Below are 57671 nucleotides of genomic sequence, written 5' to 3' on the forward strand. Positions count from 1 at the left end.
CGCGCGAGGTTGCTGAGCCGCCGTCAGGTAGTAATTAGGAGGTGAGGGTGGCGGCGAGCTCGTGGAAGTCGCGGCTCGGGTTGCCGAAGCGGTGCAGAGTCATCGACACCGCCTGCTCCTGCACGTAATACCGCAGCTCCACCCGCCCCGAGGTGGTCACCGGCTCATCGATGATCGCAACCTCCGGGCGAGGCGCGGCCGCGGCCAGCAGTTCGTCCTCGAACCGACCGAGGACGCGGATGCGGGCACCCACCGTGTCGTCGTAGCGACCCTGTCCGACCATCTCGGCGAACTGATCCGCCGACTCCGTGCGGGCGGGGACACCGGCGTTCGTGACGGCGATCTTCACCTCGGCGGGCACATCCTCGGCGACGGACAGCTGCACCGTCGACCCCACCGTGGTGGCGGCGTGGAGCGAGCGTTCAAGATCGAACAGGCTTGCCTCGGCGGTGACGCGCAAGGTGACCGGCCGAGGACGGTAGCGGAAGATGTTCGCCTCCGCGCGCAGTCCCGTGTGGTCCTTCGCCGCACCGAATTCGGCCTCGAACCAGCGCTTGTCATCGGCCTTGGCCGCCTCGAGGTCCTGGCTGCCGTCATCGGCGAAGTGGCCGAAGAGCATGAGATAGTTCGGACCTCCGGCCTTCGAACCCAGGCCGACCGAGGACTGCTTCCAGCCGCCGAACGACTGCCGACGCACGATCGCACCGGTGATTCCGCGGTTGACGTAGGCATTGCCGACCTCGACGCGGTCGAGCCAGGTGGCGACCTCCTCGGGGTCGAGGGAATGGATGCCGCCGGTGAGGCCGAAGTCCACGGCGTTCTGGAACTCGATGGCCTCATCGAGGTCCTTCGCATGCATGAGACCGAGCACCGGACCGAAGACCTCGGTGAGGTGGAAGAAGGAACCGGGCTTGACCCCGTCCTTGATTCCCGGGCTCCACAGCCGCCCCGAATCGTCGAGCTGCTTGGGCTCGAGCAGCCAGGATTCGCCGGGTTCGAGCGTCGTCAGTGCACGACGCAGCTTGTCCGAGGGATCCTCTGTCAGCGGGCCCATGGTCGATGCGAGATTCGACGGCCAATCGACGACCATCGACGAGGCGGCATCGATGAGCTGGCGACGGTAGCGCTCGGAATCGTAGGTCGAACCGACCATGATGCCCAACGAGGCGGCCGAGCACTTCTGTCCGGCATGTCCGAAGGCCGAGTACACGAGGTCGGCCATGGCAAGGTCTCGGTCCGCCGCAGGGGTGATGACCAAGGCGTTCTTGCCCGAGGTCTCCGCATTGACGTGGAGTTCGGGTCGGAAGGACTTGAACATCGCCGCGGTCTCCGACGCACCGGTGAGAATGACTCGGTCGACATCGGGATGCGAAACGAGGTGCTGGCCGAGTTCCCGCTCGACCGGAGCGCACAGCTGCAGCACGTCCTTGGGTACGCCGGCCTGCCACAGGCAGTCGATGATGAGCGCCGAACAGTGCGGGGTCGGCTTCGAGGGTTTGTGGATGACAGCGGATCCCGCCGCCAGCGCAGCTACGGTGCCGCCGGTGGGAATGGCCACGGGGAAGTTCCACGGGGGAGTGATGACGACCATCTCATCGGGAGTGAAGGTCGCACCGTCGAGGCTCTCGAGCTCGAGCGAGTTCAGCGCGTAGTAGCGGATGAAGTCGATGGCCTCGGACACCTCGGGATCGGACTGCGACGGCATCTTGCCGACCTCGGCGGCCTCGACGGCGATGAACTCGCCGCGACGGGCAGCGAAGATGTCCGCGGCCCGGTGGAGGATCTCGGCGCGACCGGCGGCGCCGAGGGCCCGCCAGCCGGCAGCCGCGGCGCGACCGCGGGCGATCATCTCATCGAGTTCGTCCGCGGATTCGACCTTGGGTGCGTTCGGACGATCGTCGAGGTAGCCGGGGGCGGTCGCCTCGGCGATGATGCCGCGCACCCACTCCTGGTTGGCCGGAAGGGACGGGTCGGTGTCGGGCTCATTGAAGAACTGGGTCGGCACCACGGTCTCGCCGAGTGTTTCGGTCGACCGGTTCTGGTGGCGGTTCGGGGCCGGCGCGGTCTCGCCCTCGGCGTCGAGGATCGATTCGAGCTGGTTGACCGACGCGGTGAACCGGTCGGCTTCGCGCTTGAACACGTCGTTGCCGTTGGCGAGGTCGAAGATGCCTGACATGAAGTTCTCGGACGCAGAGTTCTCTTCAAGCCTGCGCACGAGGTAGGAGATCGCGACGTCGAACTCCTTCGGATGAACGGCCGGAACATAGAGAAGAAGGTCTCCGACGTCCTCGGTCACGGCGGCGGCCTGCTCGCTGGCCATGCCCTGGAGCATCTCGAACTCGACGCGGTCGGTCACGGAGCGTTCGACGGAGAGATGGTGGGCGAAGGCGATGTCGAAGAGGTTGTGCCCGGCCACGCCAATGCGCAGCCCCTTCATCCGCTCCGGGGTGAACAGCCAATGCAGGACCCGCTTGTAGTTCGCATCCGTGGACTGCTTCGAATCGCACGTCGTTGCTGGCCAGCCCGCGATCTCGGCGTGCACGGTCTCCATCGCCAGGTTGGCTCCCTTGACGAGGCGGACCTTGATCCCGACTCCTCCGTTCTCGACACGGCGAGAAGCGAATTCGCTCAGCCGCTGCACCGCACCGAGCGCATCGGGCTGGTAGGCCTGGATGACGATTCCGGCCTCGAGATCCTTGAACTCCGGTTCGGAGAGCAGACGAATGAACACCGCGATCGTCAGCTCGAGGTCCTGGTACTCCTCCATGTCGAGGTTGACGAACTTCGCTCCGGTCGGGGCCTTCGCGGCCTGCTGGTAGAGCGGACGGAGGCGGTCGACGACATAATCGACGGTCTCGTCGAAGGCCCACATCGAGATCTGCGAGGCCACGGAGGAGACCTTCACCGACACGTAGTCGACATCGTCGCGGGCGAGCAGCCGGTGGGTCTGCTCCAGGTGGTTGTCGGCTTCGCCGTCACCGAGCACGGCCTCGCCGAGGAGGTTGATGTTAAGCCGGTGACCATCGGCGGTGAGGGCGGCGACGGTCTTGCCGAACTGCTTGTCCCGGGCGTCGACGACCATGTGGCCGACCATCTGACGCAGGCGAGTGCGGGCGGCGGGCACGACGACCTGCGGGGCGATCTTGGCCAGTGCGGCACCGGCCTTGATCTGCGCACGATCGAGGTACGACATGGTCTCAGGTGCCAGCTTGCCGACCTCGGCCAAGGCGTCGGCGGCGGCGTGGACATCATCGGTGCGCACGACCCGATCGACGAACCCGACGGTGAAGTCGAGGCCGTTGTCGTCGGAGAGGACGGCGGAGAGTCGTTCGGCCGCGGGGTTCTTCGCCGTTGTCATCGACGTCGACACTCGCAGCCACCGGCGGACGGTGTCGATCGACTGGGCAGTGAGCGTGGCGAGGTCGGTTTCGGTGTGCAGCAACTGTGCTCCTTCGGTGCTCGGATTCGGTGCTCTCACGCGTCGGCGCTGACCGTGGAACCTGGGTGTGAGATCAGTATGCGCCGCCGAAATCCGGGGGTGAAGAGGTGGAGCCGACCGCTGGGAACGTTTGAGTCAGAAGTCATAAGATAGAGGGATGTATTCCGCTGAGTTCCGCCGAGACGCCGTGGCGCTCCTGGCGACGTCGACCCTCGCCGAGGCTGCCGCGCGCACGGGAGCATCATCGTCGACCCTGCGTCGTTGGGCGAGCCGATCCGACCTCGCGGATCGTCCCCGCAGCGGCCGCCCGCCGATTCAGGAGACCGCCGATCGGGTCGTCGAAGCCCTCGTCGCGACCGCGGGGGCCAGGATCTCCGGACGGGACTATTCGACCCGTGCCCTGGCCGAGGCGACGGGGTTGAGCCAGAGCATCGTCTCCCGTTCCGTGCGGGCACTGACGATCCCCGTCGCCGAGGTGGCCGGCGGCTCTGAGCTCATCCTCGCTGCCAGTGGGTTTCCCCTCGTCATCGTCGGTATTCGCAGAAATGATGCAGGTGGGGAAGGCCCTCGCGGAGAGTCCGCGACGATTGTGCCGCCTCGGCGGATCCAGCGGCGCATCGCGGGAATCACCGCGGCCCTGCGCACCGCGGGCGTCGGGCGGTGGGCGCAGCGCTTCGACAGCGAGCATCGGCAGGTGCCCACCGCCGAACTGCTCGCCCGGCTCGACGGTGATGGTGACTTCCTCGTCTTCGACCCCCTCGGCGAGGTTCCTGACGATCTCTCCGACGGGGCGGGAACCCGGGTGAGGGCGTGCGCGGATTTCGATGATTTCGTCAGCGCACTCAAGAGCCGCCTCGGCGAGTGTCAGGACATCCCCGGGGCCCTGCTCGATCTGCTCGCCGACCGCGTCCGGAACGGACTCGAAGGTGTGCTGTGGTTGGAATCGGCCCCGTACGAGCCTCAGAGAAGTTCCATTACTTCTGACTCAATGGAGATATCGTCGTGGCTGCCGAAGGAGACCCGATCGATCACCGAGCATCTGGCGATCGCTTTGCGCGAGGAGATCATCGACTCCGGCTACGAACCCGGAGACCGGATCAATCCGCGCCTGCTCTCCCGCCGAATGCAGGTGCCCAGGGCGTCGGTCGATGCGGCGCTGCGAAGGATGGTCGATGACAAACTGCTCGACGGATCCCGTGGCGGCGCGCGGATTCCTTTGATCACGACCGTCGACGTGCTCGACCTCTACGCCGCGCGCATGGCCATCGGGGAGGTGGTGCTCAGGTCCCTGGCCCTGCGTCCTCAGCGCTACCTCGTGCCGGTGCAGCTGGCCCTGCGACAGGTCGAAGCCTCGGCGCCGACGCGCAGCGGAATCGATGTCGAGGACGCCGACCTCCACTTCCAACAGGAGCTGGCCCGTGCTTCGGGCCTGCGGGAATCGGCCCGCGCCTTCGAAGCCCTGACTCTGCGGCTGCGCCTGTTCATCTCCATCTTGCAGCTCGACTATTCTCCGGCCAGCGACCGAATCGTCAGTGACGATCGGGCCATGTTCCGTGCGCTCAGCAGGGCGGATGCGAAGACGGCGATCGAGGTCTGGCGCGGCAAGGTCGACAACGCGGTGAGACATATGGCCGGTCTGCTGGGCAGGCGGCGCTTCGACCAGGAGCTGTGGACCCAACTGACCCGCAGCCTCGGTTGAGTGCGGAAGCCGGGACCCGCCTCGGCGGTGGTCGTGGTCTATATTTGTGCCGTGGAGACTTTGGTTGTGGGCGTGGCCGGCGGAACCGGCAGCGGAAAGACGACGCTGACTCAGGCGCTGTTGGACAAGTGCGAAGGACCGCCGTCCGTGCTCTTCCACGACAACTACTACAAACGGCGCGACGAACTCACCTACGAGGAGCGCGAGAAGGTCAACTACGACGATCTCGACGCCTTCGACAATGACCTCTTCGTCGACCATCTGACCGCGCTGCGGAACTCCGAAGCGGTCGACAGCCCCGTCTACGACTTCTCGATCCACAACCGCAGCGACGAGACGACGCGCGTCGAACCCGCGCCGGTCATCATCGTCGAAGGCATCCTCATCTTCGCCGAACCGCGCATCTGCCGCCTGCTCGACATCAAGCTCTTCGTCGACACCGACGCCGATGTGCGCCTGCTGCGCCGGATCAAACGCGATGTCGTCGACCGCGGGCGGACGCTGCAGTCGGTGGAGGATCAGTACTTGGGCACGGTCAAGCCGATGCACGAACTCTACGTCGAGCCGTCGAAGCGCAATGCCGACCTCATCATCCCCGACGGCGGCCACAACATCGTCGCCATGGACATGATCCTCAACCGCATCCAGCGCGGAGTCGCCTGAGTCGGAAATAGGGTCTGACCTGGCTGTATTGGGTCTTTCGGGGCCGTTCGCGAAGTCGTGTCAGTGCCGGCGGGTACCGTTTTCATATGGACGTCGACTCCGCACGGGAACCAGCGCCGGTTCTTTATCCGCTGACCGAGATCGCTCGGTTCGGTGAGCTCCTGCGCGGTCTCGACCCAGGCGGCACCGAGGCGGAGACTCTCGAGCGGATCACTGCGCTCGAAGAGCTCAAGTCTGCCGTCGTCGCCGCACAGTCGCGGGAGGCAGTGGCGTTCGAAGCGCTGCGCATCGAGCGGGACCGGCTCAACCGGGTGCCCGCGCTCGACTGCGGAAAACGTGCCGGAGACGAGGTCGGGCTGGCGAAAAAGGTCTCGCCCGGATCGGGGCGGAAGTTCCTCAGCACCGCCCGCTCGATCGTCATCGGCATGCCCAATACCTTCAAAGCCCTGTCCAAGGGGGAGATCTCCGAGGACAAGGCGCGCATCATGGTCGATGAGACCGCGGTCCTCGCCGGCGCCGATCGGCGCAAGGTGGACACGCGGATGAAGCGCAGTCTGGGACCGACCGGGCTGCGCAGCCTGCGGGCCGAAGTGCGTGCGCTCAGCGCGGAGATGGACGCCGAGGCGGCCGCGAAGCGGGCAGCGAAAGCTGAGTCCAATCGTCGTGTGAATCTGACCGTGATCGATGACGGAATGGCGAGGATCTCTGCAATCCTGCCGTTGACTCAGGCCGTCGCCGCCTATGAAAGTCTCCGGGCCGGCACCGAGTCGATCACTGCCGCCGGTGACGCAGGCGGGCGGAATCGCCGGCAGGTGCTCGCCGACACCTTCGTCGAACGATTGAGCGGCCAAACGAGTGCGACGGCGGTGCCTGCGGAGATCCATGTGCTCGTCGAGGCCGAATCCCTGCTCTCGGACGGGCTCGTACCAGCCTGGATGCCCGGGTTCGGACCGCTGCCGGCGCAGACGGCACGGAAGTTCATCGCCGCAAACGAAGCAAAGATGTTCATCAGCCGGATCTTCACTCGTCCCGACGACGGGCAGTTGGTGGGGATGGATGCGAAGAGTCGGGAGTTCACCGGCCGACTGCGGCAGATGATCACCTTCCGCGACGATGTGTGCCGGACACCGTGGTGCGACGCCCCGATCCGGCATGCAGATCATGCCCTTCCTGTTGCCGCTGGCGGAGCCACCACCTGGGAGAACGGTTCCGGACTGTGTGCCTCCTGCAATTACGCGAAGGAGCATCCCGGGTGGAAGCATGAGGCCACAGCGGACGGGCTGCGCGTCACCACGCCGAGCGGACGATCCTACGAGGTGACCACGCCCGCGGTGGTCCGCCGCATGCGGTTCCCGCGTCCCGAAGCGGTGTCCGAATCGGGTGGTTCGCCACCGGGGCCGGATTGGCGGCAGACCTTCTCCCGTTTCCTCGAACCGGATAGGGATAAGGCCAGGAGAGTCGGCGAAGAGGCTGGCACAGACGAACCGCAAGAGGCGGCTCAGCCGGACCAGCCGGTCGAATATCAGACGATCGAACCGAAGTGCGTGCTGCCCGAGCAGCTGCCACCGCGCTATTGCACTCGTGCCGAGAAGATCGCCGGTTGGCGCAGCCGCAATGCGCACCGGCGACCGAGTGCACAGGACTGCAAAGGCAGCCCGGTCGAAAGTCACTTGGTTCGGATGGTGTTCGGTCCCGACTGAGCCGCGTGTCGGATCTGGAACATCGCGGGAACACCTGTCACACGGACAGTTCAGAGAATCGTAGTTATGGACACGGCGGGTAAGAGCAGAAGCACACGACTGACGACTGCGCGGGGGCGAAGTCTCAACCTCGTGGCACGTGTGCTCCCATTAGGGGCGGTCGCCTGCTGGGTGATCACGATCTTCGTGCCGGTCCTCGACAGCGGAGGCCCCGTACCGATGCAGATCCGCGTGACGTCTCTCGGTTTCTCGCCGATCGATATGAATGACCTCGACGAGGTCTACCTCGTGCTCTGGATCGTCATCCTCACCGGTGCGTCCACCGCTTGGCTGCTGTCCGCGTCGAAGTGGTGGTCGATCGCGGCCATCGTTCTGGGCACGGCGCTGGGACTGCGACTCCTGCAGATGGTTGCCGATCCGCCGATCATAATGTGGGACGGGCAGACGGCCGACGGTATGCCAACAGGAGGCATGGAAGTCGCCTACACGGCGGCAGGGTTCGGCCTCTGGGTACTCGGCAGCCTGCTGTTCTTCGCCGCCGGCATCTGCGGTCTGGTCGCAGCCTCCCAACAGGACCACCACCGTCGTGAACGGATCAAACGCTGCATGTCGAAGCGCCATGGTCCCGCCACGTGAGGCTCGACTCAGCCGACTGCTTCTGCGATTCGTGCAAGCGCTGTCTCTGTCAGCTCTCTGCCTGTGTATCGTCATGCTGTGGGTTCCGGTGGTTGCCAGACACGTCCGAAGTGCCGCAGCCGCCGCGAATCATCGTCACTGCTCTCGGCGGACCGCCGTTCGACTTCGAGGCGGCTCGGGGCTCGATGGTCTTGGTCGCCGTCGGCGTAGTCGTATGTGCGGCTGTTTCGCTCCTGCTCACCGTCAGGTCTCGGCCTGATTCGCACCCGTGGCCGGACGTCGTCCGGCGCATTTGGTCGGTGGGAACTCTCTTTCTGAGCGTCTGCGTCTTCCTCGTATTGGCCGACTTGTCGGCGAATCTGCCGACGATCACGTGGGACGCCGTCGATGATCGCGGACGCCCGGTCTTCGGGATGGTCGTCGCCGAACCGGCGCTGGGTGCAGGGCTTTGGACCATCTGCGGCCTCCTCGGCGACGTCAGGCGGAGGAGGGCAACACCCGCTCACTACGAGAACGCCTGAAACACACCGTGGCCCCGAGGGAACCGAACACATCGCTGGGCGCAGCGGCTGCCGTGGGTCGCGCTCGCCTGCTGGGTGCTGATGATCGACTGACGGTGACGTCGCTCGGACGGGTACCCTTCGATCTCGCCGACCTCACCCCGGGAGTCATCCTGCCCTGAGTGGTCGTTCTCGCCTGTGCAGCGACCGTGGAACGGTTCGACACCTTTGCCCACTGGCCTCTTCTGCTGGTGGCAGTCGGAGCCGGCCTCTTCATCCTCGTCTCCACCCTCCTCAATCCACCGGCGCTGATGTGGGACGGACAGCTGCCTGACGGAACACCGACCGGAGGAATGGAAGTCGGTCGCCCGTCAATCGGCTTCGGGCTGTGGCTCATCGGCGCCGCAGCCCTCGTCGGAGCTGGGATCTGCGGACTCCTCACGCAGACCCAAAGCGACCGGCCAGCAGTCCAGGGACCACCGGCCGGAGGCGTTTGAGAACAGAATCGTTCCGAAATCACTTTACGGGTTCGAAGACTCCCGCGAAATAGTCGCCGATCTCGGCATGTGCGTCCAAGGGGAAGATGCCGGAGACGTACTGGTCGGGACGGACCACGACGACGGCACCATCGCGACTGATCTCGCGGGCCTCGAAGATGTCCTCGTCGGGCAGGGTCGCGTAGATCTTCTCCACGTATTCGAGGTCAAAGGCACCGATATTCGGACGGAACACCTTCGGCACATCGGGGAACGCGAACTCCTTGTGCTCCTGCTGGTAGATGACGCTGAACTCGACGAGCGCATCGAGGTCCTCGCCCTCCCTGCGGTAAGCGACCAGGGGAGAGGCCGGATCCGATTCGAGCCACGCAGCCAGAGCCGCTACCTTCGACTCGCCGCTCGAGTTGCCAGCAGAACCGTCGACGACCGGAGCAACCCGATCAGCGAAGACATAGACCCTCCAGCGACCGTCGGCGCGGGCCTCGTGTCCGAGATGGATGAAGTTCGCATCGCAGCTGCGCTTGACCCGAGCCGACTTGAACCGCTTGCCGATTGGGAATCCGGCCGCGAGATCCTGATGAGTCGTCGGCGTCGTGATCATCGACTCCGTGTACTCGGTCATGAACCCTGCAGGGAACTCCGCGGTCTTGACGTAGAAGTCCTCGAGATAGGTCTTGTCCGGCAGCTCCTCCTGCGGAGTCGCCATGAGCGTCGACCATTCCTTGTCGAACTCGATGAGGTTCTTCGCCGCCACCTGACGTTCGGCCGAGTAGGTGCGCAGCAGTTCTGTCGACGACCTTCCGGAGATGACCTGGCCGAGCTTCCACGCGATGTTGAAGCCGTCCTGCATTGACACGTTCATTCCCTGACCGGCTTTCGCCGAGTGAGTGTGGCAGGCATCGCCGGTGATGAACACGCGCGGACACTGAGAATCGGGCGCGGTCTCGTCGGTGTCGTCGAAGGCATCAGTGAGCCGGTGCCCGACCTCGTAGACCGAATGCCAGGCCACGTTCTTCACATCGATGCTGTAGGGCGAGACGATCGCATTCGCCCGCCGGATGATCTCGTCGATGCTCGTCGACCGCACCTTGCGCGCATCATCCTCGGGCACTTCGCCGAGATCGACGTACATCCGGAACAGATGCCCGCCTTCGCGGGGGATGTGGAGGATGTTTCCGTGCTTCGACGAGATCGCGCACTTGGTGCGGATATCGGGGAAATCGGAATTCGCGAGCACATCCATCACGCCCCAGGCGTGATTGGCCTGGTCACCGGACATCGTCCGTCCGATCGACGATCGGACTTTCGACCGGGCACCGTCGCAGCCGACGACGTAGCCGGCGCGGATGGTGCGTTCCTCCCCGGCGCGCTCGCCGGCCGTGTAACGGACGGTGACCGATACCGGACGGTCCTTCGCCGAGGAGGTCGCGGCGCTCTGGTCGACCGTGAGGTCGACGAATTCGATTCCATAGTCGGGCGTGATCTTGCCGGGGGACTGGGCGGCGAACTGGGCGAAGTAGTCGAGCACGCGTGCCTGGTTGACGATGAGGTGCGGGAATTCGCTGATGCCGTGTTCGTCATCCTTGGGCCGACCGGTGCGGATGATGTTCTCGGGGTTCTCCGGATCCGGATTCCAGAACGCCATCTCGGTGATGTGATAGCCCTCGCGCATGATCTCCTCCGCGAACCCGAACGCCTGGAAGGTCTCGACAGAACGGGCCTGGATGCCGTCGGCCTGACCGATGACCAGCCGCGAATCGCGCTTCTCGATCATCCGAGTGTTCACGTGCGGGTACTGCGACAGCTGTGCCGCCGCGATCATCCCCGCAGGGCCGCTGCCGACGATGAGGACATCGACCTCATCGGGCAGATCCTCTGCGCGCTCGATCCCGTAGCCAGCGGCTTCCTCGATCCGCGGGTCCGCGGACACATAGCCGTTCTGATGGAAATGCATGTCAACCTCCGGTTCGTGACACGTCGTCGTGATGTTTGAATGCTATCAGTTCATATACGATCTGGTGTCAGCGGGGTGGTGCCGATCACCGTCATCGCTGGTCAGCTGCGGCGACCCGATTCCGACGATCGGGCTCACTGACTGCTCGTCCTCGTGGTCTGGACCGAGCGGAATGCCGGTGCGATCACGCAGCAGCAGAGTCGCGGCGAGGGCGAGCACGGCGACGACGCCCAGGTACACCGCCACCGAGGCGGTCGTTCCCGTCCATGACACGAGCCCCTTCGCGATCGTCGGAGCAAAGGCGCCGCCGAGGATCGACCCGATCGCATAGGACACCGAGACCCCGGAGAAGCGGACGCTGGAGGGGAACAGCTCGGCGTACATCGCCGGCTGCTGACCGTAGGTGAAGCCAAGGCCGACCGTGAGGACGACGAGACCGAGCAGGAGCATGCCCACCGAACCGGTGTTGACCAGCGGGAACAGGGAGAAGATGCCCGCGATCAGGAGGATCCAGCCGAGGATGTAGGTGTTCCGGCGTCCGATCCTGTCCGAAACGGCTCCCGCGATGATCGTGAAGACCAGCCAGGACACCGCCGATGCGGCGACGGCCCAGAGCACGGGACCGCGTTCGAGGCCGATGGGTCCGGTCGGATCCGTGGCGTAGTTCTGGATGTATCCGCCGGTGGTCATGTATCCGGCGGCGTTGTTGCCCATGAACACGAGTGAGGCGAGGATGACAAGCAGCCAATGGCTCTTGATGAGCTTGCCCAGCGGGTTCGTGACCTGTTCCCTGCGCTCGGCGATCTCGTGGAAGACGGGGGATTCCTCGACTCCGCGGCGGATCCAGTAGCCGACGAAGACGAGCACGATGGAGAGGAAGAACGGCACCCGCCAGCCCCATTCGAGGAAGGCATCTCCCGGGGCGATCGAGGTCATCAGGGCGAGCACGCCCGAGGACAGCAGAAGGCCGATGGATACCCCGATCTGAGGGAACGAACCGCGCAGTCCGCGGGTCTTCTCATCAGCGTGTTCGACGGCGAGCAGAACGGCTCCGCCCCATTCTCCGCCGGCCGAGATTCCCTGGACGATGCGCAGCGCGATGAGCAGGATCGGAGCCAGGACGCCCGCGGTTTCGAAGGTCGGCAGGAAGCCGATGAGCGCGGTCGCGGCACCCATGGCGATGAGGGTGATGATGAGGACCACCCGGCGGCCGAGCTTGTCACCGAAATGTCCGGCGAGGAATGCGCCCAAAGGGCGGAAGAGGAAGCTGATCCCGACCGTCGCGAAGGCGACCATGGTCGAGAGCGTCGATCCGAGCGGGCCGAAGAAGAGCTCGTTGAAGATCAGCCCCGAGGCCGCCGCGTAGAGGAAATAGTCGTACCACTCGATGCTCGTGCCGACGATCGTCGCGAACGCCACCCGGGTCTGAGTGTGCTTCAGTGCTGCCATGACTCCTGTGTCCTGTCGTGCGTCCCGACCACATTCTCTGTGGTCTGGATTACTTGTTCTCGGGAACCGTATCATATACGATCTGTGGTGAAGCCAATCGAAATGAGGTGTGAGATCGATGTCGACTCCAGCAGGTGTTCCGACCCGTCCGGGCAAGATCATTGCCGTTCATGTGGCCTACGAGTCCCGTGCGGCACAACGAGGAAAGCGCCCCGCCCAGCCGTCGTACTTCCTCAAAGCGGCCAGCTCCGTCGCCGCCACCGGCCAGACCATCGAACGCCCAGCAGGCACCTCGCTGCTCGCCTTCGAAGGTGAGGTCGCCATCGTCATCGGCGCCCCCGCCCGCAACGTCACCGAGGCCGATGCCTGGTCGTATGTGTCAGGCGTGACCGCGTCGAACGACTTCGGCCTCTACGACCTGAAGAGCCCGGACAAGGGATCGAACGTGCGCTCGAAGAGCCGTGACGGATACACCCCGCTGGGCCCCGAACTCATCCCCGCCGCCGAGGCGGCCCCCGACTCCCTGCGCCTGCGCACCTGGGTCAACGGCGAGGTCGTCCAGGACGACGGCACGCGCGCCGATCAGCTTATCTTCACCCTCCCGCGCATCGTCGCGGACCTCAGCCGGCACCTCACCCTCGAGCCCGGCGACGTCATCCTCACCGGCACCCCTGCCGGATCCTCCGTTGTCGCCCCCGGCGACACGGTCGAGGTCGAGGTCACGGCTGCCTCGGCGAACGGCGAAGAACTGAGCTCAGGACGACTGACCACCACCGTCGTCGAAGGATCCGGAGATTTCGACGAGAACCTCGGCAGCCTGCCCGCAGTGAACGAAGCACTCGCCGTCGACGCCTGGGGCTCACGCGAAGCCGCCGGACTCGCCCCGGAGGGCGATGCTGATGGCACTGCCGCGACGACACTCGGCGATGACCTCATCGCCAAACTCACCGAGGCCCCGACGGCGGGCCTGTCGGCTCAGCTGCGGTCGCGCGGACTCAACAATGTCGTCATCGAAGGCGTAGCCCCGCTGAAGCCGGGCGCGAAGATCGTCGGCACCGCGAAGACGCTGCGCTTCGTGCCCAACCGCGAAGATCTGTTCAAATCCCACGGCGGCGGATTCAACGCTCAGAAGCAGGCCTTCGACTCGATCCGCCCCGGCGAGGTCGTCGTCATCGAGGCCCGCGGCGAATCCGGCTCGGGCACCCTCGGAGACATCCTCGCCCTGCGCGCGAAGTCGCTCGGCGCTGCCGGCGTCGTCACCGACGGGGGAGTCCGCGACTCCGCCGAGGTGGCCGAGATCCTGCCCGTGTTCTCCACCGCGAAGCACCCCGCCGTGCTCGGCCGCAAGCACGTGCCGTGGGAAGCGGATGTGGCCGTGGCCTGCGGAAACGCCACCGTCCTGCCCGGCGATGTCATCGTCGCCGATGACGACGGAGCCATCGTCATCCCGCGTGCCCTCGTCGAAGAAGTCGTCGACGCGGCCCTGGCGAAGGAGATCGAGGACGGCTGGGTGGCCGAACAGGTCGCCGCCGGCAATCCGATCGAAGAGCTCTTCCCGCCCAAGGGCGAATGGAAGGCGAAGTTCGACGAGTGGAAGGCCTCACGGTGAAGACCGAACAGGCAGCGACCGCGGTACCATCCCTGAGCAAGGCCGAGACCGCCTACCGGTGGATCCGCGAACGCGTCGCCGACCAGACCTATCAGCCCGGGCACAAACTCGTGCTCGCGCAGATCGCACTCGAACTCGATACCTCGGTGGTGCCGGTGCGCGAGGCCATCCGCCGGCTGGAAGCCGACGGGCTCGTGACCTTCGAGCGCAATGTCGGGGCCCGCGTGGCCATGGTCGACCAAGGGTCCTACACCCAGTCGATGGAAACGGTCGCGATCCTCGAGGCCGCAGCCGTCGCCCAAGCACAGGGCTACCTCGGCGCCGATGATCTGGATGCCGCGGAGCAGATCAACGATCGGATGCGGGCTCTGCTCGATGACTTCGAGCCGGCCGAATTCACCCGGCTCAACCACGAGTTCCACGAAATGCTCTACCGGCGCTGCCCGAATGAGCGGCTGTGCACCCTCGTCGAACTCGAGTGGGACCGGCTCAACCACCTGCGGGATTCGACGTTCTCCTTCGTCCCCGAACGGGCGCTCGAGTCGGTGGAGGAACACTCTCGAATCGTCGCTCTCATCCGGGCTCGCGCCTCGGCGCAGGAGGTCGAATGGGCCGTGCGCGAGCACCGCTCGGCCACTCTGCACAGCTTCCAGAACTCCCAGGCGACCACAGCCCCAACCACGGATTTGCAGACATATACACGAAAGGACAAGTCATGACACAGTCCACCACCTCGCCGGCCGATTTGCCGGAGAAGATCCGCCACTACATCGGCGGAGAATTCGTCGACTCCATCGACGGAGGCGAATTCGACGTTCTCAACCCTGTGACGAACGAGCCCTACATCAAGGCTGCCTCGGGCAAGAAGGCCGATATCGAAGCCGCCGTCGCAGCGGCGAAGTCGGCCTTTGACGAGGGCCCGTGGCCGCGGATGCTCCCGCGTGAGCGCGCCCGCATCCTCAACAAGATCGCCGATATCGTCGAATCCCGCAAGGACGAACTCGCCGCCATGGAGTCCTTTGACTCCGGACTGCCGATCACCCAGGCCAAGGGCCAGGCGGCGCGCGCGGCGGAGAACTTCCGCTTCTTCGCCGACCTCATCGTCGCCCAGGTCGACGACGCCTTCAAGGTCCCCGGCCGCCAGGCGAACTACGTCAACCGCAAGCCCATCGGCGTGGCCGGACTCATCACCCCGTGGAACACCCCGTTCATGCTCGAGTCCTGGAAGCTGGGGCCGGCGATCGCGACCGGCAACACCGTCGTGCTCAAGCCCGCAGAGTTCACCCCGCTCTCGGCCTCCCTCTGGCCGGGCATCTTCGAAGAGGCCGGACTGCCCACCGGTGTGTTCAACATGGTCAACGGCTTCGGTGAGGAGGGCTTCGCCGGCGATTCGCTCGTCAAGCACCCCGACGTGCCGCTCATCTCCTTCACCGGTGAGTCGAAGACCGGCCAGACGATCTTCGCCAATGCCGCCCCCTGGCTCAAGGGTCTGTCGATGGAGCTCGGCGGAAAGTCCCCGGCCGTAGTCTTCGCCGATGCGGACATCGAGGCAGCAGTCAATGCCACGATCTTCGGTGTCTTCTCCCTCAACGGGGAGCGCTGCACCGCCGGCTCGCGCATCCTCGTCGAGCAGTCGATCTACGACGAATTCGTCGAGCGCTACGCCGCCCAGGCCAAGCGCGTGAAGGTCGGTCTGCCGTCGGATCCCGCCACCGAGGTGGCTGCGCTCGTCCACCCCGAGCACTATGAGAAGGTCATGTCCTACGTCGAGATCGGCAAGTCCGAGGCCCGCCTGGTCGCCGGCGGCAGACGCCCCGAGGGCTTCGAGACCGGAAACTTCGTCCAGCCGACCGTGTTCGCCGATGTGAAGCCCGATGCCCGGATCTTCCAGGAGGAGATCTTCGGACCCGTCGTCGCGATCACCCCGTTCTCCTCCGATGAGGAGGCCCTGGAGCTGGCGAACAATACGAAGTACGGTCTGGCCGCCTATATCTGGACCTCGGATCTCAAGCGCGCCCACAATTTCTCCCAGGCCGTCGAGTCGGGAATGGTGTGGCTGAACTCGAACAACGTCCGCGACCTGCGCACCCCCTTCGGCGGAGTCAAGGCCTCGGGACTCGGCCACGAGGGCGGCTACCGGTCGATCGACTTCTACACGGAACAGCAGTCCGTGCACATCAACCTCGGCGAGGTCCACAACCCCGTCTTCGGAAAGCAGTGAGGCAGCCATGACCAAACGCACTGATATGACCCGGACCTCGGCCGGCTATTTCGTCAGCCAGGAGACGGGCATCGCCACCGACAACCCCATCGCCACTCCGCAGTCGAGCCCACCCGATATCCTCCGCTGCGCCTATATGGAACTCGTCGTCACCGACCTCGCCGCGTCCCGGGAGTTCTACGTCGACGTCCTCGGACTCTATGTCACCGAAGAGGACGAGAACACGCTCTACCTGCGCTCGACGGAGGAGTTCATCCACCACAATCTCGTCCTGCGCAAGGGTGAGGTCGCTGCCGTGGCGGCGTTCTCCTACCGGGTGCGCAGCCCGGAAGAGCTCGACAAGGCAGTGGCCTTCTACACGGAACTCGGCTGCGATGTCCGTCGCAACCCCGACGGGTTCGTCAAGGGCGTGGGCGACTCCGTGCGCGTGGTCGATCCTCTCGGCTTCCCGTACGAGTTCTTCTACCAGTCCGATCACGTCGAACGCATGTCGTGGCGCTACGACCTGCACATCCCCGGCGAACTCGTCCGCCTCGACCACTTCAATCAGGTCACTCCGGATGTGCCGCGCGCGGTGAAGTACATGCAGGACCTCGGCTTCCGCGTCACGGAGGACATCCAGGACGAGGAGGGCACGGTCTACGCCGCATGGATGCGCCGCAAGTCCACCGTCCACGACACGGCGATGACCGGCGGCGACGGACCGCGCATGCACCATGTCTGCTTTGCCACGCATGAGAAGCACAACATCCTCTCCATCTGCGACAAGCTCGGGGCCCTGCGCCGGTCCGACTCGATCGAGCGGGGACCCGGCCGCCATGGTGTCTCGAACGCGTTCTACCTCTACCTGCGTGACCCCGATGGTCACCGCGTCGAGGTGTACACGCAGGACTACTACACCGGCGACCCCGACAACCCGGTCATCACGTGGGACGTCCACGACAATCAGCGCCGCGACTGGTGGGGCAACCCCGTCGTGCCGTCCTGGTACACCGACGCCTCCCTCGTCCTCGATCTCGACGGCAGCCCGCAGCCCGTGCATGCCCGCACGGACGATTCGGAGATGGCCGTGACGATCGGCGCCGACGGGTTCTCCTACACCCGCGCAGATGAGAATGAGGGCAAGCTGGGCAACCAGCTCTGAAAGGAATCCACATGCTCGATGAGGCAACGATCGCGGCCATCGCCGACGATCTCGCTCAGGCGGAGCGGACGCGATCGAAGATCGGTCTGCTCACCGCGAAGTATCCAGACATGACGGTCGAGGACTCCTATGCGGTGCAGAACGAATGGCGCCGTCGCGGTGAAGCCGCCGGCCGTCGGCTCTATGGTCACAAGATCGGGCTGACCTCGAAGCCGATGCAGCAGGCCACCGGCATCACTGAACCCGACTACGGAGCGATCTTCGCTGACCAGGTCTATGACACCGGGTCGGTGATCGACCATTCGCAGTATTCGGGCGTACGCATCGAGGTCGAGCTCGCCTTCGTTCTGCGCGACGAACTGCGCGGACCCGACGTCAGTCTCTTCGACGTCCTCCGGGCCACCGAATACGTCGTCCCCGCACTCGAGGTCCTGTCCTCGCGCATCGAGATGGAGGGCCGCACGATCGTCGATACCATCTCGGACAATGCGGCGCTGGGAGCGATGGTCCTCGGCGGTCGTCCCGTCGCCGTCGACGCCGTCGACCTGCGTCGAGTGAATGCACTACTCTACCGCAATGAGACGATCGAGGACTCCGGAGTCGCCGCCGCCGTCCTCGACCATCCGGCCCGCGGAATCGTATGGTTGGCGAACAAACTCGCAGAACACGGAGATGTGCTGCAGGCCGGAGAGACCGTGCTCGCCGGGTCGTTCACCCGCCCCATGTGGGTGCATCCCGGCGACACCGTCCACGCAGACTACGGAGAGCTGGGAGTCATCACATGCCGTTTCGAATAGAACTACCGCAGACCTTCGCCGACCGTGTGGCCGGCCTCCGCGACGGCGAGTACCTGGCCGGGATGTGGGTGTGCTCGGGTTCGCCCGTGGCCGCCGAGATCGCCGCCGCCTCTGGAATGCAGTGGGTGCTCATCGACGCCGAGCATTCCCCGATCGGACTCGAGACGACGACGAGTCTGCTGCGCGCAATGAACGGCTATCCGGCGATCCCTGTCGTGCGGGTGCCGGTCAATGACACGGTGCTCATCAAGCAGTACCTCGACCTCGGCGCGCAGAATCTGCTCGTGCCGATGGTCGATACGAAATCCGACGCCGAGGCGGCTGTGGCGGCCGTCCATTATCCGCCGAAGGGTGTGCGCGGGGTCGGTTCGGCCCTGGCCAGGGCCTCCCGGTGGAATGCCGTGGACGGGTACCTGGGTCGTGCCGAGGAATTCGTGTCCCTGACCGTGCAGATCGAATCGGCGACTGCGGTGGACAACGCCGCCGAGATCGCCGCGGTCGACGGAATCGACCAGATCTTCGTCGGGCCCTCCGACTTGGCTGCGTCGATGGGGCTGCTCGGACAGCAGACCCATCCGGAGGTCACCGATGCGGTGGCACGGACCTTCGAGGCGGTGAAGGCTGCAGGCAAACCCGTCGGTGTCAACGCGTTCGACCCTGAGCAGGCACGGAAGTACCTGGAAGCCGGAGCGTCCTTCGTCCTCGTCGGAGCCGATGTCGGCCTGATGATGAACGGCGCCCGCGCCTGGGCCGACACCTGGGTTCAGGACTGAGGAGCCCGCCGAGGCGGTCCTACCCTTTCCGGTGAGCTCGCTCCCAGCGGTGCCGGGCATCGTCGTGGGCGGCGATGAGGAGTTCGTCGACCTGCTTCTCTGTGCGTGAGCCCGGACTCACGACCGCTACCCACCCCTGCCTGCGATACAGCGGGCGGGGGTGGACTGCGTCTGTGACGGACTGCTGACCCGGGGTGTCCGCGTTCGCGTCGACGTCGGTGCCGGGCTCGCCGAAGAGTGCGGAGAACCGGGTACGCCCGATGTGGAGATTGAGCCTCCAGCGATCGGGAGCCGAGAGCTCGGAGGCCGTGTCGTCGGGGTAGTCCTTGGTGATGATGGTGGCGAACGGCTGAGTTTTCGCAGGCACTTCTCCGTCAGGAGCGAAATAGAAGAAGTGGTCTCCCCAGGTCAGCTCGGGGTACGGGCCGCCGGCCTCGGGAGCGATGTGGAGCAGTCCGTCGAGAGTGTGGAATCGGTCGATGATCTCGTGCATATTCATGGTTCAAGTGTGCACTTGAAGTGCTTATGTCGGGTTTTTGTCGGGAGGTGATCACTCTGCGCACTGCGGACGTGGCTACCCTCAGCGGGTATTCGGCGCAGCAGATCCGTCAGCTCGAATCCCGCGGTGTCATTCCCGCAGCCGCACGGGAGGACAATGGCTACCGGCGGTATTCAGACGTGCATGTCAGTGCGTTGTCCGTATACCGTGATCTTGCTTTCGCCTTCGGCCCTGTTGCGGCCCGATCGGTGATGACCGAACTTCCGCGGCTCGATCAACGTGAGGCGATCGCCCTTCTCACCGGCAAAGTGACTGAAGTGGACGAGCATCGACGTCAGGTCATTGCAGCACGCTCGATGCTGCTCTCGATCCGGTCAGAAGCTGAAACTGCCGGCGAGCATGCGGGCGAAACGACCGACGAATCGATGACGATCACCGAACTTGCTGAGTCGGTGGGCGTGCGTGCATCCACCTTGCGATACTGGGAATCAGAGGGACTGACTACCCCGCACCGGGTGGGCTCCGGAGCTCGAACCGCGCGTCTCTATCGGTTCGGAGCGATCAGAGATGCAAGGATCACTGCCGCGCTGCGGTCCGGAGGGTACGGCATTCACGAGATCCGCGAAGCTTTGGCAATGATGCGAGGGCTCGGTGATACGAGTTCGATGCTCGCCGCACTCGACGACAGACTGGACGATCTGGCACTGCGTGGGGCGGCGGTCTTGCGAGCCGGGGGTGTTCTCGCCGGGACGATCGGCGGAGAACACCCCTGAGCTCACTTCTCAGTCCTTCTCGCGGCGGCTGCCGGAGATCAGCAGGATCGTTGAGCCGAGTCCGACTAGGACGATGCCCAGGCCGATGAGCATGCCGTTGCCTGTCGTGCCGGTGCGGGGCAGCTCACCGGATGGTGCCGGGGCCGCCGGAGTCTCGGGCGCCGCGGGAGTTTCCGCGACCGGTGCGGCCGGTGGGGTGTCCGGCTTCTCCGGGGCTTCGGGAGCCTCGGGCCGTTCCGGCTGTTCCGGGGGAGCCGGAGGCGTGCTTGGCTCCTCGGGCGGACGGTGGACGGTCTCGGCAGGAACGCCCCAGTCGCTCGTCCACGCCTTGTTGACGTCGCTGCCCTCGATCGTCGTCACATAGGTGACCCAGCCGACAGGCATATCGATCGGCTCCGTGTCGATTTCGACGCGGCCGTTCTCGTCGGCGTTGACGGTGAAGTCCTGTACGGACAGCTCGGTGCCGTCGGACTCCTTCGACTGCTCTGGTTTGGTCTCCATATGGTAAGCGGTGATGGTGAGAACGGCTTCGGAACCCGGCCGCAGACCGGTCACCGCCACCTCGTCGTGGGTCGATGTCCCCTCGAGCACCGCCTCGGTGTCGGCGGTCGGAGTCCACGGGACGAATCCGGTCTCGCGGGGTTGGCCGTGGATTCCCCTCCATTCCTTCGTTGCCTTGTCTCCGGCGATCGTCTCGGTGAAGTACAGCCAACCGCGGAAGTCCTCAGGCACGGTGACCTCGTCGGACGTGTGGGTGCCGTTGCCGACGTTCTTCGAGGTCACGGATCCGATTTCGCGGGCGTCATCGTTCTTGATGCCCTGCCTCGGTGCCGTCGCGGTGTGCCACAGGGTGTGTTCGACGGTGACGGCGTGGTCGCCGATGAGGCCGGAGACGGTGAATTCGTCGGTGACTGTTTCACCCGGTGTCGGTGTCTGGTCGGAGATCTCGGTGGTCACCTTCGGCTGGGAACTCAGCTCCAGTGACGCCTTGTCCGTGACGGAATCGGGGGTGTCCGGGGTGATGACTCGCTGTACCCGCGTGCCGGACGTCGGTTCGAAGACGCGCACGGTCTGCGGGGCGACCTTCGCCGAGGCGGTCACGGACAGAGTGCCGGGGGCGCTCGCCTGCAGTGTCGTGGCCACGGGTTCCTTCCCCGAGGTCACGGTCGTCGGGGCTTTGGTCGTGCCGGTGGTCTTGAGCGTGACGGGAACGTCGGGGATCTGTGCACCAGAGGCGCTGAGCAGGGAGACCGTCAGCGTCGCCTCATCGGTGGGAGTGCCGAGGACCTTGCCTTTGCCGGGGCCATCCTTGCCGGCGCTGTCCTTGCTGCCGGCAGGCGAGTCGGAGGCCCGGGAGTCAGGAGAAGAGGCGGACTCCGGGGCGTCATACGGTTCGAGCACGGGCATGCGCATGACCGGCTCGAGGCTGATGTCGAGGGTGTAGGGGCCCGCCAGTTTCTTCGCCTCGGCGAGGATCGTCGAGTGCTTCTTCGCGGCCGCCGCGAACTTCTTACCGAGTTCGGCCGGCTTCTGTGGCGGCACCGTGTGATCGTGGGGGAGTGCCTTGTCGAGGCGGGCCATCGCGCTCAACGCGGCCTGCACATCCTTCGACGCGGATCCGGCATATTCGTGCAGTGCCCACGCTGTGCGAGCTGAGGTGACCGTGTCGGCCTTCGCGTCCTTGAAGTACTTCGGCAGCGGAGACTTCTTGCCCGCATCGATGCAGTAAGCGGAGGTGTCGGGGAAGGTCCGGTAGGAGCCGTACCAGGTCTTGCCCTGTTTCGCATGGTGCCAGATGCCCGGTCCGTATGCGCTGGGTGCGGAGTGCACCGGAACTTCGCCGAGGCCGACCGGCGGTCCCGCGGCCATGGCCGGTCCCAGCCCGATGAGCGAAGCGATTGTGAGGACGGTGAGGAGCAGCGCGGTGCGCAGCGATGCGAATCTGAGAGTAATCATGGACCGATTCGACACGGGGAGCCTCTTGTCGCACTAGGGGAGGTTCGAGGGGCTGTGGATACTGCTTTGAGCATCCACAGGATGTGACGTGCGAGTGGGCGAGGTGCTGGTCGGTGGAGGGAGGGGAGTGGCCCCGGGAAAGAACGACAGCATCGGGCGCGTGTGGCGGGTGATGCCGACCGTCGGACGACGATCGTGGGTGCAGGGGCGGTCTGACGGTCGTCTGGTTCCTCCGCCGACATCGAGTCGACGAAACTGCGCCCGTCCACAGTCGAAAATGGTTGAGTGGGGCGTGGGAGGTCGTTCGAAGAACGTGACAGTCGGCTGAAGTGTTGCTGGACGGATACACGACGAGGCCGTCGACGGTGGGCTTCGACTCTAGACTGAGGTGAGCGGATTTTCCCCCATTGCAGAAGGACAGACTATGTCGGCACAGAACGGTCCCGGTTCCCAGAGACCGCAGCCGCCCCAAGTGCAGGGCCCACCGAACCCGAACCTTCCCCCTGCGCAGGGACAGATGCCGCAGCAACCGGGCCAGGCCGCTCCGCAGCAGCCGCGTAGTCCGCAGCAGGGTCAGCCGCAGAGTCATGATCGGTTCCGGCCGCGACCACAGGGGTCGCAGCAGGCACAAGTCCCACAGCAGGCGCCCGGTCGATCCATGCCGCCGCAGAACCAGCCGCCTATGCAGGGACAGCCGATGCCGCATCAGGGACAGCCGATGCCGGGTCCAGGACGACCCATGCAGCCTCAGATGCAGCCGGTTCCCGGGCAACCGGTGATGTATGCGTCCCCGCCTGCGCATGCTCGCGTCTATGCTCAGCCGCGGTTTGCCCCGACGGTGACGCAGGAGATGCGGATCCGCGCAGGAATGCAGGCGCCCCAACAGGTCGTCACCGACACTCCCTGGACCGGTGCCGTGCGGAAGGCACAACCGGAGGCCGCACCTGATTCGACGGGTAACATCGTTCGCCTGGTCGCCGCGATCCTCGTACTCGTCGGGCTTGTCATCGGACTGGCACTACTTGCCCTGCTCGGCGGACTGAGCTTCGGCGTCCGCCTCTTCGGTCTCATCGGACTCGCGGCGATTCCTCTTCTCGGCATCATCGCCTATGTACTGTGGCTCGATCGATGGAGGCCCCAGCCGAAGCTGCTCTTGGGCATCTGCCTGCTCTGGGGTGCCGTCGCCTCGGTCATCCTCACCCTCGGCTTCTCACTCGTCGGCGAGGTCGCGCTCTATATGATCGGCATCAATGGTGTGCCCGACGTCATCGGTGCGGTGGTTCAAGCTCCGATCCTCGAGGAATCGACGAAGACCGTCCTCCTTCTCGTCATCGTCCTCGCCGCCCGGCGCCACTTCGAAGGGCCCCTCGACGGACTCGTCTACGGTTCACTCATCGGTGCGGGCTTCGCCTTCACAGAGAACATCCTCTACCTCGGCCAGTCGTGGAACGACGGTGAACTTCCGGGACTGGCAGTGACATTCGCCATGCGCTGCCTCGGATCGCCGCTGCTACACACGGCGTTCTCAACCTGCGCTGGCGTGTCGATCGGCCTTGCCGCCCGCAAATGGCCGTGGTGGTCACTCATCCTCATGTGGCTGCCCGGACTTGCACTCGGCATGGTCCTGCACGGCTTCTGGAACGCCTCGATGACGTTCCTCGGTGTTCTCGGCCAAGCAACCCGCGACGTGATGGGCGGAATGCTTCCGCAGATCATCGGCCTCATCGTCCTCAGCGCCATCCTCTCCGCGGCCTGGGTCACTCTCGGGATCATCCTGCGCCGCAGCGAACGCATGCACACTCAGAACATGCTCGGCGACTATGCGAACTCCGGTTGGCTCACTCATGCCGAGGTCGACATGCTCGGAACCTGGAAGGGCCGGAAGAACGGACGCGACTGGGCGAAGTCGTTCCCGGGCGGCAAGGAGGAGATGAAGACCATGATCCGCACCTCCGGCAAGCTGTCGACGACGCGGATGCGCGTACTCGCAGGAATCGGCGGCGAACAGGAACGCAAGATCGAACGGGCCGAACTCCAACAGTTCGCCGACGCTCGTGAACGTCTGCTCGCGGCCTCCAAACAGGCCGCCTCCCAACAGACAGTGCGGTAAGTTCCAGCGGTGACGATCTTCGACATTCTCCTCATCGTCCTCGGCATCGGGGCGCTCTTCGCCGGGTTCCGCCAGGGCATCATCACCGCCCTCGGAACCGCGGCGGGCTTCATCGTCGGCTGGATCCTCGGCCGATTGCTCTCCCCGCTCGTCGAATCGCTGAGCGCCGGCACCGACGTCATGGACAACCCGGGCGTGCTCATGCTGCTGGCCTCGATGCCGTTGGTCCTCGGCGTCCTCTTCGCCTTCGCCGGCAGCGGGATCGGGGCGTGGATCAAGAACACGATGGACTCCGACCTCGGCCAGGGCATCGACGCCGTCGGCGGCACCGTCACCGCCGGAATCGTCTATGTCCTCGTCATCTGGCTCGCCGCAGGATTCATCCGCACCACCCCGCTCGTCGAACCCAACCGCTGGGTCGCCGACTCCTCCGTCATCGCCGCGATCGACCGAACCATTCCCTACTCCTCCCAGAATGCGGCGGGCGGACTGGCGAAGGGACTGAGCGCCTCCGGGTTCCCTCAGGTGTTCTCCGGGCAGCCCGAACAGATCAGCGGGGTCGGAGAACCCGACGAAGGCATGGTCGATGTCGGACGCAGCGTCGAGGACTCGGTCGTCAAGATCACGACGACGGCCACCAGCTGCGCCACCGGTTCGGAAGGCTCCGGCTTCGTCTACGAGGACGGACTCGTCGCCACCAACGCCCACGTCGTGGCCGGCTCCACGGAACTGGCCGTACAGGTCGGGGGCAAGGGCAGGCCCTACCGCGCCGAAGTGGTCGAATTCGACGCCGAAGCCGATGTGGCCGTGCTCCGGGTCCAGGGTCTCGAGGCTCCCGCCCTCGACTTCGGCAACGGACTCGGACCGGGCGATGACTCCGTTGTCGTCGGATTCCCCGCGAACGGGCCCTATACGATCTCACCGACTCGAGTGCGGGAGAAGATCAACGCCCGCGGACTCGACATCTACGATTCGCAGTCGGTCGTCCGCGAAGTCTATGCACTGCGCGGAATCGTGAGGGAAGGCAATTCTGGCGGTCCGCTCATCGACGCCGACGGAAACGTCGTCGGCATGGTCTTCGCCCGCTCCGCCACCGATGACGAAACCGGCTACGCCCTCACCCGAGCCGAGATCGCCGACGAACTCGACGCCGGTGCCGCCGAGCGCACACCGCAGCCGACAGGCCAGTGCACGAACTGAGTCCGACTACTTGAGGTCGAGTCCGGCGAGGACGGCGCGGTGGTCGCTCGATCCGCGTTCGAGAACCTCGTCGGAGGTTGCGTCGAAACCGCGGTAGAGGACATGGTCGAGCCGGGTGACGGGGAACTGGGAGGGCCAGGTGAAGCCGAAGCCGCCTCGGGCCTCTTCCCGGGTATCCTGCAGCGGCGGCACCAAGGTCTCCATATTGTTGTCCGTCGTCGCCGTGTTGAAGTCGCCGGCGACGACGACATGTTCGGCACCATCGGTCTCCACCGTCGTGGCAAGGCGGCGCAGAGCGGCATTGCGCATAGATTCGTGGCCCGGTCGCACCGAAGGCATATGCACGGCATAGAAGCGGATGTCACCGTGATCGGTCGAGATCGTGGTCGCGAACGCGCGCGGCCACTGCAGGCCGAGGTCGACCTCCTCGGGCTCCGACATCGGCCACTTCGACCATACGCCGATGGTGTCGACGACCTGCGAATGCTCGAACGAGGAGTCGAGCTCCTTGTGGATGATCTTGCCGGACAGGGATTCGAGTTCCTGGATCGTGACGATGTCCGGATCACGGTCGACGATGTTCTGCGCGGCAGCCGTGGGCTGCGGCATCCTCGCCCCCACATTGTGGGTGGCCACAGTCAGGTCCGGATCACCGGAATCCTCATTCGGCAGCAGTGCGGGGCCGAACATCCCCGTCCACACCAGAGCGGGCACGAGGAATCCGATGGCCGAGAGCCACGAGAAGCGGATGAGGAATATGAGCAGCACGAGCGCGAGGAAGATTCCCGTCCACGGCAGCACCGATTCGAGGATGAGCGCGATGCCCATCCGCGTCGGCAGCAGATCGTGGAGAAGCAGGAATGCCGCATAGAGGATCCCGAAGATCAATGCGGTGATGCCCTTCGCGGGGCTGTGCCTTCTGCGCGGTGAGGAATATGCCTGGTTCATCGATCAACGATCTTAACCGGGAAGTCTGGCCCCACGCTGGAAGCGACTTGCGACGCGGCTCACAGCCGCACGACGTCAGCGACGCGCAGTCGCGCTCCACACCGTCACATCGGGGTGGGTGTCGTAGCGATACCCCGAACCCCTCATCGTGCGCACCACGGAGGCATATTCGCCGAGGCGGCGCCGCAGTCGGCGGATGTGGACGTCCACGGTGCGTTCGTCGGGTACCTCACTGCCGGACCATACCGCGGTGATGAGGTCCTCACGGGGCAGGGTCTCATCGGCATGGGAGACGAGGGTGGCGAGCAGGTCGAATTCCTTCGTGGTGACATCGACGAGGTCGCCGTCTATGCGGACCTCGCGGCGGGGGATGTCGATGCGCAGACGTTCGCCGGTGGCCTGGGTGTAGGCGTCGCCGGCCCGTCCGCCGAAACCGCGGGGCGCGGGAGCCGCCGGAGCGGCCTCCTCGCGCAGGGCCGGCGGGTGGATGCGGTTGGGAATGCGCGAACGCACGGGGCCGTGCGTCGCCGCCGGTGCACCGGTCGCGGCGGGGGAGCCGTTGGCCACGGCTCGCACGGCGTCGATATCGCTGCCGCGGCCCTCCGGTGCCAAGGCGATGACGGCCTGGGTCTCGGCCTGGCTGGCGAGTTCCTTGGCGTAGGCCTGCAGCTCAGCGGCGATCGCGGAGAGGTTCGTGCCGTCGGCGGCGGCCTTGGTCTCATCGAGTCCGATGTAGACGATGATTCCGCGGGCGGCCTTCGGCGAGGGGACGACTCCGGCGGGCCCGTAGGTGTGCGGTGGGTTCTGCGGGTCGACTGCGCTCAACCTGGCTCCTGCACGTCGAGTGGCCACTGCACTGCGGGGGTGGACGTAGGCGGGTTCTGGATTCGGCATAGCTGTCCTTTGCTCCGACCATGAGGTCGATATGACTGGAAGAGTCCGCTGCTTGAGTGAACTCGTTCGAGGCCGGACAGCGGGAGTGCGATCACCGACCACGAACGCAGGGCATACACTTATGTGCGCCCGGCATTCGCATCTGATGGATCGTCGAAGTCATGACTTCATTATTTGTCACATAACTTCGGCCGCGCAAAGGAAAACCCGAAAATGAGACGACTGTGACGAAATATGACGTTACAGTCGCCGAGGTCGACGACCGAAATCGTCATCCGCTGGGCCGTCAGTCGACGATTCCGTACATCCGGTCCCCGGCATCGCCGAGTCCGGGCACGATGTAGCCCTTCTCGTTGAGCTTCTCATCGAGTGCCGCCGTGTACACCTTCACCTCGGCGGAATCGCTGTAGTCGCGCTCGATGCGCTGGACGCCCTCGGGGGCGGAGACGAGGCACACGGCGGTGACGTCGCGAGCTCCGCGAGCGAGCAGGAAGTCGATGGCCATGGCCAGGGTGCCGCCGGTGGCGAGCATCGGATCGACGATGAAGATCTGCCTGCCGGTGAGGTCATCGGGCAGGCGATCGGCATAGGCACTGGGCTCGAAGGTCGTCTCGTCGCGGACCATTCCGAGGAAGCCCACCTCGGCGGTGGGCAGGATGCGCAGCATTCCGTCGAGCATGCCGAGTCCGGCACGCAGGATCGGGACCACGACGGGGCGGGGTTCGGCGATGCGGGTGCCGATGGTCGTCATCACCGGAGTCGAGATCTCCTTGTCCTCGACGGCCACCGACCGGGTCGCCTCATAGGCCAGCAGCATGACGAGCTCTTCGGTGAGCTGTCGGAAACGAGCGGAATCCGTATTCACATCGCGCAGAGCGGTGAGTTTGTGGGCGATGAGCGGGTGGTCGGCTACGTGAAGATGCATAACCCAAATGGTACGGGAGAACTTCGGGCTTAAGGCAGTGGTCAACGCGGGGCGAAGCGTTCACAATGGAGGCATGTCGTACTTCACTGAGATCCTGGCCGATTCCGGCGATGGCTTCCGCGCCCTCGATGTCGACGTCCGTGACGCGAACGACCTCGATGACCTCATCGATACGATGCGTTCGGCAGCCGGCGATGACGGAGAGGCCGTGGCCGTCATCGAACACGAAGACGAATGGTTCGGGCTCGTGCGCCTGTGCCGGAACAATGAGATCAAGGTCTTCCTGTCCGACCTCGCCGCGGTCGAAGCGAGCCCGTTCGCGGAGATCTTCGCCGACTTCCTCGACTCCCGTCCCGACGCCTATGACGCCGAGCCCGAAGAGGACTTCGGTGCCGAGGATGACGAAGCCGCCGTCGACGAGGAGGACGACGAAGACGAGGTCGAAATGCTCGAGTTCGACGCCGATGCCGAATGGGGCGGTGACGCCGATATCTACTCCGACCGCGGAGTCCCCGCCGCCACCCTGATCGACCAGGTGGAAAGCTATCGGTCCGACCCGGCCCGCGTCGTCGCCCATGTCGGTGAGACCGTCGGCTTCGCTGATCAGCTCGAGGCCGCACGCTGACCGCTGCGTCCGTGACCCGGCTCGATGAATGGATGGGTCATGCGCTCGCCGAGGCGGCCCTGGCGCCCGCTCATGACGACGTTCCCGTCGGGGCCGTGGTCATCGACGGTGCCGGTGGGATCCTCGGGCGCGGTCACAATCGACGCGAGATCGATGCCGACCCGCTCGGCCACGCCGAACTCATGGCGATCTCAGCCGCCGCCTCGGCGAGGGGCGAATGGCGCTTGGACGGCTGCACCCTCGTCGTCACGCTGGAACCGTGCGTGATGTGCGCCGGAGCCCTCGTCGGCGCCCGCATCGACAGGGTCGTCTTCGGGGCCTATGACGACAAGGCCGGGGCGGTCGGCTCGGTGTGGGATCTGCTGCGCGACCGCGCCGCACTCCACCATCCGGAGGTCACCTCGGGCGTCCGGGCGGAGGAGAGTCGGGCCTTGCTGAGGGAGTTCTTCGCGGCCAAACGCTGACGTGTCCCAGCTCACGGCGAACCGATTTGGACGCAGAAAGTCCACCGCTGTACAGTTGTCGGCGGTGGCGTGTCCGAGCGGCCGAAGGTGCAACACTCGAAATGTTGTGTAGGGCAACCCCCTACCGTGGGTTCAAATCCCACCGCCACCGCCAAGGGAAACCCCTGATCAGACGTTTCTGGTCAGGGGTTTCGTCTGCCCTGTCGAAGGATGGCATCGGCGCGGGCAGAGGTGTGATGATTGACACACCAGGGGCTAGCGGCGAGACTTGCTCGGTGAAACAGAAAGAGTTTTCCAGGATATGGAATTACTTTTCGGTATCCCGGTCCGGTATCCGGGCCTGAATACTCGACTGTTTCATTGCGCATGTTCAAGGCGCAGGGCCGACGACGATGATGTCGCCGGCTGACCAAATCGAACAACCTGAGGTGGTCCATGAAAATGGCTGACAACGACCAAGCGGTGCAGACCGCATCTTCGAGACCGGGGCTTCTCGACAAATTCTTCGAAATCACCGATCGAGGCTCGACGATCAGACAGGAGATCCGCGGAGGCATCGTCGCCTTCGTCGCGATGGCCTATATCGTCGTCCTCAATCCGCTCATCCTCGGCGGTTCCCAGGACATCGCCGGTGACAGCCTCGACTTCGCCCAGCTGACCGCGGTCACCGGGCTCGTCGCCGGCGTCATCACGATTCTCTTCGGCGTCGTCGCCCGACTGCCCTTCGGTCTGGCCGCAGGCCTGGGGATGAACAGCTTCCTCGCCGTTTCCGTCGTCCAGGAGGTCACCTGGGCCGATGCGATGGGGCTGGTGGTCATCAACGGCGTCATCATCGTTGTTCTCGGTGCCACGGGCATCCGCACCGCGATCTTCAACGCCGTCCCACATGCGCTGAAGATCGCGATCACTGTGGGCATCGGACTCTTCATCGCCTTCATCGGCTTCGTCAACGCCGGGTTCGTCACCCGCACCCCGGCCGGCCCACCCGTCCAGTTGGGGCAGGACGGATCGATCGGCTCCCTGCCGACGCTGGTCTTCGTCTTCGCGCTCGTCCTCATCGGCATCCTCGTGGCGCGGAGGATTCCCGGCGGCATCCTCATCGGCATCATCGTGGCCACGATCGCCGCGATCGTCATCCAGGCGTTCGCGAAGCTCGGCACCGTCGGCGACCCGGTCAATCCGGACCCGCTGGGCTGGAACCTCTCAGCTCCGGAATTCCCGAAACAGGTCATCGCCCTTCCCGACTTCGGTCTCATCGGCGCCTTCGACCTCGTCGGCGGCTTCCAGCACATCGGAGTCCTCGCAGCCACGATGCTCGTGTTCACCCTCGTGTTCACGAACTTCTTCGACGCCATGGGGTCGATGACCGGACTGGCCCGCAGCGCCGGGCTGCAGACCGAGGACGGAATGTTCCCGCGCATCCGCGGAGCCTTCATCGTCGAAGGTCTCGGCGCGGTCTTCGGCGGCGGTGCCTCCGCATCGTCGAACACGGTCTTCGTCGACTCCGCAGCCGGAATCGCCGAAGGCGCACGCACGGGTCTGGCCGCCTGCATCACCGGTGTGCTGTTCCTGCTGTCGATGTTCTTCTCACCGCTCATCGCCGTCATCCCGATGGAAGCCGGAGCCGCTGCGCTCGTCGTCGTCGGCGCCATGATGGTCACGCAGATCCGTGAGATCGACATGACCGACTTCCGCACCTCGCTGCCGGTCTTCCTCACCATGGTGACGATGCCGCTGACCTATTCGATCGCCAACGGAATCGGCGTCGGATTCATCTCCTGGGCACTCATCCACGCCATGAGCAACCGTGCCCGCCAGGTCCACTGGCTGCTGTGGGTCGTCTCGGCCGGATTCGTCCTGTACTTCGTTCGCGGCCCGATTTCGGCTATCTTGGGGGCATGAGAACAATGGTTGGACACTCAGCTTGGGGAAAGGGTCAGATCGCCCACGGGGCTTGACCTGCGGGGACGTCCAGTCCCCTCTTCCGCGTTCTTCTGCGCTGTTCGCATGGATAACCAGAGGCTCGAAGAACGAAGCAAATTGTTCCAACCATGCACTGTGCGCCTCAGTGGAGAGGCGCGGGAGGTGTGAAGTGCGATGTCCGCAGCGACAACGGACCAGTCAACTGCCGAAGTGACAATCAACGGGACCGTCCGCAAGTTCGACGGCCCACCCCATACGAATGCGCTGGACTTCCTGCGCGGTCAGGGTCTGACCGGAGCGAAGGAAGGCTGCGCCGAAGGCGAATGCGGGGCCTGCGCGATCATGGTCGCCCGCCCCGATGAATCCGGCGGAACCCGCTGGACCTCAGTGAACTCCTGCCTGCTGCCGGCAGCAGCCCTCGACGGGGGAGAGGTCGTGACCTCCGAAGGTCTGGCCGATGGAGACTCCGTCCACCCCGTCCAGGAAGAGATGGCCGTGCGCGGCGGATCCCAGTGCGGATACTGCACCCCCGGCTTCATCTCCTCGATGGCCGCCGAATACTACCGGCCCGACCGCTGCGAGGACGGCTTCGACCTCCACTCCCTGTCGGGCAACCTGTGCCGCTGCACCGGCTACCGCCCCATCCGCGATGCCGCGAATGCGCTGGGACAGCCCGCCGCCGACGATGCGCTGGCCGCTCGCCGTGATCGCCCCGCCCCGTCGGCTCGAGCCACCGACTACCAGCGAGCCGACACCGCCACCGGGAAGATCGGACGCTACCGTCGTCCCGCCACTCTCGCCGAGGCGACCTCCATCCTCAGCCAGGATCCCGAGGCCACCGTCGTGGCCGGGGCCACCGACTGGGGCGTCGAGGTCAACATCAAGGGAGCACGGGCCAAGAACATCCTCGCCGTCGACCGGCTCGAGGAGATGCGCGGCATCCGCCGCACCGAATCGTTCGTCGAGCTCGGCGCCTCCCACACCCTGTCCGAACTCGAACGTGAGCTCGCCGGAGACATTCCGCTGCTGGGCAAGCTGTTCCCGCAGTTCGCCTCTCGCCTCATCCGCAACGGGGCGACCATCGGCGGCAACCTCGGCACCGGTTCGCCCATCGGCGACACCCCACCGGCGCTGCTGGCCCTCGAAGCCGAACTCGTGCTCACCTCCGTGCGCGGGGCGCGAACCGTGGCACTGGCCGACTACTTCACCGGATATCGCCAGACGGTCAGAGAAGCCGATGAACTCATCACCGCCATCCGCGTCCCGCTGCCGCTGTCCCCGCTGACGTCGTTCCAGAAGATCGCCAAACGCCGCTTCGACGACATCTCCTCGGTGGCGATCGGCTACGCCGTCGACATCCAGGACGGATTGATCGCCAAAGCTCGGATCGGTCTCGGCGGAGTCGCGGCCACCCCGCTGCGCGCCACCGCCACCGAAGCCCTCCTCGAAGGCCGGCCATGGACATTGGAGACCGTGCACCGGGCGGCCGAGACCCTCGCCGCCGAAGGCACCCCGATGGACGACCATCGGGCGAGTGCGAAATACCGGACCGCGATGCTGCGGTCCTCCCTCGAACGCTTCTACGCCGAGCAGCTCGGCCAGCCGGCCGTGACCAGCAAGGAGGTCAAGTGATGAGCCAGCTCTCCCAGCGCCCCGCCGACCCGGTCGTCGGCGAACGCCACCACCACGAAAGCGCCTTCGGCCACGTCACCGGAACCGCGCTCTACACCGATGACCTCGTCGGACGTCTCACCGGGGTCCTCCACGCCTTCCCCGTGCAGTCGACGACCGCTCACGGCCGCCTCGGCGCCATCGATACCACACCCGCGTACGCGGTGCCCGGAGTCGTCAAGGTCATCACCGCCGCCGATATCCCCGGCGTCAACGATCAGGGCGTCAAGCACGATGAGCCGATGCTGCCGGTCGACGAGATCATGTTCTTCGGCCAGCCTCTGGCCTGGGTCCTCGCCGAGGATCTCGAAGCCGCGAAGGAAGGCGCTGCGGCCGTCACCGCCGAGGTCGAGGAACTGCCGTCATTGGTGACCGTGCGCGATGCCATCGCCGCCGACAGCTACCACGGCAAGCCCCTGTCGATCGACAAGGGCGAAGTCGACTCTGCGTTCGCCGATGCAGCTCATGTCTTCGAAGGCGAATTCGAGTTCGCAGGCCAGGAGCACTTCTACCTCGAGACGCAGGCCTGCCTGGCCCACGTGGACGAGAACGAACAGGTCTTCATCCAGTCCTCGACCCAGCATCCCACCGAAACCCAGGACATCGTCTCCCATGTCCTCGGAGTCCCCGCCCACGAGGTGACCGTGCAGTGCCTGCGCATGGGCGGCGGCTTCGGCGGCAAGGAGATGCAGCCCCACGGCTACGCAGCCCTGGCCGCGCTCGGTGCGAAGCTCACCGGCAGGCCGGTGCGGCTGCGCCTCGACCGCACCCGCGATATCACCATGACCGGCAAGCGGCACGGCTTCCACTCGTCGTGGAAGATCGGATTCACCGAGGAGGGGAAGATCCTCGCCCTCGATGCGACGCTGACCGCCGACGGCGGGTGGAGCCTCGACCTCTCCGAACCGGTGCTCACCCGCGCTATGTGCCATATCGACAACGCCTACTGGGTGCCCAACATTCGGGTCACCGGCCGCATCGCCAAATGCAACAAGACCTCGCAGACGGCGTTCCGCGGATTCGGCGGCCCACAGGGCATGCTCGTCATGGAAGACATCATCGGCCGTGTCGCCCCGCAGCTGGGGCTCAGCGCCCGCGAGCTGCGCCGCCGGAACTTCTACTCCGACGGTCAGGACACTCCCTACTATCAGCCGGTGCGTCATCCCGAGCGGATCGAGGCGTGCTGGGACCAGCTCATCTCCCAATCCGATCTGGAAGCCCGCGAGACTGAGATCGAGGCATTCAACCTGAGCCACGAGCACATCAAACGCGGTCTGGCGATCACCCCGGTGAAGTTCGGCATCTCGTTCAACCTCACCGCCTTCAACCAGGGCGGGGCGCTCGTGCTCGTGTACAAGGACGGATCCGTCCTCGTCACCCACGGCGGCACCGAAATGGGGCAGGGGCTGCATCAGAAGATGCTGCAGGTCGCGGCCACCACCCTCGGCGTGCCCCTGTCGACGGTGCGTCTGGCGCCGACGCGCACGGACAAGGTGCCCAACACCTCGGCGACGGCGGCGAGCTCCGGTTCCGACCTCAACGGCGGAGCGGTGAAGAACGCCTGCGACCAGATCCTCGACCGGCTGCGGCAGGTGGCCGCGGGCATCCTCGGGGCACCCGCCCACGAGGTGGAGATCTCGCGGGGAATCGTCTCCGCCCTGTCCTCATCGAAGACGGTGACCTGGGAAGAGCTCATCAACACCGCGTACTTCCAGCGCATCCAGCTCTCGGCCTCAGGTTTCTACCGCACCGAGGGACTGCACTGGAACCTCTCGCAGATGCGCGGCGAACCGTTCAAGTACTTCGCCTACGGGGCCGCGGTGTCCGAAGTCGAAGTCAACCGCTTCGACGGCTCCTACACCCTGCGCCGCGTCGACATCGTCCACGACGTGGGAGACTCCCTGTCACCGCTGCTCGACCTCGGACAGATCGAGGGCGGCTTCATCCAGGGCGCCGGATGGCTGACGCTGGAGGACCTGCGCTGGGATGAATCGGACAAGCCGAGCCGCGGCCGACTGGCCACTCAGGCAGCGAGCACATACAAGATTCCGAGCTTCTCCGAAGTCCCCGAGATCTTCAACGTCGCCTTCCTCGACAAAGCACATGAAGAGGGAGCCGTGTACGGGTCGAAAGCCGTGGGCGAACCCCCTCTCATGCTCGCCTTCTCCGTCCGCGAAGCCCTGCGCGAGGCCGTCGGTGCCTTCGCACGACCCGGCCACAGTGTCGACCTCGCGTCCCCAGCCACACCGGAAGCGGTGTTCTGGGCGATCGAAGAAGCCCGCGGGCAGGGCTCGGCGGCGGCCGCCTCGGCGAGGGAAGGACAACGAGTTCCGTCATGACCTGGATGGACACCGCAGCCGAGCTTCGCGCAGCTCGGGTGCCGGCTGTCCTCGTCACTCTCGCTGCGGTGCGCGGGCATGCCCCGCGCGAGGCGGGAGCGAAGATGATCGCCACCGCTGATGACCTGTTCGGGACCATCGGCGGGGGCAATCTCGAGATGACGGCCCTCACCCGTGCCCGGGAACTGCTCTCCGAGGGGCAGACGGCTCCGGAGATGCTCACCCTGCGGCTCAACGACAAGGCTCCGGCCAAATACGGTCGCCAATGCTGCGGCGGAGAGGTCACCATGCTCTTCGAACCCCTGCCCGTGCCCGCATCGGTGGCGATCTTCGGGATCGGCAACATCGGACTCGAGCTCACCCGGATCCTCGCCCGCCACGATCTCGACCTGACCGTGTCCGATTCACGGCCGGAACAGCTCGAGGCTCTCGACGAGTTGGAGGAGCCGGTGGCGCGGATCCGCCGCGAATTCGCTGTCGTCGGGGAAGAGGTGATCACGGAGCTGCCGGCCGGAGCGCACGTGGTCATCATGACCCATGACCATGCCGAGGACCTGCACCTGTGCTCCGCGGCGCTGACCCGCGGCGACCTCGGATCGGTCGGGCTCATCGGCTCGAACGCGAAGTGGCAGCGCTTCCGCAAGAACCTCGCCTCCGAAGGCTTCGCGCCCGAGGTCATCGACACCATCCGGTGCCCCATCGGACTGCCCGACCTGCCCGGCAAAGCACCCGCGACGATCGCCGTGAGCGTCGCCGCGGACCTGCTCGGCCGCATGGCCTGACTCTTCACCACCACTGACTTTCACCACCACTGACTCAAGGAGGACCACTGTGGTCATCTACCGTGCCCGCGTCTTCGATACGCCGGACAACCCATTCACCGGCGGCCGGCTGCGCTCGGCGGCCGATATCGCCCTCGTCGTCGACGACGGACTCATCACCTCCCGTACCGACTTCGACTCCGCCCGGGCAGCGCACCCCGATGCCGAGGTCGTCGACCTCCGCGACGGTGTGCTCATCCCCGGACTCATCGACACCCACGTCCACCTGCCGCAGGTCAGGGCCATCGGCCATCTCGGGCGGCCGCTGCTCGACTGGCTCGACCAATGCGCCCTGCCCGAAGAGGCGAAGCTCGGGGATCCCGCCTACGCGAAGGCGGTGGCCGGCGAATTCCTCACGGGACTGATCTCGGCGGGGACCACCTCGGCGATGGTCTTCGGTTCGCACTTCGCGGACGCCATGGACGCCTTCTTCGCCGCCGCTTCAGCATCGGGGCTGCGGATCACCTCCGGGCTGGTCACGAGCGACCGGAACCTGCCCGATGCGCTGCTCACCGACGTGGAGCGCTCGACCGAGGAGGGCCAAGCGCTCATCGACCGGTGGCACGGCAAGGGACGACTGCGCTACGCGGTGACCCCGCGATTCTCGTTCTCCGCGGGAGCGGAGCTGCTGACTGCCGGCGGCCGCCTCGTGGAGGAGAACCCGGGCATCTGGGTGACCTCGCACCTGAACGAGAACGTCGATGAGATCTCCGGGGTCGCGCAGATCCACCCGGAGGCTCGTGATTATCTCGATACGTACGACCGGGCGGGACTCGTCGGTCGGCGCACCGTGCTCGCCCACAACGTCCACCCGCAGGATCGGGAACTGGCACGGATGGCCGAAGCCGGGGCCGTGGTCGCGCACTGCCCGACCTCGAACTCGGCTCTGGCCAGCGGCTTCTTCCCGCTGCGTCGTCATATCGAGGCCGGCGTACGAGTGGCTCTGGGCACCGATGTCGGGGCGGGCACGGGCTTCAACCTGCTCAAGGAGGGTGTGCAGTCGTACTTCATGCAGCAGCTCGACCCGGCCGGGGGAGTGGCGTTGAACTCCGCGCATCTGCTGCACCTGGCGACGTCTGCAGGCGCCGAAGCGCTCGAGCTCGATGAGGTCGGCGTGCTCAGCGAGGGCAAGCGCTTCGACGCCGTGCTCATCCGCCCGGCAGAGGGCCAGCCATTGGACGTCGGCATCCGCCACGCCGCCGACGACGGCGACGCCTTGGCAAAGATCTTCGCCATGGGCACCCCGGGCGACATCGCCGGCGTCTGGGTCGACGGCGTCTCCCTCCACCCCTAATTGCTACCTGACGGCGGCTCAGCAACCTCGCGCGAGGTTGCTGAGCCGCCGTCAGGTAGTTCTGAGGGAAAGGTCTTGACGGGAGCTCCACGGGCGACTTATGCTGATTTCACGGAATGGAAATACAATTCCACAATACGGAAAACAGCGGAAACTCATAGGAGAGCTCCATGTCCCAGAACTTCACCTCACCTGGCAGCTACGTCCTCAACTGCTCCACCCTGCTCACCGAACTGCCCGTTCTCGAGCGCGCCCAGGCCGCGAAGGACGCCGGTTTCGACGACGTCGAATTCTGGTGGCCCTTCGACGGGAACCCGAGCCCCACCTCGGCGGAGGTCGATGACTTCATCGCCTCCCTCGAATCCGCAGGCGTCGCCCTCAAAGGCCTGAACTTCTGGGCCGGGAACATGGCAGCCGGCGATCGCGGCATGGTCTCGATCATCGGCGCCGAAGAGGACTTCGCGAAGAACGTCGACATCGTCGTCGACATCGGGCGTCGCACCGGCTGCCGCGCCTTCAACGCCCTCTACGGTCTGCGGGCCGACGGCCAGGACCCGGCCGCTCAGGACGCCACCGCCGCCGCCAACCTCGCGCTGGCCGCCGGCAAGGTCGCCGAAATCGGCGGAACCGTCCTCGTCGAACCCGTCTCCGGAGCCGAGGCCTACCCGCTCAAGCGCTACGCCGAGGCCGCCGAGGTGGTCGCCCAGGTCCGCGCCGACGGACCCGAGAACATCGCCGTGCTAGCCGACTTCTACCACATGCACGTCAACGGCGACGACGTCGCCGCCGTCATCGAGGCCGAAGCCGCGAACTTCGGCCACATCCAGATCGCCGACGCCGACGGCCGCGGGGCACCGGGAACCGGGTCGCTGCCGCTGCGCCAGTGGATCGACCGCGCCTACGACCTCGGCTACACCGGAGCCGTGGCACTCGAATACAAACAGGACCGCGCCACCGCCTTCGACTGGCTCGACCGCGCCGCCCAGACCGCCTGAACATCACCAACGACGACTCGAAGGAAACCCCCACCATGTCCAAGACCATCGCTTTCATCGGGCTCGGGATCATGGGCCTGCCCATGGCCAAGAACCTCGTAAACGCCGGATTCGACGTCCGCGGCTTCAACCGCACCTCGGCCAAGGCCGACGCCCTCGCCGAGGCGGGAGGCAGTGCCGCCGCCACCATCGCCGAGGCGGTGGACGGGGCCGACGTCATCATCACCATGGTTCCCGACTCACCCGACGTCGAAGCCGTGCTCACCGGCGACGACGGAATCCTCGCCCACGCTTCCGCCGGGGCCACCTGGATCGACTTCTCCACCATCCGCCCCGACGTCGCGAAGGACCTGGCCGAACAGGCCAAGGCCGCCGGCCTCAAACCGCTCGATGCCCCTGTCTCCGGAGGAGAGCCCGGAGCCATCGACGGTGTCCTCTCCGTCATGGTCGGCGGCGACCAGGCCGACTTCGACGCGGTGTCCGATGTCTTCGAAGCCGTCGGCAAGACCATCGTCCTCGTCGGCCCCTCGGGGGCCGGCCAGACGGTCAAGGCCGCGAACCAGCTCATGGTCGCCGGCAATATCGGACTTCTCGCCGAGGCCGTCGTCTTCCTCGAGGCCTATGGAGTCGAAACAGGTGCGGCGCTGCAGGTCCTCGGCGGCGGGCTGGCCGGATCCAAGGTGCTCGACCAGAAGGGGCAGAAGATGCTCGACCGCTCCTTCGATCCCGGATTCCGGCTCGAACTCCACCACAAGGACATGGGCATCGTCACCGCCGCCGCCCGTGAGGCAGGAGTCGCGATCCCGCTCGGCGCAACGGTCGCCCAGCTCGTCGCCGCAACCGTGCAGCAGGGCAACGGAGGACTCGACCACTCGGGTCTCTTCACCGTCATCGAAGCCCTCTCCGGCAAGAACGAGAACTGAACGACCGCCTCGGCGCCGGTGATCGATTCGTCGATCATCCCCCGTCCGGGGCCACACCAGCCGGGCGGGGTCGTCGGCCCAACGACACCGACGGTCCCGCCCAACCATGAACCGAGCCGGCGACAGCGTCGTCGCCGGCTCACGAACAAAGGACGAACAAATGACACGCATGCGCGCAGTGGACGCCGTTGTGCTCATCCTCGAGAAGGAAGGCGCCACCGAGACCTTCGGGCTGCCGGGGGCGGCGATCAACCCGCTCTACTCAGCGATGAAGGCCCACGGCGGAATCCGCCACACCCTCGCCCGGCACGTCGAGGGAGCCTCCCACATGGCCGACGGATACACCCGTTCGGCACCGGGCAACATCGGAGTCTGCCTGGGCACCTCGGGTCCGGCGGGCACCGACATGATCACCGGACTCTACGCCGCGGCTGCAGACTCCCAGCCGATCCTGTGCATCACCGGCCAGGCACCCGTCGCCGTGCTCGACAAGGAGGACTTCCAGGCCGTCGACATCGCCTCGATCGCGAAGCCCGTGACGAAGATGGCCAAGACGGTGCTCGAAGCCGGACAGGTGCCCGGCGTCTTCCAGACCGCCTTCCAGCTCATGCGCTCGGCCCGTCCCGGACCCGTGCTCATCGACCTGCCCATCGACGTGCAGCAGACCGAGATCGAATTCGACATCGATGCCTACGAACCGCTGGCCCCCGCCAAGCCCGCGGCCACCTCGGCGCAGGCGGAGAAGATCCTCGACCTCATCGCCGAGGCGGAGCACCCGATCATCATCGCCGGCGGCGGAATCATCAATGCCGACGCCGCCGACCGGCTCGTCGAATTCGCCGAACTCACCTCCATTCCGGTGTCACCGACCCTCATGGGCTGGGGCGTGATCCCCGATGACCACCCGCTGGCCGCAGGCATGGTCGGAATCCAGACGCATGTGCGCTACGGAAACGCCTCCTTCCTCGAATCCGATCTCGTCATCGGCATCGGCAACCGCTGGGCCAACCGCCACACCGGGAACCTTGAGGTGTATCGCAAGGGGCGGAAGTTTGTTCACATCGACATCGCGCCCACCCAGATCGGACGCGTCTTCGCCCCCGACTACGGGGTCGCTTCCGACGCCGGAGCCGCCCTCGACGCACTGTTGGCAGCCGCACGCTCTCGGTCGGGCGGAGTGCCGGACTTCACCGGTTGGGCCCGCGAATGCACGGCACGGAAGTCGACCGAGCACCGGAAGACGAACTTCACCGATGTGCCGATCAAACCCCAGCGCGTCTACCAGGAGATGAACCAAGCCTTCGGCCGCGACGTCACCTACGTCTCGACGATCGGGCTCAGCCAGATCGCCGGCGCCCAGATGCTGCACGTCTACCGACCTCGGCACTGGATCAATGCGGGACAGGCCGGACCCCTCGGCTGGACCGGTCCGGCCGCGCTCGGTGTGGCCAAGGGCAAGCCCGGCGAGACCGTCGTGGCGCTGTCAGGCGACTACGACTTCCAGTTCATGATCGAAGAGCTCGCCGTCGGTGCGCAGCACCAGATCCCCTATGTCCACGTCGTCGTCAACAACTCCTACCTCGGTCTCATCCGCCAGTCCCAGCGCGGATTCGAGATGGACTACGAGGTGTCGCTGGCATTCGAGAACATCAACACCGCCGGTTCCGCATCGTCCGGTTACGGAGTCGACCATGTGGCCGTCGCCCAGGGGCTCGGGTGCAAGGCGCTGCGGGTCGAGGACCCCGAACTCATCGGCGAAGGCCTGCGCGTGGCCAAGGAGCTCATGGACGAGCACCAGGTGCCCGTGGTCGTCGAGGTCATCCTCGAACGCGTCACGAACATCTCGATGGGAACCGCCCTCGACCAGATCAACGAGTTCGAGACGCTCGCCCAGACCCCGGCCGACGCTCCGACAGCGCTGAGCCCGATGGGCGAACTGGCCGCAGCGAAATAGGCAGGGTCCAACCCGCCGGAGGGCTGGGCTGAACCGCCCGAGCCGAGTAGGCTAGAACGGTATACCGAAACTGAATCCACCGGCCCTCAGGGGCGGGCGACCGAGGAGGAACATGAGCAACGACGCCGACTTCGACCTGATCATCCATGCCGCGAAGGCTCTGCTGCCCGAGGGCATCGAACCGGTGACGATCGGAGTCAGGGACGGGAAGATCGCCGAGATCGCCCGCGGTGGACAGGATCTGGGCACGGCCTCCTCGGCGGAGGTGAAAGTCATCGAGATCGGGGACGATCAGGTGCTGCTGCCCGGTCTCGTCGACTCCCACGTCCACGTCAACGATCCCGGTCGCGCCGAATGGGAGGGCTTCGCCAGCGCCACCCGCGCGGCCGCGGCCGGGGGAGTGACGACGATCGTCGACATGCCGCTGAACTCGCTGCCACCGACGGTCGACGTCGCGGCCCTGGAGACGAAACGGGCGGTCGCCGAGCCCAAGGCCTTTGTCGACGTCGGTTTCTGGGGCGGGGCGATCCCCGGCAACACTGCGGATCTGCGGCCCCTGCATGAGGCCGGCGTCTACGGGTTCAAATGCTTCCTCGAGGACTCCGGCGTCGAGGAATTCCCGCCTCTGGAACCGGCGGAGATGACGGCGGACATGGCCGAGATCGCCTCCTTCGACGGAATGCTCATCGTCCACGCCGAGGATCACGAGGTGATGACCTCGGCGCCGAAGAACTCGGGTCCGAAGTTCGCCGACTTCCTCGCCACGCGCCCCCGCGAGGCCGAGAACGTCGCGATCGCCCGCGTCATCGACGCAGCCCGGGAGACCGGGGCAAGGGCGCACATCCTGCACCTGTCCTCGGCGGATGCGCTCGACCAGATCGCCGCGGCCAAGGCCGAGGGCATCAAGCTGACAGTCGAGACCTGCCCGCACTATCTCGTCTTCACCGCCGAGGAGATCCCGGATGGGGCGACGACGCACAAGTGCTGCCCGCCGATCCGCGAGGAATCGAACCGGGAGGCGCTGTGGCAGGGACTCGTCGACGGCACGATCGACTGCATCGTCTCTGACCATTCGCCGTCGACGGCCGAGCTCAAGCTGCTCGACACGGGCGATTTCGGTGCGGCGTGGGGTGGGATCTCGTCGCTGCAGCTGGGACTCTCGCTCGTGTGGACCGAAGCCGTGAAACGCGGAATCGAGCTCGCCGAGGTGGTTCGATGGATGTCCGCGGCACCTGCGGCCGTGGCACGGGTCGAAGGCAAGGGAACGATCGCCGAGGGCAATGACGCGGACTTCGCCGTCTTCGCCCCCGACGAGGAGTGGACGGTGCGGGCGACGGAGCTCTGGCATCGAAACCAGATCAGCGCTTACGACACTCGCACCGTCCGCGGTCGGGTCACGCAGACGGTGCTGCGTGGGGCCCCGGTCGACTTCGAGACCCCGGGAGGCCGCCTCCTCAAAGCCCGCTGACCAATTACTACCTGACGGCGGCTCAGCAACCTCGCGCGAGGTTGCTGAGCCGCCGTCGGGTAGATCTGGGGAGAAGTTATCCACAGATTGCGCTCGCCTATTGTCTTTTGATGCAATACGATGCATTTTGGTGTCATGTATCTGTGTATGACGACTGAGAAGCTCTACCGCTTGGGGTTCACCAAGGACGAAGTCAGGCGAGGAGAGCGATGCTGCCTCACGCGCATCGCCCGCGGACGCTATGTGGCGACCGGATCGTGCGACGACGCACGACACGAAACCATCTGGGCGGCCCTGATCGAAGCGGACTTCGAAGAATTCGGCCACCAAGGCGATATGCGCGACGAGATCGAACCCCTGAGGGTCCTCATCCGCACGCGTGCCGAGAAGATCCACACTGCATCCGGCAGGTGGCGGGTGACGAAGGGGCGTGAAGTCTTCTCTCATCTGTCGGCGGCGCTCGTCCACGGCCTTCCGATCGCCTATCCGGCCGAGACACGGGTGGAGGTGTTCCGGCCGAACGTCAGTCGCAAGTATCGGCACCTCTATGTGCGCAATCGCGAGGTGCCGTCGGCGCACCGGAAGATGGTCGGCATCTATGCGGTGACGACGCTGGAACGCACACTCATCGACATCGCCCGTGACTACCCACCGGACGTGTCTGTGCCGATGTTCGACGAGGTGATCCGTCGGGGTCGCACCACACGTTTCCGCATCGAAGCGGTGCTGGCCGAATGCCCCGAATCCCGCGGGGACACAGCGGTGCTGCGTGCCCTCGACCTCACCGACGGCCGGCGTGAGGCCTCTTCGGAGTCGATCGCGGCGGTACGCTTCTTCGAACACGGGATCGCCGGCTTCGAACCGCAGATGGAGTTCTTCGGCCACCTCGGCGAGGTCATCGCCCGTGTCGACTTCTGCAATCACGATGCTCGACTCATCGTAGAGATCGACGGGCTGGAGAAGTACACGATGGAGGGCCGTTCGACTCGTGAGAGTCTCGCTGCAGAGAAGGCTCGCGAAGCCGCACTCGAAGCCAGGGGGTACAAGATCATCCGTCTGACCTTCGGTGATCTGTTCCGCACGGCGCCGTTCGAACGCATCCTCGGCATCCTCGCCGCGCGTCTGCGCACCGGATAATCCCGCCCCGAACTACCCGACGGCGGCCCAGCTACCTCGCGCGAGGTAGCTGGGCCGCCGTCGGGTAGCAATTAGGGGAGGAGCTGGGAGCGGAGGCGGGCCACGTGGCCGCGGGCGTCGACGTTGTACTCGGCGTGAGTGAGCGTGCCGTCGGCGCCGATGACGAAGGTCGAGCGCTGGGTTCCCTGGAACGTGTGCTCGCCGACCGTCTTCTGTCCATAGCTGCCGTAGGACTTAGCCACCGCGGCGCCCGGGTCGGAGAGCAGCGAGAAGGTCAGCCCCTCCTCGGCGGCGAACTCCTTGAGCGATTCGGTGTCATCGGGGGAGACCCCGAGGACCTCGAAGCCGGCGGCCGCCAGCGCCGAGAGGTTGTCCCGGAAGTCGCAGGCCTCCGTTGTGCACCCCGGAGACGCGGCCTTCGGGTAGAAGTAGAGGATGACGCTGCGGCCGGCATAGTCGGCCTTCGACACCGTCCGCCCCTCGGCGTCGGTGAGCGTGAAGTCGGGCGCGATGTCTCCGACGGTGAGCTGAGCCTGAGTGCTCGTGGTCATGGTGTGTCCTTTCGTCGTTGAAATGGTGCGTCCGGCGGCGAGCTGAGTGCGCACGCCTGCGCGGCCGTGTCCTCGATGAGCGCTTCGGCACGCTCGGACAGGGTGGTGAGGTCCGCCGGTCCCGGTGCGATCGACAGCGCCGCCGTGATCCCGGCGTCCCGACATTCCGCGGCGGTCAGGCCGACCCGACCGGCGATGACGATCACCCTCGCCGAGGCGGGGGCATGGTCCCGCACGGCCGCGACGACTTTCCCGCCCAAGGATTGGGAATCGAAGGACCCCTCTCCGGTGAGTACGAAATCAGCGTCGGCCAGGGCCTCGGACAGTCCCACGGCCTCGGCGACCATCGTCGATCCGGGAACCACCTCGGCGCCGAGCAGCGTTGTCAGCGCCAGCGGAATCCCGCCTGCGGCCCCGAATCCCGGAGTCGCCGCCAGGTCTTCGGCCTCGGCTGAGGTGCCGGTGAGCACCTCCGCCAGGTGACCGAGTCCGGAGTCGAGCACGGCCACCGAGTCCGCGTCCGCCCCCTTCTGCGGACCGAAGACCGCAGCGGCCCCGCGGGGCCCGGTGAGAGGATTGTCGACGTCGACGGCGATGCGCCACCGCACGGCCGTCGCCCGCCGGTCCAGCCCCGAGGTGTCGACCGCAGCGATCGCGGCCAGGCTGCCTCCGCCCGGTGCGACCGGCTGACCTGCAGGGTCGGTGAAGCGGGCGCCGAGGGCGGCCAGTATTCCGGTCCCGCCGTCCGTGCTCGCCGAGCCGCCGATGCACAGCAGGATCTCCTCGACGCCGAGGTCGAGTGCCGCGGCCGCGACGAGCCCGACGCCGAAGGTGTCGGCGCGTTCGGGCTGCAGCTCCACGTCCGAGACCTGCGGCAGGCCGTTGGCTTGGGCCGCTTCGATGACCGCGGTCTTTCCGTCGGGGGAGAGGCCGAAGTCCGCCGAGGTGGTCCTGCCCAGGGCATCGACCGTGTCGACGGTGCGCGGCCGGGTTCCCCAGACGGCGAGCAGGGCGTCGAGCGTGCCCTCCCCGCCGTCGGCGAAGGGCAGTTCGGTGACTCGTGCGCCGGGGAAGACTGCCCGAGCTCCGCGGGCCATGGCGGCTGCGGCGGCAGGAGCGGAGGCCGAGCCCTTGAATGAGTCAGGGGCGCAGATGATTGACGGGGTCTGATCTGTTGTTGTCAGGCTCATGCGCTCATTCAACCTCATCGTCGGTGGCCGGGTGTGCGGCGGTTGCCACACGAACAGTATCCATCATACGGAAGAAAGTTTCCACAAAAACGTGTGAGCAATTTGACATTGCCGATGACGCCCAGCAGACTCGGAGCAGTTGTTCGGAAATGGTATTCCGAACGGTGAAAATCATTCAGTGCCTGCCAAGGAGGTCACCGTGGACCTGGCCGAGTTCAACCGGCTCCCAGCCGATGATGCCCGCGGAATTCTGCGTCCCTGCCTCGACGTCGACCGGTGGATCGACGCGATCGTCGACGCCCGCCCCCTGACCGACCTCGACTCCGCCAAGGCGGCGTCCCGCGCCGCCGCACCGCTGACCACCGCCGAGATCGACGCAGCGATGTCCCATCACCCGCGCATCGGAGAGAAGGCGAAGGGCGACAGCGCCGAGGCGGCCCACTCGAGCCGTGAACAGGCCGGACTCGGCACCCTGGAAGCAGATGTGCAGACCCGGCTGGCTGAGGGCAACGCCGCCTACGAAGACCGCTTCGACCGCGTCTTCCTCATCCGCGCCGCCGGGCGCACGTCTGAGGAGATCCTCTCAGAACTGCAGCGCCGAATGGAGAACACAGCCGAGGATGAGACCGCCGAGGTCGGTCAGCAGCTCATCCAGATCGCCGAACTGAGACTCGAAGGGATCCTCTCATGAGCTTCATCACCGCCCATGCACTCGACTCCATGGTCGGCACCCCCGCCGCCGACCTCGAGGTCACTCTCTACTCCGGTGCCGAAGTCATCGTCTCGGCTCGCACCGACGACAACGGGCGAGTCTCCGACTTCGGCCCCGACCGCCTCGAGCCGGGGGACTACCGGATCGTCTTCGGCACCGGCGACTACTTCGCTGCCCGCGAGATCGATCACTTCCACCCCGTGGTCACCATCGACTTCACCGTCCAGGCCGGCCAGGAGCACTATCACATTCCGCTGCTGCTCAGCCCCTTCGCCTACAGCACCTACCGCGGCAGCTGAGCCGCGCCCACAACCGCTATCAGGGGAAGCAGGCCCCCTGCAGGATCTCCATCCTCAACAAACCGCCGAAGCCGACCGGTCCCTGCCGGCAGGCCTCGCCAATCGAATGGTCACGGTGTGAGCAGGTGCGCACGCCGACGAACTGGAGGAAGAAAATGAGCAAGGTCCGACTGACATCGAACCAGTACGGCAAGGCGGAGAACCGACTCATGCGGGTCTACCGCGATTCCGACCGTCACGAGATCCGCGATCTCAATGTCACCTCACAGCTGTGGGGCGACTTCGAGACCGCTCACACCGAGGGCAACAACGAGCACGTCGTCGCCACCGACACCCAGAAGAACACGGTCTTCGCGAAGGCCAAGGAGCTGGGCGTGAGCTCGCCCGAACAGTTCCTCATGGGCCTGGCCGACCATTTCACCTCGAGTTTCGACTGGGTCACCGGCGGACGCTGGGAAGCCGAAGAATACGGCTGGGACCGGATCAACGATCATAAGCACTCGTTCTTCAAGTCCGCTCCCGAGGTCCGCACCGTCGTCTTCACCCGAGACGGCGACAAGGACACGCTGATCTCCGGCTTCAACGGACTCACCGTGCTCAAAACCACGGAGTCGGGCTTCGTCGGCTACCCGAAGGACAAGTACACGACCCTGCCGGAGACCCAGGACCGGATCCTCGCGACCGATATCGCCACCCGGTGGATCTACAACACCACCGACCTCGACTTCGAAGCCGTGTACACCAAGGTCAAGGAGATCATCCTCGACTCCTTCACCGATCACTTCTCCCACGCCCTGCAGCACACGCTGTACCAGATGGGCGAGAAGGTCATCGAGGCCGTGCCGGAGATCGACGAGATCCGCTTCTCCTGCCCGAACAAGCACCACTTCCTCTATGACATCGAACGTTTCGGGCTCGAGAACCCGAACGAGGTCTTCATCGTCGCCGACCGCCCCTACGGCCTCATCGAAGCCACCTTCACCCGTGAAGGCGTCGACGAGAACAAGGACGCATGGGCGCAGGTCGCCGGCTTCTGCTGAGATCTGAACATCGCCTGCTGAGACAGGACTTTCCATCTCCGGGCTCCCGGGGTACTGTTCCGGGAGCCCGGACCCCGTGAGAAGGAAACCCCGATATGACACAGGACACAACCTCGGCGAGTCCGAGGGGATACGTCGACGAAGAGGTCGATGAGTGGATCGAGTCCTGGGAAGGGCTCGTCGACGCGCGCGGAACCCAGCGCGCGGGCGAGATCATGGAGGCGCTGCGTGCACGCGCGGCCACGAACTCCGTCGCCCAGCCCAAGGTCACCACCACTGACTACGTCAACACCATCCCCGTTGACCAGGAGCCGTTCTATCCCGGCGAGGAGAAGGTCGAGCGCCGCTTCCGCAGATGGCTGCGGTGGAACGCCGCCATGCTCGTCCATCGGGCGCAGCGGCCCGAGATCTCCGTGGGCGGGCACATCTCCACCTACGCCGGTGCCGCCACGCTCTACGAAATCGGATTCAACAATTTCTTCCGCGGTCAGGACCATCCCGGCGGCGGCGATCAGGTGTTCTTCCAGGGCCATGCCTCACCGGGAATGTACGCCAGGGCGTTCCTCGAGGGCCGTCTGACCGAGGCCGACCTCGACGGGTTCCGGCAGGAGGTCTCACGTGCCCCGCACGGACTGAGCTCGTATCCGCACCCGCGGCTGATGCCGGAGTTCTGGCAGTTCCCGACCGTGTCGATGGGTCTGGGCCCGATCAACGCGATCTACCAGGCGCAGATGAACCGCTACCTCCACAACCGCGGCATCTCCGACACCTCGGATCAGCGGGTGTGGGCGTTCCTCGGCGACGGCGAGATGGACGAACCCGAATCGCGCGGCGCCCTGCAGCTGGCCGCGAACGAAGGGCTGGACAACCTCACCTTCGTCATCAACTGCAACCTCCAGCGCCTCGACGGACCCGTGCGCGGAAACGGCAAGATCGTCCAGGAGCTCGAGGCGACCTTCACCGGCGCCGGCTGGGACGTCATCAAGGTGCTGTGGGGCCGCGAATGGGACGACCTGCTGGCCAAGGATCGCACCGGCGACCTCGTGAAGATCATGAACGAGACCCTCGACGGTGACTACCAGACCTTCAAGGCCGAATCCGGCGGATTCATCCGCGACAATTTCTTCGGCCGGACACCTGCGACGAAGGGGCTCGTCGACCACCTCTCCGACGACGACATCTGGAACCTCAAGCGCGGCGGCCACGACTATCACAAGGTCTTCGCCGCCTACCAGAAGGCCGTGAACACCAAAGGCAAGCCGACCGTCATCCTCGTGCAGACCGTCAAGGGCTACGGCCTGGGCACGACGTTCGAGTCCCGCAACGCCACGCACCAGATGAAGAAGTTCACCGCCGACGACGTCAAGGCCTTCCGCGATCGGATGGACATTCCGATCAGCGACAAGGTCATCGACGAGGACCCGTATGCGGTGCCCTACTACCACCCGGGCAAGGATTCCGAAGAGATCCAGTACATGCTCGACCGTCGGCGTCAGCTCGGCGGATTCCTGCCGGCGCGCAAACCCGAGCACAATAAGATCACCTTGCCTGTGCCCAGCGACAAGGCGTTCGCGCAGACGAAGAAGGGCTCGGGGCAGCAGATGGCCGCCTCGACGATGGCCTTCGTCCGGCTGCTCAAGGACCTCATGCGAGAGAAGGGGCTGGGCGAGCGGATCGTGCCCATCATCCCCGATGAGGCCCGGACCTTCGGCATCGACGCGTTCTTCCCGACCGCGAAGATCTACAACCCGAACGGGCAGAACTACCTCGCCGTCGACCGCGAGATGTTCCTCTCGTACAAGGAGGCCACGAGCGGCCAGCTCCTCCACGTGGGCATCAACGAGGCCGGTGCCGCGGCCGGATTCACCGCCGCGGGAACCGCGTACTCCACCCACGGCGAACCGATGATCCCGATCTACGTGTTCTACTCGATGTTCGGGTTCCAGCGCACCGGTGACGCCTTCTGGGCCGCCGGCGACCAGATGACCCGCGGGTTCATCATCGGCGCCACCGCCGGCCGGACGACCCTGACCGGTGAGGGCCTGCAGCACGCCGACGGACATTCCCCGGTGCTCGCGGCCACGAACCCGGCCGTGCGCGTCTTTGATCCGGCCTTCGGCTACGAGATCGGGCATATCGTCCGCGACGGTCTGCATCGCATGTACGGCGAGCACGACCTCGGCGAGGACGAGCGCAATGTCATGTACTACCTCACCGTGTACAACGAGCCGATGCTCCAGCCGGCCGAACCGGAAGCTGTCGACGTCGAGGGCATCCTCAAGGGCATCCACCGCGTCGCCGAGGCGGCCCCCGGCGACCGTCCGCAAGCGCAGCTGCTCGCCTCCGGTGTGGCCGTGCCCTGGGCTCTCGAAGCCCGGGGCCTGCTCGCCGCCGACTGGGGCGTCGACGCCGCCGTGTGGTCGGTGACCTCGTGGGCGCAGCTGCGCCGCGACGGCCTCGAATGCGAAGCCGCAGAGCTCAACGCCGCCGACGGCACCGAGGCGGCCGACCGTGTGCCTTACGTACGTCAGAAGCTGGAGGGTCAGCCTGGCCCGATCGTGGCCACGAGCGATTTCGACTCCACCCAGCCGGATCTCATCCGGCCGTACCTGGACCACGATTTCGCGACGCTCGGCGCCGACGGGTTCGGCTTCTCCGACACCCGTGCCGCCGCGCGCAGGCACTTCAAGATCGACGCGCATTCGATGGTCGTGCGCACCCTGCAGCTGCTTGCCAAGCGCGGTGAGGTCGATGGGTCCGTCCCCGCCGAGGCGGCTCGACGTTATCGTCTGAACGACGTCAACGCCGGCACCTCGGGAACGGCCGGCGGAGACTCCTGACCCGGTTCGGGAGCTGAAGCCAGAGTCAGCGGCCGCTCTGCATCTCTGCGGAGATGCGGGCGGCCGCGTCTTTGAGCAGGGGTACGGCGCGATCGGCGAACGACTGGTCGACGCGACTGATCGGTCCCGATACGGAGATCGCCAAAGGAGCGGGGGAGTCCGGGATGGCCATGGCGAAGCAGCGCACGCCGAGCTCCTGCTCCTGCTCGTCGATGGCATAGCCGCGCTCACGGATGCGACCGAGCTCGGCCTCGAGGTCTTCGATCGTCCCGATGCTGTATTCCGTGGGGGTGGGCATTCCGGCGGTGGCGGCGATATGCCGCACCTGCTCGGATTCGAGCCCCGCGAGGATGGCCTTGCCGACCCCGGTGGCGTGCATATGGGCACGGCGTCCCACCTCGGTGAACATCCTCATCTGGCGTTCGGAGGCAACCTGATCGACGTAGACGACCATGTCTCCGTCCATCGTCGCCACGTTCGCCGACTCCCCGAGCTCGGCGACGAGCTCGCGCAGATAGGGGCGGGCGACGGCACCGAGCTGGGATCCGGCGATATCGCCGAGTCGCACCAGCCCGGGGCCGAGCGCATAGCCGCGGTCGGGCAGCTGTCGGACCACACCGAGGTTGACGAGGGTGTTGAGCAGACGATGGATCGTCGGCAGGGGAAGATTGACGTCCGCGGCGATATGGCTCAGCGTCGCCGATCCTGCGGAGTTCGCGATGCACTCCAGCAGTCCGAACGCGCGTTCGACGGACTGCACGCCGCCCTTGGACTGACGGATCGCCGGGGTGTCCTTGCTGCTCATCGAAGTTCCTTAATCTGTGGTGAGTCTCGGCAGTGAAACTCCGTTCAGTCTAGTCCTGAAATGGAAGAAACTTTCCGAATCCACTGACACCGTCTAGTATTTCCACTAGGCAGAAGTTACTATCCATAATACGGAAACTCGATATCAAGGAGGATATTACCCATGGTCGCCACCAGCCCCGGATACTCCATCACTCTGCGCGTCGGCACCGAGGTCGGTCAGGCCTCGACATCCGACCTCGTCGCCGCGGCCGCCGCCACCGGCGCGTCAGTCACCGCCCTCGACGTCGTCGAGTCCACTCCGCACTCGGTCATCATCGATGTCAGCGCCGATACCCGCGATGTCGCCCATGCCGACGAGGTCTCCGACGCGCTGGGCGCCCTGCCCGGGGTCGAGGTCCACAAGGTCTCGGACCGGACCTTCCTCCTCCACCTCGGCGGGAAGCTCGAATCCACCCCGAAGGTGCCCCTGCGCAACCGAGACGACCTCTCCCGCGCCTACACCCCGGGTGTGGCCCGCGTGTGCAAGGCGATCGCTGAGAACAAAGAGGATGCGCGTCGGCTGACGATCAAACGCAACACCGTCGCCGTGGTCACCGACGGCACCGCGGTGCTCGGCCTCGGCGATATCGGCCCCGAAGCGGCCATGCCGGTGATGGAGGGCAAGGCCGTGCTGTTCAAGCAGTTCGCCGATGTCGACGCCTGGCCGGTGGCCCTCGACACGAAGGACACCGAGGAGATCATCTCCATCTGCAAGGCCATCGCACCGGCCTACGGCGGAATCAACCTCGAAGACATCGCTGCCCCGCGCTGCTTCGAGATCGAGGCCCGGCTGCGCGAGGAACTCGACATCCCCGTCTTCCACGATGACCAGCACGGCACCGGCGTCGTCACCCTCGCCGCGCTGAAGAATGCGCTCAAGGTCGTCGACAAGAAGATCGAGGACCTGCGCATCGTCGTCTCCGGAGTCGGCGCGGCCGGCAACGCCATCATCCGCCTCCTCCAGGTCGCCGGTGCCACAAACATCATCGCCTGCGGCCGTGACGGGGCGATCGGCCCGGACACGACGGTCGACACCGAGCACAAGAGGTGGCTGCAGGCGAATACGAACCCCGAGGGCTTCTCCGGCACCCTCAAGGAAGCCGTCGTCGGCGCCGACGCGTTCATCGGCGTCTCCGCTCCGAATGTGCTCGACGGTGACGATATCGCGGCGATGAACAAGGACGCGCTGGTCTTCGCCATGGCCAATCCCGACCCCGAGGTGGACCCCGTCGAGGCGGCGAAACACGCAGCCGTCGTGGCCACCGGCCGCAGCGACTTCCCGAACCAGATCAACAATGTGCTCGCGTTCCCGGGAATCTTCCGCGGACTCCTCGACGCCGAAGCTCGCGACGTCGATGAGAACATCATGGTCGCCGCCGCCGATGCCATCGCCTCGTGCATCCCCGAGGACGAACTCCACCCCGGCTACGTGATCCCCTCCGTGTTCGATCCCGAAGTCGCGAAGAAGGTCGCCGAGGCGGTCGCCCGGGTCTCGTCCTGAAACCCCAGAGAGCCTTGCGTGCCTGGGGGCGGAGAATGAGAGACAATGGGGCCAGGTCAGGCATCGCCGCCTCGCCGTCGAACCCCGTGCAGAGAAAGAGAATGTGAAAGTGGAACGATCAACACTCGCCGATATCGACTCACTGCTGGGAGACACGGACGAGCTTCTGACGACCGCGTATCCCGGTGATCGCGACGTCCGCCAGCCCGTGCACACCGTGTACGTGCCCGGACACCGCACGAGTGCGGACCTGCCGTACCAGTGGGGGCAGCAGGCGCTCGAATGCGTCGAGGCCCATGGCGGAATGCTGCAGCTGGCCGAACGCGTCATCACCGCCGCCCGGAAGGAATCCGGTCCCGCGAACCCCGGCCAGGTGCCCAGCATCCACCAGGTGGCAAGGGAGGCCGAACTCCTCGCCGAGGCGGTCACTGCGAAGCTCGAACGTGAGCCGATCGAGGACCTGAGGCTGGACTTCGAAGACGGGTTCGGCGACCAGGGGGATGAGACCGAGGATCGGTGGGTCGTCCAAGCCGCTCGCGATGCGGTGGCCGGCCGCTCGGAGAAGGCAGCCCCCGGCTTCGTCGGCATCCGGTTCAAATGCATGGAGTCAGCGACCCGGGAACGCGGTCTGCGCACTCTCGACCTGTTCCTCTCCGAACTCATCAAGGCGAGCGGCAGCCTGCCGGAGAATCTCGTGCTCACCCTCCCGAAGGTCAGCACCGTCGATCAGGTCCGGGCGATGGTACTCGCCGCACGAGCGCTGGAAGCCGAGCACGGCCTCGGCGAAGGGAGCATCACCTTCGAGATCCAGGTCGAGACCCCGCAGCTCGTGCTCGCCGCCGACGGCACCGTGCCGCTGGCGACGGCGCTGCAGGCCGGGGCCGGGCGCGTGACTTCGCTGCACTACGGAACCTACGACTATTCGGCGTCGATGGGCGTGGCCGCAGCCTACCAGGCGATGGACCATCCGGTCGCGGATTTCGCGAAGAACCAGATGATGCTCGCCGTCGCCGGCACCGGAGTCCACCTCTCCGACGGGTCGACGAACATCCTCCCGCTCGGCGAACCCGCAGAGGTCCACCACGCGTGGGCGCTGCACGCCGGCCTCGTCCGCCGCCACCTCAAACGAGGGATCTACCAGGGCTGGGATCTGCACCCGCACCAGCTGCCGACCAGGTTCCTGGCGACCTTCGCCTTCTACCGCGAAGGCGGGCCACGGGCGGCTCAGCGGCTGCACGACTACGTGTTCAAGGCGGATTCGACGGTCCTCGACGAACCCGCGACCGCGAAGGCGCTGGCCCGCTACCTCGACAGGGGACTCGTCTGCGGAGCCCACACCGAGGAGTTCGTGACTTCGCGGACGAATCTCAGCCTCACCCAACTCGGGCAGCTCGCCCGCACCGGCTCGCTCGACTGAGCCCACTGACCACCGACCGAAGGAGACCCCGCCCATGACGACGACCGACCCGTACACCTACTGGGCCCCGACCGGCGGCCACCCGCCGCAGTCCGATCTGCTCACCGACCGTGCCCTCGTCACCGAGGCCTATACGGTCATCCCGCGCGGAGTGATGCGCGATATCGTCACTTCGAATCTGCCCGAGTGGACCGGGACCCGGTCGTGGGTGCTGAGCAAGCCCGTGGCCGGGGGAGCGGTGACGTTCTCGCAGACGATCCTCGAAGTCGCGCCCGGCGGCGGCTCGCAGGCGCCGGAACCGCAGCCCGAGGTCGAAGGTTTCCTCTTCGTCATGGCCGGAACGCTCGAGGTCACCCATGAGGGCACTGTGCACACGCTGACTCCGGGTGGGTTCGCGTTCCTGCCCGCCGGATCGACGTGGTCGGCGACGTCCACCGGCACCGAGGCGGCCCGCTTCCACTGGGTGCGCAAACGCTACCAGCCCGTGGCGGGACTGACCCCTGAGGCGAAGTTCGGCAACGAAGCCGATGTCGAACCGTCGCCGATGCCCGGAACCGACGGCCGCTGGCGCACGACCCGCCCGCTCGACCCGGACGACCTCGCCTACGACATGCACGTCAACATCGTCACCTTCGAAGCCGGAGCGGTCATCCCGTTCGCGGAGACACACGAGATGGAGCACGGCCTCTACGTGCTCGAAGGCAAGGCCGTCTACCGTCTCAACGGCGACTGGGTCGAGGTGCAGGAGGGCGACTTCATCTCCATGCGCGCCTTCTGCCCGCAGGCCTGCTACGCCGGAGGGCCCGGACGCTTCCGCTACCTGCTGTACAAGGACGTCAACCGCCAGGTCGAGCTCTGAGGTTCTCGACGCTCCTAACTCCTGAGGGAACGTAAGAAGCGGCTGGCCGGAAAGGATTCCGGCCAGCCGCTTCTCCTGTATGTCAGTCGGCTGAGTGCGTCAGTACACTCAGATGAGCTGCAGGGTCCGCGAGGTGTACTCGGAGACCTCCTTGAGCAGCGTCTCGTCATCGACGAGGTCGCGGCCGAGCGACGGGATCATGTCCTTGAAGTTCTTCTCCCAGCCCGCGAACTCGCGCGGGAAGCAGGTCTTGAGGAGTTCGATCATGATCGGCACCGCGGTCGAGGCTCCTGGCGATGCACCGAGCAGGGTCGCCAGCGAACCGTCGGCGGACGAGATGAGCTCGGTGCCGAACTGGAGGACGCCGCCCTTCTTCGGATCCTTCTTCATCACCTGCACGCGCTGACCGGCCTGGATGAGTTCCCAGTCGGCGGGGTCGACTGAGGGGATGAAGGTCTGCAGGGCCTCGAAGCGGGCCTTCTTCGTTGCGGCGAGCTCACCGAGGAGGTACGTGACGAGGTCCGTGTTGTCCTTGGCGACATTGAGCATCGTGCCGATGTTGTTTCCGCGCACGGACAGCGGCAGATCGGTGAAGCGGCCTTTCTTGAGGAACTTCGGCGAGAAGCCGGCGTAGGGACCGAACATCAGGTAGTCCTGGCCGTCGACGACACGGGTGTCGAGGTGCGGCACCGACATCGGGGGAGCATCCTGAGCGGCCTGGCCGTACACCTTCGCCTGGTGGCGGGCGACGAGATCCTGGTTCGCGGTGCGCAGGAAGTAGCCGGAGACCGGGAAGCCGCCGTAGCCGCGTCCCTCCGGGATGCCGGACTTCTGCAGCAGCGGCAGTGCACCGCCGCCGGCGCCGACGAAGACGAACTTCGCGCCCACCTGGTGGGTCTCGTGCGAGAGCAGATCCTTCACGGTGAGAGTCCAGCCGTCCGAGGAACGGTCGAGGTCGGTGACCTGGTGGCTGGTGCGCACAGTCGCGCCCTTGGCGGCGACGTAGCTGAGCAGCTGAGACGAGAGAGAGCCGAAGTCGACGTCGGTGCCCTGCTTGATGCGCGAGATGCCGTTGACCTGTCCGGGGCCGCGGCCCTCGAACATCAGCGGCAGCCATTCGGCCTGAGTGTCCGCGTCCTCGGTGTATTCCATGTCCGCGAACAGCGGATTGCGCACCATCGTCTCGTAGCGGTTCTTGATGTAGTCACGTCCCTTGTCGCCGCGTCCGTAGCTGACGTGGGCGATGGGATTGATGAAGGTCGACGGATCGGTGATGACACCGGTGTCGACGAGGTGCGACCAGTACTGGCGCGAGTGGTGGAACTGCTGGTTGATGTTCGAGGCCTTCTCCAGGTCGATCCGACCGTTGGAGTCCTCGGGGGTGTAGTTGAGTTCGCAGAGTGCGGCGTGGCCGGTGCCGGCGTTGTTCCAGGGGTCGGAGCTCTCCGTTGCCACATAGTCGAGCTTCTCGTAGACACGGATGTCCCAATCGGGCTGAAGTTCGGTCAGCATGGCGCCCAGAGTGGCGCTCATGATGCCGCCGCCGATCAAGACGACGTCGACTTTTTCCTGCGGTGAGGGCATTTGGACTCTCATTCCTCGTCTCTGACTACATGTATTCGTCTCTCAGGGTACTCTCCGGCATCGGCTCACCTGTAACCCGGGAGGAGGGAACGAAGCGTCGCGAGAGCATTCTCACAGCGGATGGACGTCCGCCCTGCCCGCCTTTATCCGACCATTCGGACGCTTTGGCAAGACAGTCTGTGTTGCCCGCCACAAGATATGCAACTATGGGCACATGTCCAAACGTTTCCTGCTCCGTGACGCGCTCGCCGAATTCCCTCCCTACGTTCCCGGCAAGCCTCCCGTCGCATCCCCCGGCCTGACCCCGTACAAACTGTCGTCGAACGAGAACCACCTGCCGCCGCTGCCGGGTGTCGTCGAATCGGTGGCATCCGCCTCGGCGGTTCCGGGGAACTATCCCGATCCCACCGCGGCCGCGCTCGTGGCCGATCTCGCCTCCCACCTCGATGTCGAACCCGCCGAGGTGGTCCCCGGCGCTGGGGCCTCCGAAGTCCTCACGGCGCTGACGAACATCACCCTCGAAGCGGGCACATCCGTGGTCTATCCGTGGCCGTCGTTCGAGATGTACCCGATCCTCGCCTCGGCGCGGGGCGCGGAGAAGCGCCCCGTCGACCTGCTGGAAGACGGTCGCCACGACTTCGCCGGGCTGGCCGCTGCGATCGATGACACGACCCGCCTCGTGCTGCTGTGCTCGCCGAACAATCCGACCGGTCCGACGATCACCGATGCCGAACTCGAGGGATTCCTCGCCGAGGTGCCCGAGTCCGTCATCGTCGTCCTCGACGAGGCGTACCTCGAATTCGCCACCGAGGCGGCCGACTCCCTCGCCGCT

48 protein-coding genes and 1 tRNA gene (1 of these 49 running past the window's edge) are annotated in these 57671 nt (G+C 65.8%); 37 read left to right on the forward strand and 12 right to left on the reverse strand.

The window, feature by feature from the left end:
• Nucleotides 1-34: 34 nt before the first annotated feature.
• The gene (locus D3I60_RS09530) at nt 35-3442 is read right to left on the reverse strand and encodes a bifunctional proline dehydrogenase/L-glutamate gamma-semialdehyde dehydrogenase (protein WP_262775911.1); all 3408 of its coding nucleotides are present in this window, start codon (nt 3440-3442) and stop codon (nt 35-37) included.
• 154 nt (nt 3443-3596) lie between these two features.
• Here D3I60_RS09530 and D3I60_RS09535 point away from each other — a divergent pair, with 154 nt between their 5' ends.
• The 7 genes from D3I60_RS09535 to D3I60_RS09565 all read left to right on the forward strand — a co-directional run bounded on the left by D3I60_RS09535 (nt 3597) and on the right by D3I60_RS09565 (nt 9134).
• Nucleotides 3597-5138 (forward strand): FCD domain-containing protein, encoded by a 1542-nt coding sequence (locus D3I60_RS09535; RefSeq protein ID WP_262775913.1) that lies wholly within the window; start codon nt 3597-3599, stop codon nt 5136-5138.
• Nucleotides 5139-5189: 51 nt separating this feature from the next.
• Nucleotides 5190-5801, forward strand: a complete 612-nt coding sequence (gene udk, locus D3I60_RS09540) for a uridine kinase (RefSeq protein ID WP_262775915.1) — start codon at nt 5190-5192, stop codon at nt 5799-5801.
• A gap of 86 nt (nt 5802-5887) precedes the next feature.
• On the forward strand, nt 5888-7501 hold the full coding sequence (locus D3I60_RS09545) for an HNH endonuclease (RefSeq protein WP_262775917.1): 1614 nt from the start codon (nt 5888-5890) through the stop codon (nt 7499-7501).
• Between the two features lie 132 nt (nt 7502-7633).
• On the forward strand, nt 7634-8137 hold the full coding sequence (locus tag D3I60_RS09550) for a hypothetical protein (protein ID WP_262775918.1): 504 nt from the start codon (nt 7634-7636) through the stop codon (nt 8135-8137).
• Nucleotides 8138-8436: 299 nt separating this feature from the next.
• The gene (locus D3I60_RS09555; protein WP_262775919.1) at nt 8437-8658 is read left to right on the forward strand and encodes a hypothetical protein; all 222 of its coding nucleotides are present in this window, start codon (nt 8437-8439) and stop codon (nt 8656-8658) included.
• 8 nt (nt 8659-8666) lie between these two features.
• The gene (locus D3I60_RS09560) at nt 8667-8819 is read left to right on the forward strand and encodes a hypothetical protein (RefSeq protein WP_262775921.1); all 153 of its coding nucleotides are present in this window, start codon (nt 8667-8669) and stop codon (nt 8817-8819) included.
• Nucleotides 8820-9134 (forward strand): hypothetical protein, encoded by a 315-nt coding sequence (locus D3I60_RS09565; RefSeq protein WP_262775923.1) that lies wholly within the window; start codon nt 8820-8822, stop codon nt 9132-9134. It abuts the gene before it with no gap.
• 19 nt (nt 9135-9153) lie between these two features.
• Here D3I60_RS09565 and D3I60_RS09570 read toward each other — a convergent pair whose 3' ends face one another.
• Together D3I60_RS09570 and D3I60_RS09575 are read right to left on the reverse strand one after the other, a co-directional pair.
• Entirely contained in the window at nt 9154-11088 is a 1935-nt protein-coding gene (locus D3I60_RS09570) for an FAD-binding monooxygenase (RefSeq protein ID WP_262775925.1), read from the reverse strand.
• A 45-nt stretch (nt 11089-11133) separates the two neighbouring features.
• Nucleotides 11134-12537: an MFS transporter gene (locus tag D3I60_RS09575; RefSeq protein ID WP_262775927.1), complete on the reverse strand. Its 1404-nt coding sequence runs from the start codon at nt 12535-12537 to the stop codon at nt 11134-11136.
• A 118-nt stretch (nt 12538-12655) separates the two neighbouring features.
• Here D3I60_RS09575 and D3I60_RS09580 point away from each other — a divergent pair, with 118 nt between their 5' ends.
• Genes D3I60_RS09580 through D3I60_RS09605 form a run of 6 tightly spaced genes read left to right on the forward strand, consistent with a single transcriptional unit; the run spans nt 12656 to nt 19081 of the window.
• Nucleotides 12656-14146: a fumarylacetoacetate hydrolase family protein gene (locus D3I60_RS09580; protein WP_262775929.1), complete on the forward strand. Its 1491-nt coding sequence runs from the start codon at nt 12656-12658 to the stop codon at nt 14144-14146.
• Entirely contained in the window at nt 14143-14865 is a 723-nt protein-coding gene (locus D3I60_RS09585) for a GntR family transcriptional regulator (RefSeq protein WP_262775931.1), read from the forward strand. The genes D3I60_RS09580 and D3I60_RS09585 overlap by 4 nt, the downstream gene beginning before the upstream one ends.
• Entirely contained in the window at nt 14862-16367 is a 1506-nt protein-coding gene (gene hpaE, locus D3I60_RS09590) for a 5-carboxymethyl-2-hydroxymuconate semialdehyde dehydrogenase (RefSeq protein WP_262775933.1), read from the forward strand. The genes D3I60_RS09585 and hpaE overlap by 4 nt, the downstream gene beginning before the upstream one ends.
• Nucleotides 16368-16374: 7 nt before the next feature.
• Entirely contained in the window at nt 16375-17511 is a 1137-nt protein-coding gene (hpaD, locus tag D3I60_RS09595; protein WP_262775935.1) for a 3,4-dihydroxyphenylacetate 2,3-dioxygenase, read from the forward strand.
• A gap of 11 nt (nt 17512-17522) precedes the next feature.
• Nucleotides 17523-18308, forward strand: coding sequence for a fumarylacetoacetate hydrolase family protein (locus tag D3I60_RS09600; RefSeq protein ID WP_039207929.1), 786 nt, complete (start codon nt 17523-17525; stop codon nt 18306-18308).
• Nucleotides 18293-19081, forward strand: a complete 789-nt coding sequence (locus D3I60_RS09605; protein ID WP_262775938.1) for an HpcH/HpaI aldolase family protein — start codon at nt 18293-18295, stop codon at nt 19079-19081. The genes D3I60_RS09600 and D3I60_RS09605 overlap by 16 nt, the downstream gene beginning before the upstream one ends.
• A 19-nt stretch (nt 19082-19100) precedes the next feature.
• Here D3I60_RS09605 and D3I60_RS09610 read toward each other — a convergent pair whose 3' ends face one another.
• Nucleotides 19101-19580 carry a DUF6194 family protein gene (locus tag D3I60_RS09610; protein WP_262775939.1) on the reverse strand — a complete coding sequence of 160 codons (480 nt, stop codon included), beginning with the start codon at nt 19578-19580 and terminating at the stop codon, nt 19101-19103.
• A gap of 71 nt (nt 19581-19651) precedes the next feature.
• On the opposite strand from D3I60_RS09610, the gene D3I60_RS09615 reads away from it, so the two are divergent.
• Nucleotides 19652-20353: a MerR family transcriptional regulator gene (locus D3I60_RS09615; protein WP_262775941.1), complete on the forward strand. Its 702-nt coding sequence runs from the start codon at nt 19652-19654 to the stop codon at nt 20351-20353.
• A 9-nt stretch (nt 20354-20362) separates the two neighbouring features.
• Here the strand turns inward: D3I60_RS09615 and D3I60_RS09620 are convergent, their stop codons facing one another.
• Complete coding sequence (locus D3I60_RS09620) at nt 20363-22309, reverse strand: LPXTG cell wall anchor domain-containing protein (protein WP_262775942.1); 1947 nt, start codon at nt 22307-22309, stop codon at nt 20363-20365.
• Nucleotides 22310-23048: 739 nt separating this feature from the next.
• Between D3I60_RS09620 and D3I60_RS09625 the strand changes: the two genes are divergently transcribed.
• Together D3I60_RS09625 and D3I60_RS09630 are read left to right on the forward strand one after the other, a co-directional pair.
• On the forward strand, nt 23049-24419 hold the full coding sequence (locus tag D3I60_RS09625; protein WP_262775944.1) for a PrsW family intramembrane metalloprotease: 1371 nt from the start codon (nt 23049-23051) through the stop codon (nt 24417-24419).
• A gap of 9 nt (nt 24420-24428) precedes the next feature.
• The gene (locus D3I60_RS09630; RefSeq protein WP_262775945.1) at nt 24429-25619 is read left to right on the forward strand and encodes a MarP family serine protease; all 1191 of its coding nucleotides are present in this window, start codon (nt 24429-24431) and stop codon (nt 25617-25619) included.
• Between the two features lie 6 nt (nt 25620-25625).
• Here D3I60_RS09630 and D3I60_RS09635 read toward each other — a convergent pair whose 3' ends face one another.
• The 3 genes from D3I60_RS09635 to upp all read right to left on the reverse strand — a co-directional run bounded on the left by D3I60_RS09635 (nt 25626) and on the right by upp (nt 28386).
• On the reverse strand, nt 25626-26567 hold the full coding sequence (locus D3I60_RS09635; protein WP_262775946.1) for an endonuclease/exonuclease/phosphatase family protein: 942 nt from the start codon (nt 26565-26567) through the stop codon (nt 25626-25628).
• Between the two features lie 75 nt (nt 26568-26642).
• Entirely contained in the window at nt 26643-27461 is an 819-nt protein-coding gene (locus D3I60_RS09640) for a winged helix-turn-helix transcriptional regulator (RefSeq protein ID WP_262775947.1), read from the reverse strand.
• 286 nt (nt 27462-27747) lie between these two features.
• A complete protein-coding gene (gene upp, locus D3I60_RS09645) occupies nt 27748-28386 on the reverse strand; it encodes a uracil phosphoribosyltransferase (protein ID WP_262775948.1) in 639 nt (212 codons plus the stop codon).
• A 73-nt stretch (nt 28387-28459) separates the two neighbouring features.
• Here upp and D3I60_RS09650 point away from each other — a divergent pair, with 73 nt between their 5' ends.
• The 13 genes from D3I60_RS09650 to D3I60_RS09710 all read left to right on the forward strand — a co-directional run bounded on the left by D3I60_RS09650 (nt 28460) and on the right by D3I60_RS09710 (nt 44000).
• On the forward strand, nt 28460-29011 hold the full coding sequence (locus D3I60_RS09650; RefSeq protein ID WP_262775949.1) for a tRNA adenosine deaminase-associated protein: 552 nt from the start codon (nt 28460-28462) through the stop codon (nt 29009-29011).
• 32 nt (nt 29012-29043) lie between these two features.
• Nucleotides 29044-29475 carry a nucleoside deaminase gene (locus D3I60_RS09655; RefSeq protein WP_262776090.1) on the forward strand — a complete coding sequence of 144 codons (432 nt, stop codon included), beginning with the start codon at nt 29044-29046 and terminating at the stop codon, nt 29473-29475.
• 63 nt (nt 29476-29538) lie between these two features.
• Nucleotides 29539-29629: transfer RNA gene (locus tag D3I60_RS09660), tRNA-Ser, on the forward strand.
• A 287-nt stretch (nt 29630-29916) separates the two neighbouring features.
• Nucleotides 29917-31377: an NCS2 family permease gene (locus D3I60_RS09665; protein WP_262775950.1), complete on the forward strand. Its 1461-nt coding sequence runs from the start codon at nt 29917-29919 to the stop codon at nt 31375-31377.
• A 195-nt stretch (nt 31378-31572) separates the two neighbouring features.
• Nucleotides 31573-33030 carry a xanthine dehydrogenase small subunit gene (locus D3I60_RS09670; RefSeq protein WP_262775951.1) on the forward strand — a complete coding sequence of 486 codons (1458 nt, stop codon included), beginning with the start codon at nt 31573-31575 and terminating at the stop codon, nt 33028-33030.
• Nucleotides 33030-35408 (forward strand): xanthine dehydrogenase molybdopterin binding subunit, encoded by a 2379-nt coding sequence (xdhB, locus tag D3I60_RS09675; protein WP_262775953.1) that lies wholly within the window; start codon nt 33030-33032, stop codon nt 35406-35408. The genes D3I60_RS09670 and xdhB overlap by 1 nt, the downstream gene beginning before the upstream one ends.
• Nucleotides 35405-36190, forward strand: a complete 786-nt coding sequence (gene xdhC, locus D3I60_RS09680; protein ID WP_346659562.1) for a xanthine dehydrogenase accessory protein XdhC — start codon at nt 35405-35407, stop codon at nt 36188-36190. Before xdhB ends, xdhC begins: the two co-directional genes overlap by 4 nt.
• A gap of 49 nt (nt 36191-36239) precedes the next feature.
• Nucleotides 36240-37523, forward strand: a complete 1284-nt coding sequence (gene guaD, locus D3I60_RS09685; protein WP_262775955.1) for a guanine deaminase — start codon at nt 36240-36242, stop codon at nt 37521-37523.
• 170 nt (nt 37524-37693) lie between these two features.
• Nucleotides 37694-38518 carry a hydroxypyruvate isomerase family protein gene (locus D3I60_RS09690; protein ID WP_262775956.1) on the forward strand — a complete coding sequence of 275 codons (825 nt, stop codon included), beginning with the start codon at nt 37694-37696 and terminating at the stop codon, nt 38516-38518.
• Nucleotides 38519-38520: 2 nt separating this feature from the next.
• Complete coding sequence (locus tag D3I60_RS09695; protein WP_346659564.1) at nt 38521-39441, forward strand: 2-hydroxy-3-oxopropionate reductase; 921 nt, start codon at nt 38521-38523, stop codon at nt 39439-39441.
• 160 nt (nt 39442-39601) lie between these two features.
• Complete coding sequence (gcl, locus tag D3I60_RS09700; RefSeq protein ID WP_262775959.1) at nt 39602-41395, forward strand: glyoxylate carboligase; 1794 nt, start codon at nt 39602-39604, stop codon at nt 41393-41395.
• A 112-nt stretch (nt 41396-41507) separates the two neighbouring features.
• Complete coding sequence (allB, locus tag D3I60_RS09705; RefSeq protein WP_262775961.1) at nt 41508-42863, forward strand: allantoinase AllB; 1356 nt, start codon at nt 41508-41510, stop codon at nt 42861-42863.
• A gap of 147 nt (nt 42864-43010) precedes the next feature.
• Complete coding sequence (locus D3I60_RS09710; protein WP_262775963.1) at nt 43011-44000, forward strand: endonuclease domain-containing protein; 990 nt, start codon at nt 43011-43013, stop codon at nt 43998-44000.
• Nucleotides 44001-44071: 71 nt separating this feature from the next.
• Here the strand turns inward: D3I60_RS09710 and bcp are convergent, their stop codons facing one another.
• The gene (gene bcp / locus D3I60_RS09715) at nt 44072-44551 is read right to left on the reverse strand and encodes a thioredoxin-dependent thiol peroxidase (RefSeq protein WP_262775965.1); all 480 of its coding nucleotides are present in this window, start codon (nt 44549-44551) and stop codon (nt 44072-44074) included.
• The gene (locus tag D3I60_RS09720) at nt 44548-45741 is read right to left on the reverse strand and encodes a glycerate kinase (RefSeq protein WP_262775966.1); all 1194 of its coding nucleotides are present in this window, start codon (nt 45739-45741) and stop codon (nt 44548-44550) included. Before D3I60_RS09720 ends, bcp begins: the two co-directional genes overlap by 4 nt.
• A gap of 178 nt (nt 45742-45919) precedes the next feature.
• Here D3I60_RS09720 and uraD point away from each other — a divergent pair, with 178 nt between their 5' ends.
• The 4 genes from uraD to aceE all read left to right on the forward strand — a co-directional run bounded on the left by uraD (nt 45920) and on the right by aceE (nt 50632).
• Nucleotides 45920-46432 carry a 2-oxo-4-hydroxy-4-carboxy-5-ureidoimidazoline decarboxylase gene (gene uraD / locus D3I60_RS09725; RefSeq protein WP_346659563.1) on the forward strand — a complete coding sequence of 171 codons (513 nt, stop codon included), beginning with the start codon at nt 45920-45922 and terminating at the stop codon, nt 46430-46432.
• Entirely contained in the window at nt 46429-46752 is a 324-nt protein-coding gene (gene uraH, locus D3I60_RS09730) for a hydroxyisourate hydrolase (protein WP_262775968.1), read from the forward strand. Before uraD ends, uraH begins: the two co-directional genes overlap by 4 nt.
• A gap of 155 nt (nt 46753-46907) precedes the next feature.
• Nucleotides 46908-47792 (forward strand): factor-independent urate hydroxylase, encoded by an 885-nt coding sequence (gene pucL, locus D3I60_RS09735; protein WP_262775969.1) that lies wholly within the window; start codon nt 46908-46910, stop codon nt 47790-47792.
• Nucleotides 47793-47887: 95 nt separating this feature from the next.
• Nucleotides 47888-50632, forward strand: coding sequence for a pyruvate dehydrogenase (acetyl-transferring), homodimeric type (aceE, locus tag D3I60_RS09740; protein ID WP_262775970.1), 2745 nt, complete (start codon nt 47888-47890; stop codon nt 50630-50632).
• A gap of 25 nt (nt 50633-50657) precedes the next feature.
• Here aceE and D3I60_RS09745 read toward each other — a convergent pair whose 3' ends face one another.
• The gene (locus D3I60_RS09745) at nt 50658-51437 is read right to left on the reverse strand and encodes an IclR family transcriptional regulator (protein ID WP_139907129.1); all 780 of its coding nucleotides are present in this window, start codon (nt 51435-51437) and stop codon (nt 50658-50660) included.
• A gap of 162 nt (nt 51438-51599) precedes the next feature.
• Here D3I60_RS09745 and D3I60_RS09750 point away from each other — a divergent pair, with 162 nt between their 5' ends.
• From D3I60_RS09750 to D3I60_RS09760, 3 genes are all read left to right on the forward strand, one after another.
• Nucleotides 51600-52979: an NAD-dependent malic enzyme gene (locus D3I60_RS09750; protein WP_262775972.1), complete on the forward strand. Its 1380-nt coding sequence runs from the start codon at nt 51600-51602 to the stop codon at nt 52977-52979.
• Nucleotides 52980-53088: 109 nt separating this feature from the next.
• A complete protein-coding gene (locus D3I60_RS09755) occupies nt 53089-54396 on the forward strand; it encodes an HpcH/HpaI aldolase/citrate lyase family protein (protein WP_262775973.1) in 1308 nt (435 codons plus the stop codon).
• A gap of 34 nt (nt 54397-54430) precedes the next feature.
• Nucleotides 54431-55255, forward strand: coding sequence for a bifunctional allantoicase/(S)-ureidoglycine aminohydrolase (locus D3I60_RS09760; protein WP_262775974.1), 825 nt, complete (start codon nt 54431-54433; stop codon nt 55253-55255).
• 108 nt (nt 55256-55363) lie between these two features.
• Here D3I60_RS09760 and D3I60_RS09765 read toward each other — a convergent pair whose 3' ends face one another.
• Nucleotides 55364-56839 (reverse strand): malate:quinone oxidoreductase, encoded by a 1476-nt coding sequence (locus tag D3I60_RS09765; protein ID WP_262775976.1) that lies wholly within the window; start codon nt 56837-56839, stop codon nt 55364-55366.
• A gap of 214 nt (nt 56840-57053) precedes the next feature.
• Here D3I60_RS09765 and D3I60_RS09770 point away from each other — a divergent pair, with 214 nt between their 5' ends.
• Nucleotides 57054-57671 carry the 5' portion of a pyridoxal phosphate-dependent aminotransferase gene (locus D3I60_RS09770; RefSeq protein WP_262775977.1) on the forward strand. Its footprint extends 444 nt past the window's final position, so the window shows 618 of its 1062 coding nt (coding positions 1-618); its start codon is at nt 57054-57056; its stop codon lies off the right edge, out of view.

This window comes from Brevibacterium permense (assembly GCF_025506275.1).
GTDB classification, from domain to species: Bacteria; Actinomycetota; Actinomycetes; order Actinomycetales; family Brevibacteriaceae; genus Brevibacterium; species Brevibacterium permense_A.

Bases quoted from the DNA above. Each gene is read 5' to 3' on its own strand.
- gcl (WP_262775959.1), top strand. From the start codon at position 39,602: ATGACACGCATGCGCGCAGTGGACGCCGTTGTGCTCATCCTCGAGAAG.
- D3I60_RS09765 (WP_262775976.1), bottom strand. From the start codon at position 56,839: ATGCCCTCACCGCAGGAAAAAGTCGACGTCGTCTTGATCGGCGGCGGC.
- D3I60_RS09625 (WP_262775944.1), top strand. From the start codon at position 23,049: ATGCAGCCTCAGATGCAGCCGGTTCCCGGGCAACCGGTGATGTATGCG.
- D3I60_RS09690 (WP_262775956.1), top strand. From the start codon at position 37,694: ATGTCCCAGAACTTCACCTCACCTGGCAGCTACGTCCTCAACTGCTCC.
- D3I60_RS09570 (WP_262775925.1), bottom strand. From the start codon at position 11,088: ATGCATTTCCATCAGAACGGCTATGTGTCCGCGGACCCGCGGATCGAG.
- D3I60_RS09605 (WP_262775938.1), top strand. From the start codon at position 18,293: ATGCCGTTTCGAATAGAACTACCGCAGACCTTCGCCGACCGTGTGGCC.
- allB (WP_262775961.1), top strand. From the start codon at position 41,508: ATGAGCAACGACGCCGACTTCGACCTGATCATCCATGCCGCGAAGGCT.
- pucL (WP_262775969.1), top strand. From the start codon at position 46,908: ATGAGCAAGGTCCGACTGACATCGAACCAGTACGGCAAGGCGGAGAAC.
- D3I60_RS09760 (WP_262775974.1), top strand. From the start codon at position 54,431: ATGACGACGACCGACCCGTACACCTACTGGGCCCCGACCGGCGGCCAC.
- D3I60_RS09620 (WP_262775942.1), bottom strand. From the start codon at position 22,309: ATGATTACTCTCAGATTCGCATCGCTGCGCACCGCGCTGCTCCTCACC.
- hpaD (WP_262775935.1), top strand. From the start codon at position 16,375: ATGACCAAACGCACTGATATGACCCGGACCTCGGCCGGCTATTTCGTC.
- xdhB (WP_262775953.1), top strand. From the start codon at position 33,030: ATGAGCCAGCTCTCCCAGCGCCCCGCCGACCCGGTCGTCGGCGAACGC.
- D3I60_RS09575 (WP_262775927.1), bottom strand. From the start codon at position 12,537: ATGGCAGCACTGAAGCACACTCAGACCCGGGTGGCGTTCGCGACGATC.
- D3I60_RS09635 (WP_262775946.1), bottom strand. From the start codon at position 26,567: ATGAACCAGGCATATTCCTCACCGCGCAGAAGGCACAGCCCCGCGAAG.
- D3I60_RS09665 (WP_262775950.1), top strand. From the start codon at position 29,917: ATGGCTGACAACGACCAAGCGGTGCAGACCGCATCTTCGAGACCGGGG.
- D3I60_RS09655 (WP_262776090.1), top strand. From the start codon at position 29,044: ATGGGTCATGCGCTCGCCGAGGCGGCCCTGGCGCCCGCTCATGACGAC.
- D3I60_RS09750 (WP_262775972.1), top strand. From the start codon at position 51,600: ATGGTCGCCACCAGCCCCGGATACTCCATCACTCTGCGCGTCGGCACC.
- D3I60_RS09535 (WP_262775913.1), top strand. From the start codon at position 3,597: ATGTATTCCGCTGAGTTCCGCCGAGACGCCGTGGCGCTCCTGGCGACG.
- D3I60_RS09545 (WP_262775917.1), top strand. From the start codon at position 5,888: ATGGACGTCGACTCCGCACGGGAACCAGCGCCGGTTCTTTATCCGCTG.
- uraH (WP_262775968.1), top strand. From the start codon at position 46,429: ATGAGCTTCATCACCGCCCATGCACTCGACTCCATGGTCGGCACCCCC.
- D3I60_RS09580 (WP_262775929.1), top strand. From the start codon at position 12,656: ATGTCGACTCCAGCAGGTGTTCCGACCCGTCCGGGCAAGATCATTGCC.
- hpaE (WP_262775933.1), top strand. From the start codon at position 14,862: ATGACACAGTCCACCACCTCGCCGGCCGATTTGCCGGAGAAGATCCGC.
- D3I60_RS09650 (WP_262775949.1), top strand. From the start codon at position 28,460: ATGTCGTACTTCACTGAGATCCTGGCCGATTCCGGCGATGGCTTCCGC.
- upp (WP_262775948.1), bottom strand. From the start codon at position 28,386: ATGCATCTTCACGTAGCCGACCACCCGCTCATCGCCCACAAACTCACC.
- D3I60_RS09720 (WP_262775966.1), bottom strand. From the start codon at position 45,741: ATGAGCCTGACAACAACAGATCAGACCCCGTCAATCATCTGCGCCCCT.
- D3I60_RS09610 (WP_262775939.1), bottom strand. From the start codon at position 19,580: ATGAATATGCACGAGATCATCGACCGATTCCACACTCTCGACGGACTG.
- bcp (WP_262775965.1), bottom strand. From the start codon at position 44,551: ATGACCACGAGCACTCAGGCTCAGCTCACCGTCGGAGACATCGCGCCC.
- D3I60_RS09640 (WP_262775947.1), bottom strand. From the start codon at position 27,461: ATGCCGAATCCAGAACCCGCCTACGTCCACCCCCGCAGTGCAGTGGCC.
- xdhC (WP_346659562.1), top strand. From the start codon at position 35,405: ATGACCTGGATGGACACCGCAGCCGAGCTTCGCGCAGCTCGGGTGCCG.
- D3I60_RS09600 (WP_039207929.1), top strand. From the start codon at position 17,523: ATGCTCGATGAGGCAACGATCGCGGCCATCGCCGACGATCTCGCTCAG.
- D3I60_RS09745 (WP_139907129.1), bottom strand. From the start codon at position 51,437: ATGAGCAGCAAGGACACCCCGGCGATCCGTCAGTCCAAGGGCGGCGTG.
- aceE (WP_262775970.1), top strand. From the start codon at position 47,888: ATGACACAGGACACAACCTCGGCGAGTCCGAGGGGATACGTCGACGAA.
- D3I60_RS09710 (WP_262775963.1), top strand. From the start codon at position 43,011: ATGACGACTGAGAAGCTCTACCGCTTGGGGTTCACCAAGGACGAAGTC.
- D3I60_RS09670 (WP_262775951.1), top strand. From the start codon at position 31,573: ATGTCCGCAGCGACAACGGACCAGTCAACTGCCGAAGTGACAATCAAC.